Source organism: Marinobacter salexigens, assembly GCF_018860765.1.
Taxonomy (GTDB): domain Bacteria; phylum Pseudomonadota; class Gammaproteobacteria; order Pseudomonadales; family Oleiphilaceae; genus Marinobacter; species Marinobacter salexigens_A.
Window position 1 is genome coordinate 173015 of record NZ_JAHKPV010000019.1, and the last position, 57671, is coordinate 230685.

Consider the following 57671-nt stretch of genomic DNA (forward strand, 5'->3'; position numbering starts at 1 on the left):
AAGCATCATATCCTTGGCGTTAGCGATAACCTCATTGGTAGCCGCTTCGACACCGGCATTGCCCGCTGCAAGCAAGAAGGTGTGATTGTCGTTACTGTTAGCTTCGGCAAATACCTCCACTCTCTCGACCACAGTCTCCAGCGTTTCCGCTTTGTGATCTTCAAGGAACACAAGCACTGGCGTTAGGCTGCACTGTGTATTGATAAGGCCAGACGGCGCTTCTCGGATGGAGGCATTAATTATGGTCTGGTTGCGGGAAATCTCATACCACTTCCAGCTGCCTTCGTTCAGCGCCTTGGTCACGATCTTGGAAACATCGGCAAGCGACGCGGAGGACTGAACACCAGGTGTGTTTTGCAGCTCCCACTGTAGCGAGTCCATAGCCCGCAACACATTGTACTGGGTGCATTGCTCCGCCGGCGTCTTAACCATCACAACCAGCACATCGGCACTTGTTGAGTAGTTGTCGATAATATAAGCGTTATCCAGATTGTAGCGCGAATCGGCACGTAGCTCAGGGGCACCCTGATCAAGATCACCTACTTTCAGATCCTGCTTGTAGTAAAGACCAAGCCCCAAACCCACCACGGCAATAAGCAGTGAAATCGGTGCAACGCCCGGATGTGCGAAGTACGACATCTGCCGCCACTTGCGATCTTGTTTTTCGCCGTGGTTCTGTACGTGACGAACACCACCCTTTGAAATACCAAGGTAAGACATGATCAGTACATGCAGCACAAGATTGGTGATAATAACGAATGCAACACCCAAACCCGCGGCAATGGCCAGATCACGGATAACGTCAATCTCGATGAAAAACAGCGTGAGGAAACCGAAGGCATCGGAAATCAGCGCTAACATACCCGGGATATAAAGCGCACGGAATGCCAAGCGGGCAGCGGTGATCGCATCAAAGCCTTTAGCAGCCTCTACCGCCATAGCGTTTACAATTTGCACGCCGTGGCTGATACCAATGGCAAAAACGAGGAAAGGTACGAGTACAGAATAAGGGTCCAACCCGTAGCCTAGCAGCCTCAGAGCGCCCAACTGCAGGAATACTGCAACAATGGAGGTAAATACAGGCACCAACGTGCCAGTGATGCAACGGGAGTACCAGAACAGTAGCAACGTAGTCAGCAGGATGGTAATGCCTGCAAACCAGGCTATCGAACCAATCCCTTCAATCAAGTCGCCCACTTTTTTGGCGAAACCGACAATGTGGATTTTAATGTTGGGATTTTGCGCTTCGTACTTATCCCGGATTTTTTCTTCCAGCTCTCGAGAAAAGGTTGCGTAATCCAGCGGCTCACCGGTTTCCGGGTTTTTCTCATACAGGGGCGCGTACACGATTGTAGACTGGAAATTATCGGATACCAGCCGCCCTACTTCGTTTGATCGCAGGATATTCTGGCGCAACTGTTCCAAGCTTGCAGGCGAGCCGTCATAGTCATCAGGAATAACGTTGCCACCCTGAAAGCCTTGCTCTGTTACTTCCACCCATCGAACGTTTGAAGTCCAGAGCGTCTTCAGGCCCGACCGGTCTACACCGTTTAAATAGAACACCTCGTCTGTGATTTGCTTCAGAGTCTCCATGTACTCTGGAGAGAATATGTCACCGGTCTTGGTTTCTACGGCAATACGCACAAAGTTGCCGAGATTTTCCAGATCGTTGCGGTGTTCCAGCATATTGATAACATACGGGTGCTCAAGTGGAATCATTCGCTCAAAACTTGCATCCGGCTGGATTTTTACCGCGTTATAGCCCAAAAACGCCGTTAATATCAGGAAACCGATGAGGATCACCGCCCGATTGTTGAAAATCAGGCGCTCCAAAAACGGCTCGGCCTTCGGCGTTGTCAGGTAGTGTTCACCCCTGTCGTGGTTCGGGTTGGACATTCAAAAGCCCCTCTATTATTTTTTCGGTTGTTGCCACATCAGGGCGTTATTGAAGATTCTTTCCGCGCGCATCGGTAATCTTCACGCCGCTTTCACCTACAACGAGAAGATTGGTTCCGGATACCGGAACAACGCTCATTATGCCCGTCCGGTCACTCCGGAAGTGCTCACGAAACGAATCTGCGCCGTTGCCGCTCATAAGCACAGCGCCACCATTACCAACCAAAGTTATGCGGCCGTCTTCAGCGACAGCGCCACCATTAAGCGTTGCGCCCGCACTGTTCGGCACCATTCGCCAGCTTTTCCCCAAATCGGTAGAAAACAGCATGTTGCCACGCAGGCCAAAAGCTAGAATCTCGTTAACCTGTCCGGTTCCAATGACGCCAAACAGAGAACCCTCGTAGGGGCTTTCTCGGCGCTCCCAGGTTGTACCGTTATCCACCGAAACGTGGATTTGCCCGGCTTCGCCAACGATAACAAGTGCACCACCGGTAACACGAGTGATGCTGTTAAGATGAAAGTTTTGATCGTTCTGAATTTTGGGCGCCCAATCGCTCCAACTATTTCCGCCATCTTGCGTGCGCAGAATCATGCCATAGGCACCAACAACAAACCCGTGCCGATCGTTCTCAAACCAAACACCAAGCAAAGGGTTTACAGGGCCGATATCCAAATCTGATTGCATATTTTCCATAGCGAAAATCAGATCATCCATTGCCCATTCAAGATCACCTTTCTCCGACTCGGGCGCTTCCTCAATGCGCTCTTCCATCGCAGCCACTTGATCTTCCTTGCTTGCAATGGCTAATTCGGATGCATCAATACCCGTTAGCTGGAGGCTCCAATTCTCACCACCGTCCTCGGTATGCAGAACCACGCCGCTGTGGCCAACGGCCCAGCCATGGGTTTCTGTTCCGAAATCCACAGCTGTCAGAGTGACAGACACAGGTACACTGCCCTGCTCCCAGGATGTTCCTCCATCATCGGAATATATGATGTGCCCCCTCTCACCAACCGCCACTATCCTGTCACCCGCTCGAACGGCGTCATTGAGAAGATTGGATGGGGCCAAGTCGGTTTGCCGGGCCGGCGTTTCGATAAGATCCGCAAGCGCATATGCCGCTGGCGCGGACCAAACCATGGAAAGCCCGAGGCAGGCTGCCCCTAGCGTCTTGCACATCAACCTTTTAGCCATTCAGATTGCCTATTATGTTGTTTTAACTGTAAATCTCTGGCGCGCGCCTTAGCGAACACTCCTGCGACGCAGGGAAGCCGGAGAGTAATAGCGCTTGTTCGGAACTTCTTCTGTGAGCACACGGGTATTTGGCTCTTCAGTATCAAGACCCAGCACATGATAACGACGCGCCTGTAAATCATGATAGACATCCAAAACCGTCCACACACCCGGAAGTTCATAATAATTTTTCGCCAAACCCATGGTCACGCGCCACAGTTCCCCACGGCCGTCATACTGGTCTAACAAAAGTGTATTCCAGCTATCCTCATCCACATAAAAACGACGCTTGCCGTATATATGACGAGCACCGTCTTTCAGGGTAGCTTCAACCACGTGCACACGGTGCAATTCCCAACGAGTCAGGTCTGGGTTCAAGTGGGAAATGCCAAGAATTTCAGAATAAGGAGTGCCTTTTTCACCAATACGGTAGTTGTTATAAGGAACGTAAATTTCCTTTACACCCTCATAATTCCAGTTGTAGCGGTCCAGAGCACCGTTGAAAATATCCGAATCGTCCGCTGTGCGAAGGTTATCCGCCGTTGCAATTGGTGAATCATAACCCAAGTTCGGGGCTCTACGAACTCGGCGTTGCCCGGCGTTATAACCCCAGCCATTTCTTGGGTTAATGACTTGATTCAGTGTTTCGTGAATCAGAATGGCGCTTCCCGCAAGGCGCGGTGGCGACTGGGTAAACGAGGTGTAATAGAAAATAACGTTATCCAACTCCTCCTCGCTGCCCTCGGGATTATAGAAGTTGAAAAACGCCTCTTGCTGGGTCGTAACCAAGGAATAATCGCCATTGGCTTGCACCGCAACCTCACTTGAGCGACGAGTGCCAGACACTCCGCGCCAACGGGTAAGATGATTCCAGACAACCTGCCAAGCTTTTTGCTCGTCATTGCCTCTTAGAATCGGGAAGGGGTAGCCGCCATAGGCGCCGTCAAGACCTTCACCCGTTCCAACAACTTCTGCCTTAACGGCATTCTCACGGGTGTTTTTAGCAACCCATTCGGGTACTGCATGGGTACGACGGGACTTGTAAACCGGAACACGAAAACTGGTTGGATAGGTTTCAAGCATTGCCAGAACGCCGTCTGAAAGATGCGCCGCGTACTGGCCTTTGTTCGCTGCAGTGATGGTGAACAGCACTTCGTCGTTCGGAAAGGGATCTATATGGTGCTGACCTGCTTCATTATAGCCAGCGGGAGGCTCCGTTATCCCGCCCGTCCACTCCGGGATAGTACCGGATTCATTGCCCGCTTTGGGGGAGCCAAAAGGTGTGAGGGTCTGGCCGAGGCGTGATGCTTCAGCTGAAGAAACGGCCGCCCATGAAGATGATGACGCTATCGAGAGGGCGAACAAGCCCCCGAGTAACGCACTCTTTTTATAGTTCATATATCGCCCTGAAATCATTTTGGAAGCCTGTGGGAAGGCTTTTTTATTGTTACCTGCTGGAGACGCAGGCTTTCTAACAGGTTAGCCAATCTGTCAAGGTTGTCTATCGACCGAAAGTGCGATTTTGTATCCAGCTGCAATCGGGACGCTCAATTACAGCTGGTTTTTTCACACGCGGCCTTAGGCCTCAAGACTCTTATGCACCACCTCGTACAAATCCGCTGACAGCTCGGGCTTGTCTCGGATCTTTCCCAGCGCCTTGTGCATTAGTGCGCTGTAGGTTGGCGCAAACTTCTTCCAGCGTGTCAGTGGCGCCACCAAACGAGCGGCGATCTGTGGATTACTGTCATCCAACCGGCACACCTGATCTGCAAGGAACCCGTAGCCCGAGCCATCTGGATTGTGGAAGGCGGCCAAGTTCTGGCCTGCAAACACGCCAATAACGGAACGTATCTTATTGGGATTTTTCCAATCAAATGCCGCATGTTTTAGCAGTGTCTGAACCTGTGGCAATTGCCCCGCCCGATCGCTGGAGGCTTGCACGGCAAACCACTGTTCAACAACTTGAGGGTCATCTTGAAACCGCTCGTAGAAATCAGCTAGAGCTTGGCTTCGCTCCGCCGCGTAATCAGAGTTAACCAATGCGCGCAAAGCACCCATACGGTCGGTCATATTGTCAGCATCGCTGTACTGCTTAACAGCCAGATCGCGACCCGCGTCGTCATTAATCAGCAGCAGCCACGACAATGCTGTATTCCTCAAGCTGCGGCGAGCGATAGACTCCGGCGTAACTTCATAGGCTCCGCCGCCCGTATTTGCGTGGTAGCAAGCCACCAACTCATCCCTAAGCGAGGTGGCGAGGTGACTCAATACACGCTCGCGTGCACGGTGAATAGCCGCAACATCTGGGCTATCCGCCAGCTCGATTAGGTAGGCTTCGGAAGGCAACTGGAGCATTTTTGCAACCAGTGCCTGATCGAGTGACAGATCGGCAAGCAAGGCTCTGTATGCCTCTACCAATCGCGGCTCAATCTCTGCCGTCTCAGGGGAGCTAATCAGCGACTGGATCACATCCACAGCAAGACGTTGGCCAGCGTCCCAGCGATTGAAACCATCCGGGTCGTGGCTCATCAAAAACACCAGCTGTTCACGGCTCCAGGGGTAAACCACCCGCACCGGCGCAGAAAAGTGGCGGAGTAGCGAGGGCACAGGCTTTTGGGCCAAGCCATAGAACTCGAAGGTTTGGCTTGCTTCTGTCAGTTCAAGAACCCGCTCGGTCGGCGCGTTTGCAGCATCGCCAGTGCTTTCGAGCCGCAGGGGCAAGGCTTCGCCCTCAATACCCAACAGGCCCAAAGCAAAAGGAATATGCTGAGATTGTTTATTGGTCTGCTCTGGTGTGTCTGGAATCGTCTGCTGAATCGTTAGGCGGTAGACGCCTTGTTCCGAATCATAATTGTCTGACACCGTCAGCAAGGGAGTGCCTGCTTGGTCGTACCACAAGCGGAACTGCGTCAGATCACGGCCAGAGGCGTCCTCCATTGCTTTTACAAAATCGTCAGTGGTGACTGCTTGGCCATCGTGACGCTCGAAATACAGATCACTGCCTTTACGGAACAGCTCCGGCCCTAGCAGGGTATGAATCATGCGTACAACTTCTGCACCTTTTTCATAGATCGTCAGGGTGTAGAAATTGCTAATTTCCATGTAGGAGGCAGGTCGCACCGGGTGCGCCATGGGCCCTGCATCTTCTGCGAACTGGGCGGTGCGAAGTAGGGTTGCATCCTCTATACGCTTAACCGTTGGAGAACCCATATCAGCCGAAAAGGTGGAATCCCGAAATACCGTAAACCCTTCTTTCAGGCTCAGCTGAAACCAATCTCGACAGGTTACCCGGTTGCCAGACCAGTTATGAAAATACTCATGGGCAACGATGGCCTCAATGCGCTGAAATGCTAGGTCCGTGGCAGTCTCCTGGCTGGCCAGAACACATGAGGAGTTAAAAATATTAAGGCCTTTGTTTTCCATGGCCCCCATATTGAAGTCATCTACCGCAACGATCATGAAGATATCGAGATCGTACTCGCGACCGTAAACCTCTTCATCCCAGCGCATGGAGCGTTTGAGGGAGTCCATGGCATGCTCGCATTTAGCAGCGTTACGGGTTTCAACATATATACGCAAATCTATGTCTCGGCCGGAACAGGTAGTGAAGGTATCCTGTTTTTCCACAAGATCGCCCGCTACGAGAGCAAAAAGATAACTCGGTTTGGGAAACGGGTCTTCCCATGTAACGAAGTGGCGACCACTCCCCAGATCGCCACGGTCTATATCATTGCCGTTCGACAGCAACACCGGGCAAGTCGCTTTATCTGCCTCAATACGGGTGCGATATCGGGCCATCACATCCGGCCGATCCGGAAAATATGTAATGCAGCGAAAACCCTCCGCTTCACACTGGGTACAGAACATACCCGAGGATTTGTATAGCCCTTCAAGGCGGGTATTGTTCTGGGGTTCAATCCAAGTCACAACGGTTAATTCGAACTGGGATGGCACCTCAGTAATAACGAGATGCTCACCGGTCTCCTCATAGTCGTCGCCCGCTACCAGCGCCTTGCCGTCCAATGTAACCCGCTCAAGGTTTAAGCTGTCGCCGTCTAGCGTAAACGGTGCGGACACGTCTTTAGATTCCGGGTTTTGGCGCACGCTCAATGTGCTGTGAACCCTTGCGCCATCATCATAGAGCTGAAAGCAGAGATCGACGGTGTCCACCAGATAAGTTGGTACTTTGTATTCGCTCAGGTGTATGGTTTGCGGCTGATTGGTGCGCATTTATTGTCTCCAGATTTCTCAGCCAGAGACCTGCTCAAAGCAGGTACTCAGGCTTTATAAAAGCGGCCGGGAATGGATGGCTTATCAAGCACCCATCACCCGGAAACGGACTTCGTAACCGGTAAATTTGCGAATATTGAACACACCGGTGTCGAGCATTAGATATTGCCCCTTGATACCCTCAAGAACCCCCTCTACTTCCGGCGTCTTATCCAAATTGTGGGTTTTGATTTTTTCTGGCCAGACATGTACCGGGTAACTCAGGTCAAGCCCTTGCTCGTCCACCTCACGGATGGAATCTTGTCCATGCTCTTCCCGCAACGCAGCGATGTCATCCGCAATAAGGGATAGGATTCTCTGGCGCTCCTGCACAAGATCCAACTCCGGCACATCACCTTTAAGCATGGCGCGCCAGTTTGTGCGATCCGCAACGTGCGCTTTACAGGCCACCTCAACAAGACCGGAAAGGTAGCGAGTAGCTACCCTCATCATGGGAATGGCATCCACTGCACCCTGATCAATCCAGCGCGTTGGCACCTGAGAACCGCGGGTAATGCCCACTTTCAGGCCGGACGAGTTAGCCAGATAAACCACATGCTCGATCATACAGTGAGTTTCGCCCCACTCAGGCTCACGACAAGTACCCAAGTGATAATGACACTTTTCCGGGCTCATTATGCAGCTATCACACGCCGCCAGCTTGCGAAAACAGGGGTAACAGAACCCTTGATTGAAGCTCTTTTTCGTTATTCGTTCGCAGTTAACACATCGGATTACGCCTTCGTAATCGAAGCGTATGGGTTTGCCAATGAGATCATTCAGTGGCACCCGAACATCGCCCACAGCCAACGCATAAGACACTGGGTCGGCAGTTTCGGCAGGCATTTTCCTGAGTCGCCCAGTTACGTCTGCATGATTGCTCAAGACTTAACCTCAACAAACTGGTCAGGATCAATAGTGTTACCGCCTGATTGATTACGCTGCACGCTCGGGTCACATGCGGTGCCAGCCTTACTACCTCGATCGAGATAGCCCACCCGCTCCTGCTCCGGGATACCATGCAGGTTCTCGTAGTAAATAACAGCTTCCAGACTTATTTCACGCTGCTGCGGCGTAAGCTTCCGGCCATCGGGCCATTTTCCAAGTTCAATGGACTGGCGCAGGCTCTGGTAAACGTTGGGGTCGAGCCGTTTGATTAATTCTTCGTAGGTCATCCGGTTCTCCTGAACAAACCTTCATAAAAAAGTAGAGGAATCGTTTGACAGATATAAACGATAATGATTATCATTGCTCTACCAAATGACGACGGTCGTATCATTTGGTCTCTCTCATCAGGAGCAATTTGCTTCTTTTATACCCCACCTCTGGTGGGGTTTTTTTATGCCTGCCGCTTAGTACGTGGCGGCAAAATCGCGGCTACAGCCAAGCCCGCGACGAACCCGCCCAAATGCGCTTCATTTGCCATTCGCCCTAGCCCTAGCATTTCGGGCAAAGGGGTGAAGCCAATGACCATCCACACCACAGCAAAGGTTACCAGCGCTGGCGGGAACTGGAACCTCGGCACTGATCGTTGGCTTAGCCAGCAATAGCCAAGAATCCCATAAACAACGCCTGAAAGACCACCAAAAAACGGCCCCGAAACAATGTATTGCAAGCCGTTGGAGAGAAGACTGGTCACTATAAAAAGCAATACCAACCGACCACGACCGTCAAACCATTCGATTTGGCTTCCCAGAAACCATAGCATCACGGAATTGAAAATTATGTGAGTCCAACTGAAGTGCAGGAAGTCAGGGGTAAAAAGCCGCCAGATCTGGCCGCTAGCAAGCGTTGCGGCAAGCGCATCGATGCGAGCAGCAATAGCGCCCCAGTCGTAAACTCTAGGATCAATAATGAGCAGATTAGCCGTGAGCTGATTACTGCCGAGCCCCGTAAACCAGGCCATCAGCAGGCCAAGCACAATGATCCCCAACACCAGAGGGGCGTGCCGCGGGGAGGGCTGCCAACGCCCAGCCACAAACACCGGCGAGTGATTCTGCTCGTCAACCGCCTGTCGAATGCCGGGGTCGGCGAGGAAACGTTCTAGAGCTTCCAAAACGGGTTCGGCATGCTCGGAATGTTCTAGCCACAATACCTGAAAACCGCCCTCTTCACTGATTCTGTGAGGAACTCCTTGGCTTCTCAGCCACTGGCTGAACCCGCCAAGATCTACACTGATATCCAACTGCTTTACTCGGTACACAATCTACCTTGCCTCGCGGGATGTTCAGATCAATGAACCACGCTACTATTGCTTAGCATTTAGCGTGCGACACTGTCCTCACTGGTGGGATAATCCGGGGAGTCTTGATGATCCCGAGAAACGTTCACCCATACGAACTTGTCGCGGGAAAGCTCTCGCTCGCCATCCATTCGGTAGGCCACCAGTCGGCCGTATTTTACTGCGCTGAAATCAATACATGCGACGTTAGATTTTAACGGAGCAGGCTCGCTGTCCATCCAGTAATGCCCCACAAACACCGGTGGTGCATCAAGCGGATAACTGATTAACTGCTTGCGTTCGTCATCGGTGAGGACGCGGTTTGCCACCTCAGGCGGCAACGGATCAGGCTGAAACACAACATCCGCATAGGTACGAGGATTATCGGCCCAGAACTTGGTGCGGAAGAACTCTCGAACGTAGCCGTCTCGCCCCGTTATTTTCATACCCGGAGGAAGGCGCAAATCCGTTCCACGCAACAAGGTATCCATAACCTGACCGGCAAACGAATCAATTGCTGCCGACGCGTGAAGAAAGTCCTCATCAATGTAGGCACCGCCTTGTGCTTGCTTGAACTTCTGAATGAGCTCGTCATCCCAGCAGGCGTGCACCGCACGGAAATCGTCCTCCTCGATGAATAAAGGGATAGTGTAAAACCACTCGAGGAAGTCGTTCCATTCATGGGGGTAGGCGTCGAACTGATCCAGTGTTTCCCGAATCAATCGGTCGTGCCTCGGGTTGTGCTCACGCAGCCAGGTTTTATCGCTGCCCGCCCGTGCTCGGGTGCAGTAACCCAGAGCATTATATTCGTGGTTTCCCATGACGATACGCGCGGAACCACGTTCGACCATATCCCTAACCATATGAAGGGCCTCACGAATTCTCGGGCCGCGATCAATAATATCGCCGATGAACACAGCCTGGCGCTGACGATGCTGATAAACGCCGTTTACCTTACTGTACCCCATCTGCTCCAGCAGCATCGCAAGGGTATGTGCACAACCGTGGATATCGCCAATGACGTCGTAACCACGACTTGCAGTATGATTATTTCCAGCCATGCTCAACTCGCTGCTATCTCATTTGCCCAACCAAGCTTATCGCGGCAGGTGGCATAGAAATTGTGGTCTGTAGGATGAATTAACCGAATCTTGAAAGGCTTTTTGGCGATGCGGATAATGTCGCCCGGTGCGCAGGCAATATTCATCTGGCCATCAAAGCTAATTTGCGGGTAGGTTTCGTTGGTTTCGCCGATAACCAGTTTTATCTCGCTCTTTCCATCCACCACAATTGGGCGGCTACTGAGGGTATGCGGGAACATAGGAACTAAAACAATGGCATCCAGTTTGGGGTGCATAATGGGGCCACCCGCAGATAGCGAGTATGCAGTAGAGCCGGTGGGGGTTGAGACAATCAGGCCATCCGAGCGTTGGCTGTATACGAAATGACCATCAACATAGAGATCAAACCCAATCATGCGGGTAGATTTACCCGGGTGCAGCACCACGTCGTTCAGAGCAGTACCAAAACCCAAGGGTTGTCCGTTGCGCTCTACATTGCCGTCCAGCAAAAACCGAGTTTCTTCAATGTATTCGCCTTCAAGTACTTTACCAAGGCGCTCTTCCAGATCAACGGGTGAAATATCGGTTAGAAAACCCAGCCGTCCCCGGTTTACACCGAGCAATGGAATTTTGGACTTGGCCAGTTCCCGAGCCGCGCCCAATAAACTTCCATCACCTCCCACCACAATAACCAGGTCGCATATTTCCCCAAGGAGCTTTTTACTGGCAACCTGCAAGCCATGGCCGGGCAGCATGCTGGCAGTGTCTTCCTCAAGGATAACGTGGTAATGGTTGGCGATCAGGTATTGTTTTAATTGGCGTAGAGACTCGACAACCTTCACGCTGCCCATGCGGCCAATAACGCCGATATTTCTGAAATGATCCATGAAGCTTCCTGTAATGTCGGAATACGGTTTAAACGGCCAAGCCCGCTCTCGCCCATATCTATCTGAGCTACAGTCTACCCAAAGTCACCCGGATACTGAAAAAAGTTCTGGCGAACGCACTCGGTGCGGGCACTATTTTGAAGGCTGATGGTTCTCACAACGATTGTCGATTCCCGGCCGAAAATCCCCGGGCTGACTGACCCGCAACAGTGGCTCGCCGCAGGGTTCTTCGTTCTCCATACAATGCTGGCAAACCGGATTCTCATAATGCGCAAGCCACTGTAGATACGCGGGTTCGTTCATGCCACAGCGCTCAGCAGCGTAGGCTGTCGGGTTGCCAAAATAGGTTTCAATATCTTCGTAGGGCAGAGTCAAATGCCCCACACCCGGACGGTAGGCAACTAAAAATACGGACTCCGCTTTTAGGTGGCCCATCACCGTATTTTCTGCCGGTTCCCGGCTTCGAAGCTCATGCACTTCCTGCTCCAGAGCAACAAGCTTTTCATCTCTGTATTCCAGCTCACGCTGCTTGCGCTCTAGCTGTTCGCGGAGCAGGACCAATTCGGCAATGGCCTTGGCATCTTCCCGGTCTTTCCCCGCGTCATTGGGCTCAACTTGCTCCTGCATGCTCAGGTATTGCTGGTTACGCTCAGCCAAACGTTGCTTTAATTGTTCGTTGCTGTGACGTTGCCGCTCGTACTTCTGCTCCAGATCATCAACTTGAGTTCGCAGTGCTTTAAGTTCAAGCCGGTGCTCTCGCTGAACATCGGAAAGCACATCCCGATGCACGCTTTGTAGAGTTTTAATGCGCAAGCGCTGTTCGCGAATTAATTGAGCCAAGCGGGCCCGGTCAGCGCCAATGCGTGATTCGTCATCCGGGGCGGGCTCGTTCTCTCCGGCTCGTAGCACCGGGATATTTTCTTCTTCGGGAGGCACATGGCGGAATTTCAGCGCATTGGCACTGACAGTTTTGCGGATAAGTTGAAAGTGGTTGTTCCCCGGCGTCATGTCCGGGTCCCACAATTCAGAGGCGTAACTGGGCTTTGGGCACAGGCTGCGACATACTAGGCGTATTGCGCCGCCCCCCATATCCGGCCCCTTTGCACCCATGCGAGCGAGCTCTTCGATGGGCACGCTCCAGTTGCTGTCTGCCCTGCCTTCCTCATCAAACCAGATACGGAAAAACACCAGAGCGCGCACGAGAAGATCGCTACTTAGGTCCACCAGAACGGCTTTCACATCGGTTTCAGCAAGGTCCGACAGTCCAACATAGCCATCAAGGAAAGCACCAAACTCACTGGCACGCATCTGCCGGGCCACTTGGTTACCTTCGATAAAGAATACGGCCGAATAATCATCGGTTGCCTGACCGGCAGATACCATTACAGACTCCCCAAAATCAAAAGACTCTCTGGCAGACTAAGAGTTTATAGTCTAGTCAGAGAGTCTCTGATGCATAGGAAAAAACTGCAATGTTTTGTGATTAGATCTCGGCGGCCAACCGGCTACCCTGATCAATCGCCCGCTTAGCGTCCAGCTCTGCGGCCACATCGGAACCACCAATCAGGTGCACAGGTAGCCCTGCCGCTTCAAGCCCGCCCTGCAGTTCACGCAATGGCTCCTGACCGGCGCACAGAATAATGGTGTCTACCGGCAGAATTCTATCTTCACCCTGCTCAGCACCCTTGGGGGTGACGGTAATGTGTAGGCCTTCGTCGTCAATCTTGCGATAGGTCACACCGGGCACCATCTGAACCTGACGGTTTTTAAGTGATGTTCTGTGGATCCATCCCGTGGTTTTGCCAAGGTTCTTACCTACTTTCGATGTCTTGCGCTGCAGTAAGAAAACGTCGCGAGCTGGCTCAGGGACATCTGCCTTCATGCCTTTAATACCGCCGCGGTGCTCTACCGTTAGGTCAACGCCCCATTCCCGCATAAAGTGATTCGGATCCAAAGCGGCAGAGGTTCCCTTGTGTACGATAAATTCCGACACATCAAACCCAATACCGCCAGCACCAACAACGGCAACCTTCTGGCCTACCGGTTTACGCTCAAGCAGAGCATCCAGATAACCGATCACTTTTGGGTGATCAATACCTTCGATATCCGGCGTACGTGGCTCCACACCTGTTGCCAGTACAACCTCATCAAAACCACCCGCCTTCAAATCATCCACGTTTACACGGGTTTCGAGGCGCACATCTACGCCGTGCTTATCCAGCATCACGCGGAAGTAGCGTAGGGTTTCATAGAACTCTTCTTTACCCGGAATCAGCTTGGCCACGTTGAATTGACCGCCAATTTCTTTACCCGCATCAAACAGCGTCACCTTGTGGCCACGCTCTGCCGCCACTGATGCAAACGCCATCCCTGCTGGCCCTGCTCCCACAACCGCAAGCGATTTGGGCGCAGCGGTTTTCACATACGTGAGTTCCGTTTCATGACAAGCGCGGGGATTAACGAGGCATGACGTCAGCTTACCGCTGAAAGTATGGTCCAGACAGGCCTGATTACAGCCAATGCAGGTGTTGATTTCTTCTGCACGGTCTTCAGCAGCTTTCAATACTAGGTCGGCATCCGCAAGGAATGGTCGAGCCATAGACACCATATCTGCGTCGCCTTCAGCCAGAATCTTCTCGGCAACATCCGGCATGTTGATACGGTTGGTGGTAACCAATGGAATACTTACTTCGCCTTTAAGACGCGCGGTTACCTTAGTGAAAGCGCCGCGGGGAACAGACGTGGCGATAGTCGGCACCCGTGCCTCGTGCCAGCCAATGCCGGTATTAATAATAGTTGCGCCGGCCTTTTCGATTTCTTTAGCCAACTGCACCACTTCTTCCCAGGTGCTGCCATCTTCAATGAGATCCAGCATAGAAAGACGATAAATCAGAATAAAGTTTTCGCCGACTCGCTCGCGAACGCGACGCACAATTTCGATTGGCAGACGGATACGGTTTTCATAGCTACCACCCCATCGGTCTGTGCGATGGTTGGTGTGAGACACAATAAACTGGTTTATGAAGTAGCCTTCGGAGCCCATAATCTCGACACCGTCATAACCTGCCTTCTGTGCCAATTGCGCACACACTGCATAGTCTTCAATCTGTTTTTCAATACCGGCTTCATCCAGCTCTTTGGGCTTGAACGGGTTGATGGGAGCCTGAATAGCTGAAGGTGCAACTAGCGCTGGGGAGTAGGCATAACGGCCTGCGTGAAGGATCTGCATGCAGATTTGGCCGTCTGCTTCATGCACGGCGCTAGTGATAACTTTGTGCTTCTCCACTTCTTCATCATTGGTCATCTTGGCCGCGCCCTGAAAAACGCCACCTTCTGGGTTAGGCCCGATACCACCTGTAACGATTAAACCAACGCCTCCGCGAGCACGCTCTGCATAGAACTCAGCCAAACGTTGAAAGCCGTTTTTAGCCTCTTCTAGCCCAGTATGCATGGAACCCATTAGTGTGCGGTTTCGCAGTTTGGTGAATCCTAGGTCAAGCGGCTCAAGTAAGTTCGGATATTTGGCAAGGCCAGATGTCGTGCTCGTGGTCATAACGGATCTCCTCATAATGATCATTGGCAGGGTCTTCATCGCCCCACTCCTTTTTAGTGACACCTAAATTACCGCTGCAGCTTGCCTTCAACAATATCCCTGAATAACATTCTACTATCCTCAGATGACACCCCATGGCAAATCGACATGAATCCAACCGCTCTTCCGCCCTTCGCAGATCGCAACCCACTCGGCGACATCAGTATTCTCCATGTTTCGGTACTGCTCCGGGCTGCTGAAGCGGAGGGGGTAAATGTGCAGGAACTTGCGCGCCGCTTTCATCTCAACGAACAAACCCTTACGTCCCCCGAAGCTCGAATCAGTATTCCACGCTTTATGAGGCTTGGGCACGCAGCGATTCAAACTTGCGGCAACACCGCGCTGGGGTTGCGGATGGGCGCCTTGACCAGACCTGTAGATATGGGCCTACCAGGCCTTGCAGGTGAATGCACCAATACTGTCGGCAAAGCTATACAAACACTGATTCACTATTCCCTGCTCACCAGCCGGAATAGCCGTGGAACACCCACAGCAGAGCCCGAAAAACGGCTCATTCAGTTCTACTCCATTCAACCCTACAACGCATTTAACTATTTCGTTGTAGACTCGGTGCTAAGTGCCTGGACTCAGTTTCTGCGCACAATAAGTGGGCACTGGGATGTATTAGAGAGAGTGACTATAGAGTATCCATCCACTGGCATGGATGAGCTTTTTGAAGCATGGTTTCGCTGCCCGGTTCAGTTTGGAGCAGCCGCAAACGGCATAACGGTAAGGCAAGACATATGGAGGCAAGACACTCTGCAGGCGCAATCAGCAATGTATGACAAGCTAACACTGCTCTGCGATATGGAAATGCGGGAGATTCAGAGGGGATGGACGACAGGCGATAGAGTAAAGAGCCTGCTAACGCCCCTTTTCCGGGGGGAAACACCAAGTCTTGAGACCATTGCCTCGAAGTTGGGTGTTACGCCATGGACATTACAGCGGCAGCTCGGCTCTGAAAATACAGGGTTCAGAGAGTTGATGGACGAAACCAGAAAGCAATTGGCGCGAGACTATATTCGGGAAACGGAAACATCACTATCAGAAATCGCCTGGTTGCTGGGCTTTTCCAACCCGGCGGCATTGCACAAAGCCTACCGCCGTTGGTTTGGAATAAGCCCGGGAGAACACCGGAAACAGTTCCGGGCCACCCAGTGACAACTACAGGCCATTCAACCCCGAACACCTGAGGGCGCCCAGAATAGAAATTACTTGCTCAGATGCTCAGCGTGGAAGCGCAGGTGCTCCTCAATGAAGCTAGCTATAAAATAATAGCTATGGTCATAGCCTTCGTGACGATTCAGAGTCAGCGGATAGCCACTCTGCTTCGCGGCCGCCTCCAACGCTTCGGGCTTCAGCTGCTCAACCAAGAAGTTATCAGCCTCACCTTGATCTACCAGCGTAGGCACAAACTGCGTAGCCGTTTTCATCAACAGGCTGGCGTCGTAGTCAGCCCAGCGGTCGGTATCATCACCCAGATAGGCGGTGAATGCCTTCTTGCCCCAAGGGCAATCTACTGGATTACTAATTGGGCTAAACGCCGATACGGACTGGTAACGCTCGGGATTGCGCAGCGCCAACACCAGCGCACCGTGACCACCCATGGAGTGACCAAATATTGATCGTTTGTCGCTCACCGGGAAAACGGACTCAATGAGATTCGGCAGTTCATTCAGCACATAATCATACATGCTGTAGTGCCGGTTCCAGGGCGCCTGAGTAGCATTTACATAGAACCCTGCTCCTTTACCCAAATCGTAGGCTTCATCATCTGCCACATCATCACCGCGGGGGCTGGTGTCCGGCGCAACAATAGCCACGCCCAGCTCCGCAGCCATTTGATGGGCAGCGGCTTTCTGCATGAAGTTTTCATCTGTACAGGTCAGGCCCGACAACCAGTACAAGGCCGGAATCTTGTTACCGTTGGCAGCCTGAGGTGGCAGATAGATAGCGAACCGCATATCGCAGTTCAGCGTGTCTGAACGGTGGCTGTACTGCTTGTGCCAGCCACCAAAACTTTTGTTTCGACTAAGGTTTTCAATATTCATCGCAATCTCCCTGATCAATGGTCGCCCTTGCCTTGCACAGGCGACCCTCCTCGTTATGTGTTGAAGTGAATAACGGTACGAATGCTCTTGCCTTCATGCATCAAATCGAAGGCTTCATTGATCTTTTCCAGACCCATGGTGTGAGTAATAAAATCGTTAAGCTTGAACTCACCTTTCATGTACTGTTCGACAATACCCGGCAACTCTGAACGCCCTTTCACACCACCAAATGCAGACCCTCTCCAAACTCGGCCGGTGACCAGCTGGAATGGGCGGGTAGATATTTCCTGGCCAGCACCGGCAACACCAATAATCACCGACTCCCCCCAGCCTTTGTGACAGCATTCCAAGGCCGAACGCATCACATCTACGTTGCCAATACACTCGAAGGAATAGTCGACACCGCCATCAGTCAGCTCAACAATTACGTCCTGTATCGGTTTGTCGTAATCCTTCGGGTTAATGCAGTCGGTCGCGCCAAGCTGACGGGCCAGCTCAAACTTGCTCTCGTTAATATCGATGGCAATGATGCGGCTGGCTTTCGCCATGGTGGCGCCGATAACAGCTGAGAGGCCGATACCGCCCATGCCGAAGATGGCCACTGTGGCACCTTCTTCTACCTTGGCGGTGTTCATTACTGCGCCCATACCGGTGGTCACGCCACAACCGAGCAAACAGACCTCTTCAAGCGGTGCGTCTTTGTTGACCTTCGCCAGCGCAATCTCGGGCAGTACGGTGTATTCAGAAAAAGTAGAGCAACCCATGTAGTGGTAGATCGGCTCGCCGTTCAGGGAAAAACGGGTGGTGCCATCTGGCATCAAGCCCTTGCCCTGAGTTTCACGAATCTTCTGGCACAGGTTGGTTTTGCCAGAAGTACAGAATTTGCACTCACCACATTCGGGGGTATAAAGCGGGATTACGTGGTCGCCCACCTGAACACTGGTTACCCCTTCGCCGATAGACTCAACAACACCGCCACCTTCGTGACCCAGAATGGCTGGAAAGATACCTTCTGGATCTTCACCAGACAGGGTGAACGCATCGGTATGGCAAACACCACTGGCAATAACGCGGATTCGCACTTCACCCGGCTGCGGCGGCATAACATCCACCTCCTCGATAGAGAGTGGCTGTTCCGGGCCCCATGCGATGGCGGCTTTGGATTTAATTGTTCTGGTCATATAGCGCTCCAGTCGTTGTAATACTCAGGCAGAAGGCTCCGCCATGTTGATAGAAGCATTATATTATTTCTGTATAGATAGATAATCCCAACAATCAGCAATTCACTTTTACCAATATGCAACAATGATAGACTGCATGCCAGCCTTACGCATGTCGTTACCTACCATTCACACCACAACTAGAAGGAGACAATTTTGATATGGGAAGGAGTTAGTGAATTCGTAGCGGTGGCTGAGGCACAAAGCTTTACTGCAGCAGCAAAGAGGCTGGGCATTTCTACGGCTCAAGTCAGCCGTCAAGTTAGCGCATTGGAAGCCCGGCTATCTACAAAATTGCTCTACCGAACCACTCGCAAGGTGTCGGTGACTGAAACCGGCCAAGTCTATTATCAACAGTGCCGCAGAGTACTTGATGGGCTTGAAGAGGCAGAACGTTCCGTCACCAACCTTCAACTTGTTCCCAAAGGCCAACTACGACTGACAGCGCCCGTAACATTTGGGGAAAAAGTCATCGCTCCTCTAGTTAACGACTTTGCACTACGCTATCCAGCTCTTGAGGTGGACATGAACCTCACCAACCAAACGCTAGATCTGGTTGCAAAAGGTTATGATTTAGCAGTGCGAATGGGCAAACTTGAGGCTTCAAGTATGATGGCCAAGCGGCTCTCATCGAGAACCCTGTACGTATGCGCCTCACCCGACTATTTGTCGAGCTATGGGGTTCCTCACTCACTGTCTGAACTGGAACAACATAACTGTTTGCAGGGCAACTTGGACTATTGGCGCTTTCAGGAGGACGGCAAGCCGCGCAATATCCGGATCACGGGCAACATAAGGTGCAATAGTGGCTGGAGCTTGCTTGATGCGGCTCTGAAAGGCATCGGCATTGTTCAACTGCCAGATTATTATGTGCAGCCTTCTCTGGATTCAGGCCGATTGATTCCCCTTCTGGCGCATTGGCAAGAGGCAGACGACGGCATCTGGGCCATCTATCCCCATAATCGCTACTTATCGCCGAAGGTGCGCATGTTACTGGACTACCTCAGCGATTGCCTTCAACCGAACGCTAGACACCAAATGCAAGAAACAGGCAGGAACGATTAATCAGATCTTAGAACGAAAAAAGCCGTTAGCTAGAAACTAGCTAACGGCTTTTTGAAATAGTGGCGGAGCGGACGGGACTCGAACCCGCGACCCCCGGCGTGACAGGCCGGTATTCTAACCAACTGAACTACCGCTCCACAGTTATAACCGATTGCTTTTCCGAAATACTTTCAAAGCGTTGCAAACTTCAAGAGATTGCTCGGTGACAACGAGAGCGCATTATAAAGAGGTGCCTGACTAAGTCAATGCCTTTTCTGAAAAAAACAGGAAAACCACGTTTTACATGGCATCAACCATCGCATCTTTACCTTGCGCTGTTTTCCGGTACTCAATCGGGGTCATGCCAGACCACCGTTTGAACGCACGGTAGAACGTACTTGGCTCAGAAAATCCGGTGAGGTATACAATTTCATCAATCGACTCATCTGTCGTCGCCAGCAATTGCCTAGCAAGGCGATAGCGGAAATCAGCCAGCACCTGATTAAAGCTGGTTTCTGCCTCGGTAAGCCGGGTGCGCAATGTACGAGGCTTTATGCCTAACCGCGTCGCTACCGAATCTAAGGTCACGTCGCCGCTATCGAGCAATTCTGCGATGATTCGCTCCACCTGCCCGACAATATCCTTTTTCTCCAGACGAGCAACCTGTTCACTGGCAAAACGCTCGTGCAAGTCCAAAAGCTCCGGTTCCGCATGTGGAGACGCGTGGGAAAGCAGACTTGTGGGAAAATACAAACGGTTTTCCTCAGCACCGAAAACCACCTCGCACCCCAGCACTTCGACCACATGCTCGCGCCCTTCTTTACGCTCATGCTCAAACTCGATCCGCGACGGGTGAAACTGGTTATCCGTAATGGATCGAAAAAAGGCAATCAGCCCTTGGACAAAACACTCATTAAAATGCCGCAGGCGCCGGACATCATCGGAAGCTGTGTCCAGTAACATATAGGCATTCTCGCCCTCGATGAAAAAATCTGTGTTGGCCGCATCGCTTAGCAAACGCTGATAGTTCTTTGCACGCCGCAAGCCTTCCCCAAACGTCGGGCTGCTTAGAAACAGGTATTCCAGAACTTGACCTTTATAAACCGGCAAAACCTGACCAAGATGGAGGCCAACATCGGGATCACCGGAAACTTCTTCTACAGCTTGCCAGAAAAACATCTGGGCGCTATGCGGAGTACGAAGCTGCTCCGTGTATACATAGTTTGCATCCACGCCCAAGCGACTAAATATGAGATCGGTATCAATACCCTTTGTCTTCATCGCCTCGTAGATAAGGCGCAACATCACGCCTGCGTCACGTAGTTCCTGCATATAATCCCGCTTTGTATTTATTGGATACTACTTTGGCCCGACGGACATCCGCCGGAACACCCTAAGTCAATGCGTCGTCTGGATGGGTTTGCCAGACTTGCAAAAAGCTTGAGCGAACGGCCTGCCCAACTCTAATTCTGTCCGAGTCGCAAAAAATCGACTTAGACTATCGTCTTACATTAGAGCATATCAGGCCATAGACTCACAGTTTTACCAAAATCCGAGCGCAACGGGCACTTGCATTCGATTTCTTTTGCTTATCTTTCATGCCCATAAATTACCGAATTGACCATTGGGAACACATGCTTATGTCGAACACGCTTGTATACAGAGATACACCACCCTCGTTGTTACCGCTTTTCGCCAAAGCAGCGCTACCGAAAAAAGCCTCTTCCGGAACCGACGTGAGGGTTCCCGAGCTTTCTGCAACGCTTCTGTATGCGCACACATCGCGAGCCGACCTAAAACAATACGAGCGTGTTTGCGGATTTCAGCCTAGCAACCAGCTACCCATTACTTGGCCTCATATTCTTGCGTTTCCGCTGCACTTGAAGTTATTAACCGAAAAAGCCTTCCCGCTTCCACTCCTTGGCTTAGTGCACTTGCGCAATAGCATTACCCAGTTCAGACGAATTGGTACGGGCGAAGCCCTGAAGCTAGATGTGCGCCTAAGCGGGCAGGAGCGCACCACCCGAGGCATTGAATTTGACATGATTACCACGGCGAGTTCTGCAGGCTCTATGGTTTGGGAAGAGAGCAGCACCATGTTGTTCCGCCAGCCCGAACCAAATAGGAAGTCGACTGAAAAAACCGCGCCACCCGCTTTAGAGCATTATCCGAATACAAAAGAGATCAAGGTGGGAGAGTCTATCGGGCGCCAGTACGCAAAAGTGTCTGGTGATAGCAACCTGATTCACATGCACGCCCTTACCGCCAAAGCTTTCGGCTTTCCCAAAGCCATTGCACACGGCATGTGGAGCAAGGCATACGCGCTGGCCATTATGGGGCAGCAGAATGGGTGGCGATCAGGCCCACTAAAGGTTAGTTGCCAACTCAAGAAACCCGTATTTCTGCCGGGCACAGCACAACTGAACTGGCGGGAAGGAAAAAACGCATGGGATTATCAACTACTGAATGCGAGAGGTGATGCGCCTCACCTCAGCGGTCAAATCGAATGGCTTTAAACGGCACCACAGGAGCTCTCGTCGCTCGTTGAGGGGGACGGTGCCGCCACAGGAAGCGTAAAAAAGAAACGGGCGCCACCGCCATCCTCGGGGCGCTCAAAACCTATTTCCCCTCCTTGAGCCTGAATCAGCGAACGACAGGTGGACAAACCAATACCCATGCCCTCGTCTTTGGTGGTATAGAACGGCAGAAACAGCTTCTCTTCAGCGTCTTCAGCTAGCCCTACGCCGTAGTCACGCACTTCGATCCGAACACAGCTGCCCTCGGTCACTTGCGCCGTCACTTCCACTGGCAGGTCGGATTCTGCTGTACGCGTGGCCTCAAGGGCATTACGAATCAGGTTGAGCGCAACCTGTTGTACTTGCACGGGATCGGCCAAAATATCCGGCACATCTTCCGGCACAATAAGCTCAATGGCGCCGTCGTTATTGCGCGCATCCACTTCTGCAAACTGGCGAGTATCCTCGAGCAATGAGGATACAGATAAGACCTCTTTGCCCGTCGCAGGTTTCTTCATGAACCGGCGAATTCTACGAATAATCTCACTTGCTCGATGAGACTGGGCCTCGATTTTATCGAGAGTCTCCTGCAATAGAGTCAGATTAGGATTTTCAACCGCCATCATCCGCTTAGACACTCTGGCGTAATTCGCAATGGCTGTTAGTGGTTGGTTGACCTCGTGAGCAACGCCTGCAGCCATTTCACCCATGGTGGTTAAACGGGAGGTGTGCGCCAACTGATCACGCTGTTCCTGAACAAGTTCTCGCGCTTCCTCCAGCGCCCTCTCGCCCTCAAGCTCGGCGGTAATATCCCGAAACACCACTACTGCACCGTGCAACTCCTCGCCATCAAGTTTGGGCGCAGACCGATATTCCGCCGGAAATCCGGTGTCATCAGCACGCAGCATTCGTATGTCGCGCTGATTTTCAGCAACACCCTGACGGCAAGTGGCATTTACCGGGAGCCCATCCGGGCATTGCGCCGCTGTAGAGAAATGCGTTTCGAAAAAATTGCGCCCGATCAGGTCCTCAACCGGGCAGCGCATAATGACGGCGGCCGCTGGATTGGCGAACTCGATGGTGCCGTTCTCATCGAGACCATAGATGCCTTCACTGATCGAGTTGAGGATGCGGGCCTGATCGCTCTGAAGCTCCCGATTACGAGCTTGCAGTTCACGCTCAAGCCTAATAACGCGGGCGTGGGTTTTAACTCTGGCTATAACTTCCTGAGACTGGAAGGGTTTGGAAATATAGTCCGCACCGCCGAGGGCAAAGCCTTTTACTTTTGCTTCCAGATCATCAAGGGCCGAAAGGAACACGACGGCGCAGTCGGCTGTTTCAGGATCGGCTTTGAGGCGCTCGCACACCTCGTAACCGTCCATCTCAGGCATCATAATGTCGAGCAAGACGACTTCAGGCTGATGACGATGGGCAAGATCCAGTGCCTTTTCGCCCTCATTGGCAATTAAAAGCCGATACCCTTTGTCTTTGAGTGTCTCGTAGAGAACTTTCAGGTTCTGTGGATTATCATCCACGAGCAGAACCGTAACCTCTGAATTTTCGCTGACAGCTGCAGTCATATAATAAAAGGCCGGTCAAAAAGATAACCGCATGATGCCGCCGGGATTACCGCGCGTCGATAAGGTTCTTTACGGACAGCACCATACGCACCAGATGTGCGAGTGAGTGGGTTCCCATTTTATGCATCACCCGGGAACGGTGAATCTCTACCGTGCGCTGGCTGATTTCCAGCTCGATAGCAATTACCTTGTTCGCCTGACCTTCGATCATACGATCCATGATCTCATGCTCCCGAGGCGTTAGGCTTTTAACCCTGCGGATGATCTCCTGCTTCTCATCCAACGTTTTGCGCTGTTCAAGATCTTGTTCCAGAGCCGCTTCAATCTTCTCAAGCAGCGCTTCTTCGCGATAAGGCTTCTGGATAAAGTCCACGGCCCCTTCTTTCATGGCATCAACCGCCATGGGCACATCGCCATGACCGGTCACAAAAATAATGGGCAGAATCGAGTGCTTATCGTTCAGCTTTTTTTGCAGTTCCATGCCATCCATACCCGGCATGCGGATATCCAACACGATGCATCCTGCCATTTTTTCGGAGTATTCCTTAAGGAATACCGCAGCGTTTTCATAGGTTTTGACCGGCTTACCATCAGATTTCAGTAACAGTTCCAGTGAATCACGAACGGCTTCGTCGTCCTCGACCACGTATACAGTTTGCTGGATATCAGTCATGGGGGTGTCTTCTCCTGTCTATTTTATTATGCCGACCGGTCAATGGATTGACGGATCTTTCTGATCGTCCCGGGCATGTTCCTGACGCTCGTGCTCGCGCATTTGCTCAAGCCGTTGCTGGATAATGCCAAAAACACTTTGTTTCGGATAGTTGCCTTTGTTGTCTGCCTTACCTGCTGGCTTGCCCAACAGCAGCGTTACCGCATCCTCAACACTTGAAACAGAGTACACAGCAAAGCGCTTGTCCCGAACAGCCTGCACCACCTCGCTGTCTAACATCAGGTTCTGCACGTTGTTGGCTGGCACGATCACGCCCTGAGTTCCGGTGAGTCCATCCTTAAGCTGACAAGTCGCAAAAAAACCCTCGACTTTTTCATTCACCCCTCCAATCGGCTGCACTTCACCAAATTGGTTGACGGAACCGGTAATGGCCAACTCCTGACGCACCGGGATTTGGGATAGCGAGGATATCAACGCACAGAGCTCCGCCAATGAAGCACTATCGCCGTCTACCTCCCCATAGTTTTGCTCAAAGGTCAAGCTAGCTGACAGGTGCATAGGATCTGTGACGGCAAAGTGCGAGGCAAGCCAAGAACTTAAAATCATCACACCCTTGGAGTGAATATTGCCGCCCAGTTTTACATCGCGTTCAATGTCTATAATGCCGCCGTCTCCATAATAGCAAGTCGCGGTTACGCGATTGGACAAGCCAAATTCAAACCCGCCAGTAGAGAGCACAGAAAGCGCATTCACCTGACCAACAACCGAGCCTTGGGTTGACACCAGTGTAGAGCCATCGCGGATCGAATCGTAAAACTGATCACGAATACGGCTACTGCGGTATTTGGCGCTCTCCAGAGCCCTTTCCACATGAATGTCCTGAATGAGCTTGGCATTTGCCTGCCTGGCCCAAAAATCCGACTCCCGGAGCAGGTTGGCGATGTTGGCGGCATGCAGGGAGAGTCTGTCTTGATGCTCGGCCATGCGGGCACTGTATTCAATAATTCGCGCCACAGCTTTATTGGTGCAGTGCAGCAGGTTTTTTTCTTTCACTACACTGGCAATAAACTTTGCATAGGTAACCTGACTGTCTTCGGAGCGGAACATCTCGTTCTCAAAATCTGCCGTCACCCGGAACAGTTCTGCAAACTCGGGATCATAGTCCTGCAACAACATCCAGGTTTCACGGTCACCGAATAGCACAAGTTTCACATCAAGCGGCACAGCTTGCGGCTCTATGGAGATAGTACCTGAGAGCGTAAGCTCACGCTCAAGAGAGTTAATCTGGATAGACTTGGAACGCAGTGCCCGCTTGAGCCCATCCCACACGAAGGGCTGCTCTAGCACCTTGATGGCATCCATCAGCAGGTAGCCGCCATTAGCCCGGTGCAGACTGCCTGCCCGGATTAGAGAAAAGTCGGTAAATACGGTGCCCTTGTAGGTAACATTCTCAACGTACCCGAAAAGGTTGTGATACGTTGGATTATCCTCCACCACCATGGGTACTTCGTTGGTTTTCTGGTGCACCACGACATTCACGAGATAGCGCCGCGGCATTTTTTTATCCAACGACGCATAGGCGATGGCAGCCTGCTCTTCGTTATCGTCGAGGAAAATCTCGAGATTCTCAACCAAATCTGCCCGCACCGCTTCGAAGTAAGCAACCACATCCGGAAGGCCTTTGTAGTTCTCAATCAGCTCATCAATTTGATGGCCGGATATGCCTTCCAGAGTTTCTTTGTTTAGCGCTTGCTGTTTATCTGCATACTCCTGCTCCCAGTCCGCCAGTTTACGCAGCGCTTGGCGAAGTTTTTTCTCAAGCTTGTTGATGGAGTCTTCAAACTTATCGCGTTGTGCATCCGTCAACTCTTTAAACGTCTCTGCGGTATGCGGCTTGTCACCTTTCATCGCCACAAGGCGGTAACCGCCAGGTGTTGTAATGGTCAGGCTGACTTTCTTACGGCGGGCCTGAGCGGCCACTTTCTCAAGCTCGTCTTCCTGCTTCTTGCCGTATTCTTCTTTCAACTGCTCCGAACGCTCAAGAAAGCTGTCGCTGTCGAAGGTTTGGGGAATAACTTTCACCAGCCGACTCATGAGCTTTTCCATGTCTTGCTTTAGCCGCAAGCCCTTTCCGGCAGGCAACTGGAGAAGCTTGGGAACTCGCGGCTCCTCAAAATCCGCGACATAGCACCAATCGTGACTTTGCTGCTCGGTATCCACATGGTGCTCAAGATAGCGCAACATCATGGTGCGTTTACCCAAACCATTTCGACCCACGGCATACACGTTATAACCGCCATGGGGCATGGCCAACGCAAAGCGTACAGCTTCCTGAGCACGGTTTTGGCCAACTATTTCTGCCAACGGCTCCAGTTGTCTGGTGGATTTGAACGGCAGTTCTTTCAGAACGCAGGCTTTATAAAGCTGATGCAGAGACAGTGACTTCAAGGTTGGGTCCTAACGGTTGACTCATTGACCGGTCATTGTAGGTTCTGTGAACCGGTCTGTCGCGCTCAGGAGAGAGAATTGTGGCAAACACCTCGGAACTGCCATCGTGTGACCAAGCTTACGCTTTTTGTTTTATGGCTGTTCTCAAATTTTTAGGCCATGACACTTCATCTTGCGGCTATTATTCTTTAGTCTTAGAGACGGCCATAAAAACTACAAAATATGCAACGGATGACGACTTATTATGAGTGTTTCCGAAGATCGTCGAATCAAAGGTCGCTACCCTGCCGCCTGTCTGAGAGTACAGATTAGGGAGCGCGGTTTTTTCATCAAAAATAAGCAGCCTTTTCAGGCTACCTGTCTTGACCTGAACCGCTATGGAATGGCCTTGCTATGTCCACGGCCTCTAGAGCCCGGCACACGCTTACATATGGATTTTGAGGGCAAGTACATTAATGAATCGAAGGTTTGTGCCCGCGTTGTGGAGTGTCGCCCCTTTCAGACTGGCTACCGGGTAAGCGTGCAGTTCAGCTATTACCTCAACAAAAAAGGCTATTCCAGAGCAGTAGATAACGCGTTGTCACGCATTGAGGGCTTTTATAATCGCTGTGCTTGTTAGTTCGCCATTCAAAACCCCAATATAAACAATGCCCTTCCTGAGCGTATGCCTTTATTCTAGCTAGAAATTTTAGAGGTCCTGCCGCCGAAATTCAGCGGCAGGAATACGATTAGTACATACCAACTAGTACATACCAACGGCGTTAATAAACCAGCCGCGACTTTTGAACGACATATCTGTCAGGTCATCACTGAAATCACTGAAGTTATAACCCAAACCCGCTTTGAGATGATGACCAAAATGACGGTACACACCCACCAGAGCTCCTTTTCGGCTATCGTCTGCGGTTAATTCATCACGCCTGCGAACCTCTGTCATCAGATCCCACTTATGCGTCACATGCCAATCGATCCGAACCGCTGCAAGTTGACCACGACTATCGAACCAGTCAGTTGAGTTGTCGCGGCTCATCCGCAGCTCGCCAAGGCGGTAAGCGTACTTGCCACCAATGCTCCAGCGCTCTGTCAGGTCGTATATTGCATCTATCGCAGCGACATGACTGCGCTGGGAGTAATCAATAGCTCTACTCGTCGTGCTGCTCAGCTGGTCCGGCGGGGCCAAATCAGAAAGATAAGTGTACTTGGCTAACAGATTAAGCCGATCGTTGAATACAGGGCGGTAGGCATAACCGACAGACCCTTCAACAAAGTTTCCATCGAAGAAGTCACCTCTGGTTGAGTTACCAATCGAAAAATCCAACTTACTAATAAAACGCCAATCTGGGTTGATTTTGTAGCTAAGATTATTGCGCATCAGCCAGACATCACGAGTTTCGGCATCGCTTTTATCTTCACGATATTCAAGCGCACCCGCATAGCGCAGCCAATCGCCGCTATACCCAACCTTACCGCCAACAGCGCGCCGTCTAAGCTCATCACCCGACTCACTGTTAATCGTTCCAAACTCGGTATTAAGACCGTAGCTCCAATCGTCATTGGGTGCAAAATCCAGACCATAGGCCTGAATCAGGCCACTCTGCTCAGTTGCATCCTGATAGCGCTGCTCCGCAAAAACACTCACAGTATCTGTCCAGCGCGAGCGCGCACCCGTGACGATTTGACTGGCTCTACCGCCCAACCCGTTGTCAGTGCGATCGTTATCTAGCTCATAATTGAGATAAAGATTGGTGCGGTCAGAGGCATCGTAGTTAACGCCCGCTTTGCCACCCACACCCAGATTGCCGTCGGAGATCTCACCGCTTACCAAAGCGCGGGGGTTGATTCGGTAACTCCCGCCTAAACCGCCTCTGTTATTCGCGGAGCGGCTACCGCTGCGATCAAGCGTGCCCTGCGTGAAACCATAAACAGACCAGTCGTCCTCATCACTATATTCCGCTTGAACCAACAGATCGTTACGCCGTCCATCGTTTGTTCCTAGCTGTGTCTCCTGATCCTCGTTGCGAACACCTGCGGACAGCTGCCAGCTCTCATTGAGATCATGTGCAATAGCAGCCTCAGCAGCGCGTTTTAAGACGCCTCCTTGCTCATCCAGCTCATCGGCTTTAACAATCACTTGGGTCTGCTCAGTCAGCGGCGCCGCAAAGCTACCGCCCACTTGCTCGGTATCAAGACTCGTTAGCCGGCCAGGCGCAGAAAAGCCAGCGTCTCGAAGCTCTAAATATAAGGTACCAGTGCCCTCGTTATTGCTTCCAAGGTCACGCAAGGCAAATGCTGTTTCCACACGATGCGCACGGGCGTCTGAGTCAGTGCCTACTACACTGCTGCTGAAGCCAAAACCACCATCAAAAGAGGATAACTGCTCGAAGCCATCGCCAGTGCTCTGTGCCGATTCGAGCTTGATCCAGCTGTTTTCGCTATGGCGTAGCAACAGATCAACACCGGCCAACTCCTGAGTATCGCTCCCGGTCTGCTCCTGACGGCTACCTGTCGCACCAATGCGCATCCAGTCTGCAGCCCAGAAGGAAATACGTCCCCCAACCGCCAGATCATCTAGCTCACCTAATCCAGGTGAGTATTCATAGCCGACAACCAGATAGACAGCATTACCACTAAGGCCGCCGCTTGACCGCACTAGCATGCTGCTATCTGAAGTGCTGGAAAGCGGTTGAGCTAGGATAATGCGCCCCTGCAAGGCATTAACATCGTAGTCAATACCGGAGACCAAATCCTGTGCATGCAACACCAAATTAGAGTCTTTGTCCCGTACCTCAACACGCACCCGCTCACTGCCTTCGGTCAGATCCTGATGCCGTAGGAAGTACAGTGAACCTCCGGTTCCCCGAAACTCCTCACGTGCCGACGCAGTACCCGGCTCTGCCGCAAACCCTTCGAACTGCAAACGACGCTCGCCAAAGGCCGTGTATTCATCACTGTTGAATCTAAACTGAGCGCCGTAAAGACTGCGATCAATCTGGCTGAGCTCTGTCTCACGGATCTCTTCCCGGAAATTACCCCACAGGGCATGGGATTTAACATCTTCTAACTTGATATAAAACTTGCCTCGTGTGGGTGCATCTTCTACCAGAGTTGAATCGTCGCCAAACGTCGCCCAACCCTGATTTCCGTCCATCCTTCGGAGGAATTCCCGCGGATTCTTGTCATTGAAATTGCTTAGAATGCTGCTAAACGACTCCTCTGTAGTATCTACACTCGCGGTTACCGTGTACGTGTCGTCGATCTTACCCTTGGTGTAGAACGCCAGACGGCCATCAATATAGAGCTTGTCGTCATAATAACGATCTTCACCCGTTACCAAACGGGCAGGTCCTGTGGTGTTCTGTTGCCCTACAGTAATGTCAGCAATGGCTACGGTAAACCAGTCTTGGCCGGGTAGGCGCAGATCGCGTCGATATATTCGCCCTTTACCATCATCGCCCAGCACAGCAACTTCTACACTGTGCAGGCCACGGGGGATAATTTGACTGCTCGCAAAACGACCATTGCGATCTACCGGAACAGGGCGCCCCAGAACATAAACTTTTTGATTCGGCCGGACCTCCTTGCCATTGACCGTAATCGTGCCGCCAGCGACTGGAATGCGGTGGCGCTGCAAGCGGTTTTCGCCAAACCCTGCCAACAAGTCACCTCCCACATCGGCAGCCTCTTCTCCCGTTGCCGGAGATCGCGACAGATTCAGAGGCTGGAGACTCGTTTCGTCAAACCTGCCTTTGGCATCGTATACCCGTAATTGATAGTAAACGCTGGCAGGAAGCTCATCCGTTGGTACCCACTCCCCTTCTAACTGCTCATCGAGTGTTATCGTCGCCAACACATCATTGGGTAAAAACGTGCCTCTGCGGCCCACAATCAGAACCTCTGCGCGCTCTATCCAATGCAAATAATTGCTATAGCCCCGGAACTTCAAAGGTTCTCCGACGTGCGCCACACGCGGTCCAGTAGCAATGTTCAATCGCGGTTTTGCAGATAGGTTGTCGTAGCGCACCTGCAATAAATCTCGAGCCAAGGCGACATCGACACAACGCTGCGTATCGGCACTACCTGACTGGCTCGACATTTCCTGCTGCTGGCCATCCAGACTAATGCGAAACGGTACAACGTCGTCAGCTGCGACAGATCCAGGCGAACAAGCCAATGGCACCGGCGCTGTCACAGATTTTGGCGCGGCAATGTCATACCAGATTTCTATTTCTACGCGGCGGTTTAACATCATACCGGCCGGTGTGTCGTTACTAACCAATGGCGCATCTGGGCCACGACTTTGAAACTCAAGCTGATCGGCCCCAAGATTGAGGCGTTGTGTGAACAGACGACCTACCTCCTTTGCTCTTTGCATCCCTAGGTCGTAGTTATCGACATACAACGCCTTTGCACGCTGTGATAATTTTTGTGGGTCAGTATGACCAATAAAACGCATGCGCAAGTTTCGCTTCCCATTGAGGCGGTCAAGCAACTCCTGCAGCGCTTCGCTATCTTGTTCAGGGATAAACGAACGCCCAGACTCAAAACGTACCACGGGTAAATCTGAATCAAGCGATACTGAGCTGATCTGTTCACCGTTTAAGCCAAGTACCTGTGCACGCTCCGCCAGAACATCACCCGGCAGTTGCCACAAAACCAAGTGCTCGCGAGGTAGTTCACGCTCAGAGTCTTCAGGTAAAGCCGGCAACCCACCAATCGCAAGGGGGCGTCGCTGGACAAACGAGTTATCCTGCATGGCTCCACGCGGCCCCTGTAAACCACATCCATTATCTGCGCTACATTGCTGTGGCGAGTCATCTGCTATGACTGCCGAAGACAAAAACGTTAGCGTTGCAACAGCGCACTTCATCCATTTGCAAGCTTTCATCGGATCACCTCTACACTGTCAGTCGCCGGAACAATTTCTTCTTCAAGTTGCAGGTCATAGCAACAATCTCTTGGCTCCCAACGTTCTGTTATCCAGTCGCGGGCGTACCCGATACGCTCATGCGCCTGATCGACCGATGAATCCATTGGCATCCGATAAGCAATGCGGAGAATTGAAGGCTCTGCGTGCAGAAGGTCCAATACTTCATGCATGCGTTTCTGGTAAGTGGGGCTCAACTCGTTATCAGAGTTAAAGGCTTCGCTGCTCAGGTCGAGGCGGATGACTCGGTGGATGCTGGCACCGAAATTGGCTTTGGTTATTCGACCCTGTGTAATGCGAACAACCCGTGGGTTCTCGGTCATGATGCGATAACCGCTTGGCAGGGTGCGTTCATCCACCTTTATGATGAAATTCGAACCACGCATCTCACTTGGTACATCAGCACACGCAACGTGGTAACGGCCAAACTCATCCGACGTTACGAGCCAACCATGCGTTGTTGCCAGACGAACACCAGGCAAGCCGCTCTCTCCGGAATCTTGATATCCATTGCGATTTTCGTCGTCGTATACGGTGCCAATAATGTCGCTGCAATCGAAGGTCGGGTCAGGTGTAACCCGGACAGTTGCTGTAGCAACATTGGATAACCGTTGGGACGCCAACTCGCTAGAAGCCCAGCCCTGATTTACATAATCATCAAATCCAACACCCGAACCCACAACTAGAAGCAATTGGACTGTAAGGGTCTGACCACCGATCAAGTTCTGCTCCGGCCATTGCAGAAGCTTACCCTGAACAACCGGCTCAACCGGAACACCATCAATACGGGCCGAACCGCTAACGTATTGAAAGCCAGAAGGAATCTGATCCGCTATTGTAATATCCGGCAAGTTCATAGTGAGCGTGTTCGTTGCAGTAAGCACGTATGGCACCAGCTCGCCACGGTTAACGCTGATTTTGGGCGTTGTTTTGGTCATAAAAATGGCGCCGTTGGAGATCGGATCAACCGGCAGGTGATTGTTCACCACATCAGCTGAACTGCCGTCGAACTCAAAGCTTGTGAAGTACTGGGTACTGTTCGCACCGGTGGTTAAACTTGCAGAGCCAGTGGGACAACCCAGCGGATCGTGTATTGGTGACAACTCGCTTGGAGGCTGATTGCTGCTTTGAACCAAGGCAGGATCTGGAACAGCGCCTACCGTAAGCGTGTTGTTACACTCCTCTATTAGCTGCGAAGGCGCAGGTAGATACCCTGAAGGGGGCGTTACAGTAAGCGTATAGGTTCCAGACGGCGCGGTATCCAACAACAGAAACTGATAGAAACCGTCACTACCAGTGACATGGTTGGTGGATCCGCCCAACACGTCGGCGGCGGAGAAGCCAGAAGGACCACTAATGGTGACAGTGGCACCGGGTACCGGCAAGCGGCTAACTGCATCGTAAACTATCCCTGCAGGATCTAACGGCAAGCTGTGCTCGCGAATGTTCCTCCCTCCGGGGATCGTCATCTCGCTCAACGAGCCAGTTGTATTATCGGCCCCGACAGGGTTGCCTGGACCAACCACACCCACGCTAAACTCTGCCCCCGATTCATTGGGTACAGGCCGACCAAAATAACTACCGCTGCTGGGTTCTCGGAAACGCACTTCATAACCACCGCCAGGTGTCAGGTTGCTGAATTCATACCCCCCATCAGTGTCGGTAAGCATTTCGGCAAGTTTGACGCCGTTACGCCAAAGCTCGACAGTCCAGCCAGGTATCGAAATTTCACCCGGGTCGTACACATCATCGTGGTTGGTATCTCGCCAAACTCGCCCAGATAGCGACGGGATTGTCCATTCCGCAAAATCGTTGTTTTCTGAATCAAGCACAGTGGTCACATCGATTCCAGAGATCGCACTGGGGACAACCTCCACTGGCGTGGCCTGACCACCTGCAGTGCCAGCTATTGTTTCTCCGTTCAACAAGCCATCAGGCTGATCAGGCTGGGTCACGTGATAGACGCCCGGCGGCAACTCCGCAAACATGTAGGTGCCGTCGCTGTTGGTAACGACACTGGCGCTCACTGGGTTGCCATCGATATCGACACCCGAAAGCAGTACACGCTGTCCACTCAGGCCATTGTCATCGCCGTCAAACAGGTCATTGATGTTACGGTCATGAAAGATGCGACCAGAGATGGTTCGCGTATCCCCCGCCAGACCACTCCACTCGGCAAAGTTGTTTTCATGGGAGTCCAGAGTGCTTCTTAAATCGATGCTAAAAATAGCACTTGGCGTTGTTGTCTGCGCCGTTGCATTTCCTCCTGCGGTGCCCGGCACAGTAGACCCATTCATCAACCCTGATGGTTGATTTGGCTGGGTTACTCCATAGATACCAGGCGGCAGGTTATAAAATGCATAAGTGCCATCAGTACTGGTGGTCGTGGTTTCCCTAACCACGTTATTGCTTAAATCCCTGCCTACAAGCACGATGAGCTGACCGCCCAAGCCGGTATCAGCTCCGTCAAAAAGATCATTTTTATCCAGATCGTGGAATACCCTTCCCGTAACGGTGCGTCCGGGAGGTGCTGGGATAGCTATTTCACCAAAATCGTTACCAACTGAAATGCGTGTGACTGTTAGATCAATCTGAGATATAGCACTCGGGAGAACCTCCGGAAGCGTTGCTACCCCCCCGGCAGATCCAGCCAACGTTTCACCATTGCGGTACCCGCTCGGCTGATTAGGCTGGGTAACGTCATACTCTCCCGGCGGCAAATCAGTGAACGCGTAGGTGCCGTCATCGTTAGTGACTCGGTTAACATTGACAAGGTTACCGCTTATATCGACACCCGACAGCACAATCAACTGCCCAGAAAGCCCCCTATCGCTACCATCAAAAACGCCATTTTTGTCTCTGTCATGAAAGACGCGACCAAAAATACTGCGCCCTGTGGCTAGCTCGCCAAAATTGAGATCTTCCAAACTGGTGGCTGGCGCAAGGACTATGTTTTGTATATTGCTGGGTAGCACGTTAACAGCGGACGGGTTACCACCGGTTGTACCAGCGCTGGTGATACCGTTGGCAGTACCAGCAGGCTGACTTGGCTCCGTTACGGTATATTCACCAGGCGGCAAATCCTCGAACACGTAGTCGCCGTTGCTATTAGTAGTGGTCGCACGGGTAATCGTACGGCCCTGCCAATCAGTGCCCGACAGGTTCACTGCAACCCCCGGAAGCCCTGTTTCACTGCCCTGACGCACGCCGTCGTTATCCAGATCGATATAAACAGTACCGCCAAGGCGCGAAGGCGCAACTTCGGGGAACAAGTTGTTTACTGAGCCGCTAACTTCGCCGGAGCCGTTAGCACCAAGAACAATACCGGTAATCTGGCTGAAAGGTGATCCCGAAGCGGGGTTAAACGCCACGCCCGGTACGCCCGTGCTGCCGTTGAGGGTGTTGATACTACCGGCAATCGGATCGGCGTTAAGCGAGCCAGTCGGTTGCTCGTTTTGGCACACGGAATAGGTTCCGGCAGGCAGCCCGCTGAAAAGATAATTACCAGACCCTGAAGTTTGCACGGGGTTCTGAAGGGTTGGAATACCACTGACCAGAGCGCCGGTGCAATCACTGCCATTGCGCAACTCTATAGCCACACCAATTAGCGGATCGTCGACGCCCGGAACGTAAACCTGCCCGTCCGTCAAATTGTTGTCCAGATACACACGGCCCGAAACATAACCCAGAGTGCTCACTGCCAACGATGCATATGCCGGTTGAGCGTTGTTCCCTAAATCAGTCTCCAAAGCGCCAGCATCAATGATGTTAGTGTGCTCGCCGGATGCAGAAGCCGTCACATCGACCTCAATGGTGCAGCCACCTGAGGGCACCACAGTGCCGTTAGCAAGCGCTACCGTGGCAGCCCCAGCAACAGCGGTAATATTGGCAGCAGTGCACGTGCCGCCAATGTTTGGCGATGTTGCCACTACAACAGGGCCTGGTGAAACGGGAAGAGTGTCTGTGAGGTCTGACGCCAACGTCATAGCGCTATCGTTGGGGTTGTTGACGTAAATAGTCAGCCGAGAAATGCCATTTTGCGCAATAACCGCTGGCTCAAACTGTTTTGCGACGGTTGGAGGCGAGGAAATAACGATGCGCGCACGCGTAGCCTCCGAGTTGGTGACGCCCTCAGTGGTTCTGATCGCGCCAGTGGGCAGTGTATTGGTATAAGTGCCCGCGACATTGCTTAGAACATCTACGCTCACAGTACAGTCAGTATTGGCTAAAATCACTCCGCCGGTCAGGCGCACTGTCTGTCCTGAGGGCGTTACGGTTACGCTACCCGAGCAGGTGTTTGCGGCATTTGGCGTCTGGGCAATAACTAAACCGCTTGGTAGGTTGTCCGTAAAAGCCAGCCCGTTTAGAGCAATATTGTTTGGATTTCTGACACGAATGCTGAGGCGATAAGGAGTGCTGGCCGAACCTTGTGCAATGCCTGTACTAAATCCAGCAGGATTGCCAGCATCAAGCGTTAAGGTTTCAATCGCCTTATGCACTTCCAAGCCAGACCTTGCCCGCAAAGTGCCCTGAGCTGGATCATTATTACTAACAGGGCTGCCACCGATCTGGCCAGTTACATCACCCGCTGGAATTAAATTGTCATAATCACCTTGATTCGCTGCAACAACATCGATTTCCAGATAACAACTGGCCGGGCCTGTCGATGTCCCAGCAGCAATCTCACCCCCAGTGATAGAGAACTGGTCTGTGGTGCTATTCAAACTACCTTGGCACGTGCTCAAGACGTTCGGCGGAGAAGCGACCACCAACCCACTTGGAAAATCATCGACGAGCGCAAGGTTTCTGACAACTTGCGTCGTGGGATTATATAAGGTGATGCGAAGGCGAGAACGCTCCCCGGGGCTCACAACCTGCGGGTTGAAGTCCTTAACTACACCCAACCCAGCGCTGGTTTGGAGGCTGCTCAAGGCAGGGTCGGCGTTGGTAATGCCCTGTGCAGTTGTGATTCCGCCAGCCGGAATAGTCGCGGTGACGGTACCGGTGGTGTCCATTGTCACATCAACGATTACATCACAGCTCTGCCCTGTGGCCAGGCTAGCCCCCGTCAGACTCAACTCAGTCGAACCCGGCGCTACGCTAACAACGCCATCGGCGCAGGTAGTCGATGCATTCGGAGAGCTTGCAATCAGCTCTCCTGTCAAGTTACCCGAGGCCAAGCCGGTATCGGTAAAATAGCTTGGCAGGTTCAAGTTCGTGAGATCCAAGGTGCCGTTATTGAAAAGCGTGATGGTAAGCTGAGTAGCAGCTCCGGGTGCCGACAGGCTAGCGCTCGCATGATTTAACGACACCGTAAGGCCGCCGCCCGCAGCATTTTGCAACGTTGCACTGAACGGCCCGACATTCTGGACACCACCTGCAGCGGTCAACTGACCCGCTGCGATGGTATTAACCCAGTTGCTACCTCCGGTTGCCGTCACATCGAATAGTAGGTCGCAGCTTCCGGTTGCAATTTGAGCGCCACTAAGACCGACTGTACCCGCTCCAGGCTGCGCATTGATGACGGGCGTACCGGCGCAGGTTGAATAAGCGTTTGACGGATCGGCAACCAGCATGCCAACTGGCAGGTTATCTGTGAGGCTGACGTCTGATAACACACCCGGCAAGCTATTTTCCAACCGAATAGTGACAGTTGAACGCCCACCGGCCTGTATGGTATTTGGGAAAAATGATTTGCTGCCGCTTAGGGCGGACAAGAAATTAATACTACGATTGACAGGACCGGAACTTTCCGTGGTGCGAGTAGTGACCCCATCCGCGAGCACTTCGGTTCCCGTGGCAGCGCCTGGCGGCAAGCTATTTACGTATGATCCAGCAGCACCCGACACGTTAACAGTCAATGTGCAGCGCCCAGCCGCACCAACACCAAGGCCAGAGCGGGCTGGCACCGTCGCTCCGGACAGCACAACCTCATCGCTATCTGGCAACGCACTAATAACCCCGCCACACGTGTTCGACGCGTTATTGGGTGAAGCCACCCGCATTTGAGTACCGTTGTTACCTATTGGCAAACTATCAGTCAGCGTAACGCCTGTGATCGGCTGCGCCGACCAGTTCACCAAAGACAGTGTCATCGTAGCTGGCGTGCCCTCAGGTTTGTCGGCCGCATCAAACACTTTCTCGACCGCCAACGTGGAACTGCTTATATCAAAGCCAGCACTGGCTGAGGTGTCACTGCAGATACCTCCGCCGCATACATCACCACTACCAATCTCATTTATAATCGTAGCGCCCGCAGGAGCACCCTCAGGCGCCATGGCCCAAAAACGCACCGAACAAGCGGCTGGAGAACCGTCAGATCCCGCTGGCATATTAAAAGTAAAGGTTGGAACTTCCGGGGTCCCAGCAACATTAAGATTGGAACAGCTCGTCCCACTTAACGCAGGGGCCGGATACGACTCAGCGACACCTAGCAGTTGCATCCCCGCAGGCAGGTTGTCAGTAACCGTAACCGTCTGCGGCTGAATACTGAAATTTCTGACTGACACATCAAAGCGTACCGGGTTGCCGGGCGCTACAACCGAAGGGCTGCGGCTCTTCTCGACGCGAAATCGGTCCGCCACGTTCACCGACGCCACGGCCTGCTGACTGAAAACACCAGCAGGACTGGTAACTGCAACGCTTCCTGCAGGAATAGTATTGGTAAAGGTCTGCGCCGTACCTGCTGCATCCAGCGTTGCGGTGTAGGGAACGGTTATCTGACAGTTAGTATTCGGTTCTAAGGTCCCACTAGTGAACGTGAGATTCTGACTACCCTGACCGGCCAGCCCAGAAAGGCTTGATCCTCCAGTACAAGTGGCTGTGGGAGGGGAAGAGATTTGCAGATTGCTTGCCGCTCCGTCGATATCGTCAGAAAAAGCGCCTAATTGCATAACAGTCAGCGGGCTGGCGTTGGTCAGGCGAATAAGTAACGTAGATTCCTGATTTGCGGAGATTGTCGCAGGTGTGAAGCTCTTGCTAACGCGTAAAGGAGCAGTGACACTCAGACTGGCACTAGCATTCGATGATGGCGTAAGGCCACGCTTGTTACCGAAGTCGACGTTGCGGTCAATGACATTGGTAATACCAGTTGAGTAAGCATTGTTAACGCCATCAGCAACGACCATAACGCTCAACTGACAAGAGCTGTTTGCTGCCACAATGCCGCCCGTGGCGACGACAGTGCCGGCTCCGGCGACTGGAGCAAAAGCAGGAGGATTAGATCCACAGGCGATCTGGGTGTCGGGCGTTGCAGCCACACGAAGTCCGTAATCACTGAGCCGGTCACGGATGGCAAAAGCGGGACTATCTCCAACGTTATTCAGCGGCAAGGGCTGGGATGCGTTGTTAGAAATAGTGATCGTTAGGCGCGTTGGCTCTTCGGCTTTCACGATTTCACTATTACTAAAACTCTTGTCAATCGTCGGCAGATCCAGCGCCAGAAAGTTTAACGATTGAACCGCTGGATCCACATTACTTACGTTCGACCCATTCCGAGTACCAGTAACGCTTCCAACGGGCAACTCGTTGGTACCGGTTCCTGCTGTGGTCGACGTTACCTCTACAGTGAGTTCGCAATAACCTGCCACGCCGCCTCCATTGCGGGGCGGTATCACACCTCCAGCTAGCGCGAACGTGTTGCTACCCAAAGGCGCGGTTACCGTTCCGGCAAAGCCAACAGGATTACCTGCTCCGTCCTCACAGTCCGTTGATACAAGTCCAGCGCCTGCCACTCGAAAACCGGGAGGCATGTTGTCAGTGAAACTGACCGCTGTTATGGAGTCGTTTGCATCGTTATTAGTTAGCCTTATTCGGAAAGCATCAATATCACCAACATACTTGGTGCCAGAGTAGCCGGCAGCTCGAGTTTTACTCACTCCTATATCGGCATGAACCAGTGCAGGCAACATCATTGAGCACATAAAGCTCAAACTGACTAACAGGCGCACAAAGCGCTGCATAATTTCCGAACTAGACATAACAGAATTTCCTGGTCATTAGATGCTCTGTACCGACGCTTCAGGCACAAAAAACGGCAGCTTAACACTGCATTACGAAATAGTAACCTGCCAAACGAAGGCGCGAATATACCAGAAAAACGAACACTGAGTTGCAGCCAACGAGCTGAACTTCCGCTTGAGCAAAGGTAAAAGCAAAACCCATCGCACACGCCAACGGCGGCTAAGCAGCTACAGCAGTACCCGTCAAGTAAAATGATACAAATCAGAGAGCTTTGCCTGAGCGGACGAACAAGTTGTTTCTAAGAACGGTTGACTGAAGGCAGACCACGTAAAATTTGTAGATCTGAGTCAAACACTTCAAAATCAAAGACGATTACCAGCCACCCCATGGGTCCCGTAATGCCCCAACCGCGCTCAATTGCTTTTATCTGCTGCTTTCTGCTTTGTGCAACAGCGGCAGCACACCCCTCTGCAAACAATACTGTCGACATTCTTCACTGGTGGGTTTCCGAGGGTGAGGAAAATAGCATTGGTATTATTCAGCGCTATATAGAAAAGCAGGGTCTTGGCTGGCACGCCGAGGCCGTTGCCGGAAGCGGCACCTATCGATTCAGCGACGAGTTGCGCAAGCGAGTAGCTTCTGGAAATCCGCCCATGGCATCACAGGCTATTGGCTATGATATTCGCGACTGGGCCCGCCAAGGCAAGCTATTGAACCTTGATAATATCGCCGAGGAATACCAGTGGGATGAAGTCATCCCATTCGCTATCCAGCACCTTTCGAAATATCAGGGACACTGGGTGGGTGTGCCTATAAACACGCATTCCACCAATTGGCTCTGGGTGAATCATGCACAACTAACACGCTTGGGCCTGAAGCAGCCGGACACCTGGCCAGATCTGATTAATATGCTCAATACAGCCAAAGCCAGCGGACTGATCCCAATCGCAATTGGCAGAGAGGCTTGGGAGCATACCTTGCTATTTGAATCGGTGGCCGCTGGGGCCGGGGGGGCAGAGTTCTATCGGCGAGTATTTCTGGATCTGGACCCTACTGCACTCGACATGAAGATCATAGATCAGATATTTCAACGCATGAGCATGTTACGAAACTTTCTGGACGCGGGGGCAATCACTCGCAACTGGAATCAGGCCACCGAACTTGTACTGTCAGGACAGGCCTTGCTGCAGGTTCAGGGAAGCTGGGTTGACGGTGAGTTTAACGCCAGTGGGCTTGTCCCTGGTCGTGACTACGACTGTTATCGCTTTCCTGATACTCAGGGATTAGTACTGTTCAATAGTGATCAGTACATCCTATTCAAAGACCATGTCGTCGAACCTGAAACAAGAAACACATTTGTTAAGACACTTATGGACGTTGAGTTGCAACGAGATCTCAACATCGCTACCGGCGCTGCGCCCGCGCGGGTGGACGTGCCTCGAGCGGACTTTAACCAATGTGGTCAGCAAGCTATCAACGACATGCGTGCCGCCAATATGCGAAGAGCGATGTTGGGATCGATTGCAATGGGAAACGCCAACCCCGGGCCTGTCAAAAATGCTCTTTACAAAGTTATCAGTGATCACCTTATGGGCCACATAAGCAACAGCCAGGCGGTAAGCCGCCTTGCTCAAATCATTTCTCAAGCACCTCGCCCATAGGAAAGCCAATGCATCTGTTCAGTAATCTTAAACTGACCAGCAAAATCGTTATGCTGGTTCTCCTTTTAGGCGCTCTGGCTGTCAGCATCACGTTCTATTCCATGACTAATCTGTACGACGTGAATCACAACTACCGTGCTCTGTTGAACAGAGATGCTCAGGCCTCACTTTTGATCAACAAGGCCCTACTGGACCTGAGCGATTCCAGCAAACTTGTACTCTCTGTTCTGACCGAACAGGAAGTGGCAAAGATGCGGGCAACACAGGAAAAGCTCAAGAATCTTCAGATCCAGCTCGATGATAAAATCACACGCATTGCACCACTGCTTGATGAGGGAAATTCAAAACTCGACGCAATTCAGCAACAGAAAGAGATAGTTTTTGCGCTGGCTGACGCAATTATTAACTCCGCCGCCCGCTGGCGAGGCGATAAGGCTCTTAATATCATTCATGAAGAGTTTGACCCGCAACTCAACGCGATGCGTCAAGACATGGACGACCTCAAAGAAGCCACTATCACGCGTTTTCAGAGGGCTTCACAAACTCTTGATATGACAACCCGCAACACTCTATTCAATACAACGCTGCTCTTTAGCCTGGCTCTGGTGACCGTCATCGGCCTCTCGGCCTACCTGTCATTTACTCAGATATCACGCCCCATAAAACAACTGACCAACGCAATGCGCAGACTGAGTACTCGGGATTACCAACAGAATATCCAACATACTCAACGCCATGATGAGGTCGGCGAAATGGCAAAGGCTCTCCAAGTGTTTCGTGACACTATGCTACGAGCCGACAGACTGGAGGTTGAAGCAGCAGATAACGCCAGAGCACGGGAGCTTGCAGAACAAGTGGCTCAGGCCAAAGCCAACTTTCTGGCAACGATGAGCCACGAAATCCGCACCCCAATGAATGCCATTCTGGGGCTCGCACAACTCAGCCTTCGCCACCCGCTAGAGCCTCGCCAAAAAGACCGGGTAGAGAAAATCATGCGTGCAGGTGAGCATTTGCTGGGCATTATTAACGATATCTTGGATTACTCAAAGATAGACAGCGGTCATGTCTCCGTAGAGACCATTTCTTTTTCTCCCGAAGAATTGTTGACCGATGTCGAAGAAATGCTTGAAGAAACGACTGAAAGCAAGGGGTTGAGTCTGGCTCTGGATGTGAAAGACTGCCCTGCCCTGCTCGTCGGCGATCCGATGCGGATTAGCCAGATTCTGCTTAACTATACCAACAATGCAATAAAATTCAGCGACCACGGGCAGATCGTTATTCGCCTGAAATTAGAACAGGAAACCGATAACACTCTGTATCTGTACGGTGAAGTTGAAGATCAAGGCATTGGCCTGGACGACCGGCAAATTCAGCAGCTGTTCCAGCCATTTCATCAGGCTGACAACTCGATTTCCCGACGGTTCGGTGGTACAGGTCTAGGCTTGGCAATTTCCCGCAACCTTGCCGAATTGATGGGGGGCAGTACCGGAGTCTGCAGTACACTCGGCCAGGGCAGCACCTTTTGGTTTCGTGTTCGGGTTTATCTCCCCGAGGCGGATGAAACAACTCCCGCAACTGCTCCCCTCAGTCAGAAGCTTGAGCCCACTCACAACCTGCAGGGACTTCGCCTACTTCTGGTAGATGACAACGAACTTAACCGGCTTGTTGCCAGCGAACTGTTAATGGATGCGGGCATTCTGGTTGATAATGCCAGCGACGGGCAGAAGGCCCTGGATATGCTTGAAGCCTCGGCTGACAATACCTACGACGTGATTCTTATGGACATGATGATGCCAGAGCTTGATGGCCTCAGTGCAACCCGCCAGTTACGCAGAAACCCACGCTTCAGAAAGATTCCAATCATCGCTATGACAGCCAACGTCACTGAGCGGGATGTGGCATCGTGCCTTGAAGCAGGCATGAACGCGCATGTAGCCAAACCTATAGATGACAAGGCACTCCTGAGAATTCTTGCGAAATACTGCAAAAAGAGCCAGAGCCGGGCTCTGGATCCAAGGCCACTGGAGCATCTCAAACGCCTTATTGCCCCGGAAAAGTTCAACACTATGATTGACATGCTCCTTGAGGATTGCCAGCAACGCGGGCAGGTGTTTCAATCACTGACAGCACAGACAGAGCCGCAACAACTTCTTCAGCACGCCCATGACCTGATCGGTACCGCCGGGCACGTAGGCCTCAATAACCTGAAAAACCTCGGCGAGGCCTTGAAAAGGGCAACTCGGGATGGGGATGCTCAGGCGATACAGCAATTAGTGCAGGACATTTATCATGCGACGCTGGATGCCACACAGGAATTGCAACAGCACTTTCAACGGTGATTTGCCCACACAAGGTCGGAACCCGGTTTCATGCATAGCCTTCTAAGCCAGCAACGCTGCACAAAATCAACGAGTTATAGCAGACAGCAAGTCCTTATTGTCGACGATCAACCTCTGAGCCTTGCCTTTGCGTCTGCAGAGATCGAGGATATTTGCAATCCAATACAAGCGCATAGCGGAGAGCAGGCGCTTCAGCTAGCCGCGAGCGAACAACCAGACCTGATCCTTCTGGATGTGCATATGCCAGACATTAGCGGGTTTGAGGTCTGTCGCCGCCTAAAACAGAACCCTAAGACAGCCCACATCGCCGTGATATTTCTGACGATTCTGGATGAAGAAGTTAACGAAGAGCAAGGGCTGAGCCTCGGGGCTATAGACTACATAGCAAAACCCTTTAGCCCCGCCATTCTAAGGGCTCGGGTACGCAACCATCTACTCATCCAGCGACAACGCATGCAACTGCAGCGACTGGCTCAGTTTGATGGCCTCACAGGACTTGCTAACCGACGCAGCTTTGATCAGGCTTTGAATGCGGAATGGCAGCGCCTTACCAAGCTCCAAGAACCACTCGGTCTAATAATGCTTGACGTTGATGCGTTTAAGCCCTTCAACGACCACTACGGCCATCAAGCGGGCGATCAAGTTCTCGAACAGGTTGCCAACGCAATCAATCTGCAGATGCAGCGGAAACATGATCTTGCCAGCCGATATGGCGGTGAAGAATTCGCGTGTATTCTGCCTCACACCGATAAAAAAGGTGTCTGCAGCATCGCTGAAGGTATCCGTGCTGCTGTATACGGCCTCCATATCCCCCATCGAACGTCCACAGTCGCTCCTTGGCTTACCGTAAGCATTGGCGCGACAAGTATAACGCCAGATACCGAAAGCAGTCTTGAAAGTTTAATCGCGGTAGCCGACCAGTGTTTGTATGAAGCAAAAAACAAAGGGCGTAATCAGGTTACGGTGAAATAAGAGACGAATGGATTGGGCAGACCTGATCTATGCAGGATAATAGATCCTCTGTACTAGACGGCTTAAGCAATACAGCATCGAAAGACAAGTCTTGCATATCGGGCCGAGAGCGTGCAGGAGAAGCCGAATAGAGTAATACCGGTAACTTGGGACGGAGACGACGAACTTCCCTCAGTAAATCCCAACCATCTGCACTTGGCATAAACTGATCAGTAATAATCAAATCAACCTGTGTATCTCTCAGGCCGGCTATAGCTTCTTCCACATTAGCTGCCAACGTCACCTCAAAGCCATAACCTGAAAAAAGATCACCGAGAAACATTCGAGGTAACGCCACATCATCGACTATCATAAGGCTACGCCCGCCGCCATCAGTCGTGTCGACATGACTCTCCACAAACACTGAGTCCATCTCTTCTTCCGAAGCGTCATTCAGCCATAGCACGAAACTAAATTTACAGCCCCCCTCCTCATTCTTCTCAAACTTCAGGTGAGACCCCATCTGCGCCAGCAAGTTTTTAACGATCGACAAACCAAGCCCAACACCTTCTACACTCTCTACATTACTGCCACGCTGAAATGGCATCAGTATTCTGTCACTCGCCCCCTCTGGCAACCCTATTCCGTTATCTACAACTGAAAACTGTATGCAAAACTCCCGCCCTTGGCTTCCGATAGTTTCAACATTCAGATCAATTGAACCCTCTTTTGTGAACTTGGCTGCGTTATTCAACAGGTTGATCAAAACCCGCCGGAGTTGACGGAAATCGGCGTTGACCAGCCTAGGCAACCCCTCCGCAAAGGAGCAGTTCAACCGGTTGCGCTGACGTGAAGCGAGGTAGCCCCCTTCATCTTCAATCTCTCTCAAAAAACCGAACAGATATCCGGGCGCCAGGCTAAGTTCAATCTGACTCAACTCAGTTTTGGAGAACTCGAGGAGGTCGTCAATGAACTCAATTTGTTGAAGAGCGATGCGTTCAATTTTGTTGAGATATTCAGGAATCAGCTGAGCTTTCACTTGACGCACATTACTAATGATACGGTTGAGCGGGCTCCTAAGGTCATGACTAACTCGCGCCAGCAGCGTGCTTCGAGCATGTAGCGCTTCGCGTAATTGCCGAGTGCGTAAATCAACCTGTTTCTCAAGCCGTTCACTCTCCACACGCTGCAGAAAGGACACCTCGGCAAGGGCATCTCTCTTTTGCTGTAGTGAACGGACAATGCCAAAAATCAGCGTACTTATGACGACGACACTCAGAGCAAAAACAGACTCCCTTGGATGTTCCGCACTATAATGCCAGAGACTTTCCCCGGTTTGCTGCCATGACCACCAGCCAATCTGAACCAGCACCAGACCTCCGGGCAGCCATGCAAGCTTGCCAAGCTTAATCCCCCGGTAAAAGGCGAACAACGGTAAAGCCATCACCAGAGGGTAATGTCCAATCATGAAAAAGGAATACAAACCGGAACTCGATACGGGATCTACAAAAGCGCCTGCCAAAAGCCCTATAGAACCAATGAAGGCATAGACGCAAAATACGAGACTCATCCATGAACCCCAAAAGCGCACCTGAAAAAGTGAATAACAATAGGCGTAAAAAAATACTGCGAAAGCCGCTGACAGTAGTCCGATCAGCTCGCTAGTCCAAGGCAACAGCGATGGTAAATAGAGCAAATAACCGGCTACTACAAGGGACATTAACGAGTAAAAAAATAGAGCCAAACAACTAAGCGACAGCAGGTAAAATTGCGTAATTATGCTAATCACCAAGCCCATGCCAACAAGAAGTAAGATGGCACCAAGGAGGGCCCCCTCAGCGAGACCGCTGGATGCCACATTGTGAACGACCCCTATCTCATCCCACAGCATTGGTTCAACCCACCTTGAGCTTTAACTGACAACACTTACCAAAACCTGCATCTGATCATGAGCGCCAAGTAACCAACGCTCGCAAATAGAGCCTCCGCTATTTATCATCTCAAAGCAAAGTCATTCCCAGCCGAAGTACAAGGCTTCAGCGTTTCCTGCACAGACAGCGATATAGAATAAACGGCAAGTGAAACGGTCAGGCTTGCCATTAGGTATCGATATACCAGTTCAGCTGCCCTTAGCCTGCTGACGAAACTGGGTCGGTGTCATACCTACGCCATTGCGAAAAGCCGTCGTAAAGTTGCAAGCACTGCCAAAACCGAGCCACTCAGAAATGTCTTGTACACTCAGGTTGCTATCACTCAGCAGCTCCTGACCTTTTCGCAAGCGTACTTCTCGGATATACGCAAATACTGTCACCCCCATATGCTCACGAAACAACTTAGATAGGCGTTTATCATGAGTTCCTACACTACGCGCGATCTCTTGTAGCGACGGAAGCTCTCTTAGGTTCTGCGAAATGTAGCGCACTACCGCCCTCAGCAGGAGCTCGTCCTCACTTGTAGTCGCCAGCACAGGCTCGCCAAGTTCCGACGTATCTCGATGCTGTAGCTGGAGATGGATTCGCATACGCGCCAGCACTTCCAAGGGTTCGTAAGGTTTGAGAATGTAATCAACGCCCCCCATTTGAAGCCCTTCCAAGCGATGATCCAACGACCCTGCTGAAGTAAGAAAAATAACAGGTGTAACCCGCGCTGCGTCAGACTCGCGCAGTAAACGGCAAAAAGTAAAGCCATCCATGTGGGGCATTTGGACATCCAACAAGATCAGGTCGGGTTGCAATAGAAGTGCTCGTTGAAAACCTTGACGGGCATCATGAGCTAGAGAAATTCGCCACCCCTGATCGTTCATTGCCGACACCACAGAGCGGACATCATCGGGCGAATCATCAACCACTAAAATGTGTGGTCTGGACATCTTATCAATGGATGGAACATGCTCACCAAATGCCGCTCTGGTGTTATCCATAGACCATTTACCCTAAATCAAACTTTTTTTGGAGGTTTTCCGCGCAAGCAAAGCCTTAAACCGTGCATTCAAAAGCACCAGACATTACGCCGCAGTAACATATCACGAATATCGCAGGCATTGCTCCAGCCAAACAATAAATTGTTATACCGAGGATAGAACGTTGCGCGATGCAGATTATTTTACTGAGTTGTTCTGGTTCACTTCGGTTGTGGAGCTAGGTAGCTTTTCAGCAGCCGCGGAACATATGGGTGTCGCGAAGTCTGGACTGAGTAAAAAAGTTAGGCATCTTGAAGAACGGTTGGGCGTTCAGCTGCTAAACCGCAACAACCGCAAACTTGTTGTTACAACAATAGGTGAAGAAATCTATCGACACGCTCTTGATATGTTGGCGGCAGGTCATGCTGCACAGATTAGCGCCTCAAATACACAAAAAAAGCCGGGCGGACTTATTCGCGTAGCCATACCAACGATTCTATCGAACTGGCTATTCGACGTTATGAGCCAGTTTCAAAGCAAAAACCCAGACGTACGCTATGAAGTTCACATCGTTGACAATGCAGTCAACACTGCCTTACTCCACGTCGATCTTTGTCTCAGCGTTCACCCTTCTCCGATAGATAGCACCGACCTCGTAGTCCGTCCACTAGCGACCTTACAACAGCAATTGCTTGCAAGTCCGAGTTTTATCCGGAGGTTGAATAATGTGACACAAATGGCAGACTTAAGAGACCAGCAACTTCTTGTCTGGGGCACCTATGGCGCCCCCAAACCTTGGGTGACAAAAAACACCACCCGAATTATTAAAAACCCCGCTGTCATGGCTCCTGATCTTTACGCACTGAAAGAGGCTGCCAAAGCTGGACTAGGAGTTGCGTGCCTCCCATTGTTAGTATGCCGAAACGAGCTCGACAGTCGTGCGCTCATGCCCGTTTGCGAAAACGTTCTGCCCGAACCACTCCAGTTAAATAGTCTTACACCCTCAATTCGTGGCATTACGTTGACTACACGCTGCTTTATTGAAGCCATTAAGGAAACGCTAACGGAAGCTGGAAACCAGAAAGAGGTACACAAATAAGCAAGATCCACTCATTCAAACCCGGCATCCAAACTAGCCGCAACGTACATCCTTAAATCACGGCACTGCTCTTCAAATTCACCGCGGTACTCTCCACGGCAAATCAAAGGGTCCTGAACCACCGTTCAACGCAGCCCAGTGGAGGTGCTTTCGATTGCACGTTGTGGGCCGGTGCTGTCCTGACCAATGCGAATGTAGTAAGCAAATGGCAAAGCTTAGGTTTTCTCCAGACAGGGATAGTAGCTCCTATCTAAGGTTTCCTATACAAATATGGGATTCGCCACTCCGGTCGCAAAGCGGGCATTCGGGTTGGACTATGACACAAAGCGCACCGGTGATTTTTATGGAGCGAAGCGGCGTAAAGGGCATCCGAGTAATGCGTATTTTTACATTTTGGGCTCAAGTTCTAGTAATTTAGGTGACCATTTTTCTGGTAGTTGTAGCGCTAGACTCAAGATGGGATTGCCGGACGGTTACAGTGGGTACATCAAGTCCACGGTGACACCTCTCGCATTTTTAAAATCATTCTTCTGCCCTTTGATTGGCAAGTCGGCCGGTAGGCTACGTCGAAATGCATAAAAATCAGCGGTTATTCTTCCGGCCGGCTTCGCCTTAAAGAAACGTCGTGATAGGAGGGTGAGGGCTGATATTCCGCCGAGTATTGAATGGCTTCCACGGTAGCGGGTGACAGGGGGGCATCTATCATGGCTGAAGTTGTTGTGATCAAATCCTCAACTCGGACCCATCCCTCATCTGATCGGAATTTGGCACCTTTCTCAGATATTATCTGTTCGAGTACGGCCATTCCGGAAAGATGCAGAGACACAGCATTCGCATAACGTTGATTGACAATAGCTGTGGGTAAGTATGGCTTGGCATCGCGGAGCGCACTCAAACACCTACGAAGACCTTTATCATGCACGCCACTGAATTTACGCCATGCAGCTCGGTCTGCACGCAATTGCACCAAAAAACGCAAATAGTAGCCAGGGCTTCTCCTATCCAGTAAGTAGTGAGCCAGCGGCAAAAGTAGGCATCGCACGACCTGTTCCGATGAAATCAGGTGCCCCGAACTTTCTGCCTGAGCCTTGGCTAGCATATCCTGCCGCAACTGATCCATGGGCTTTGAATGTAGGTGGAGCACGGATTCGATAATCGCATCCTGAGAACCAAAGTGATAATGAATAACTGACTCATTCTTTTGCCCCGCTTCCTCTCGAATCTGTCGCTGGGTGGCCCCCCTAATCCCATTGAGGGCAAATACTTTTTCCGCAGCTAGTGTTAATTCAAGGCGGGTACCGTTGATCGCCGGGAGTTTACTTTTACTTTGTGTGCTCTTGCTCTTGCTCTTGCTCTTAACATCAGCCACTACAGTTGCCCATTTTTAAAAGTGTGGTCAATCTACCACAGCAATAATTATTGAATAGGCACAAACGCTTGCTTTATCGCATAGCGCACGAATTAGCCAAGCTTAAATCATCCCCTTACATCCGTTCATACCCGCGTGTCGATTGGTGGGACACTATGAGCAATACTGACCTAGTGATACATGGGGTCCTATTGAGCCTTTTAAACCATTTCCATTATAACATGGTAGCACGCAGTTCAAGTCCTGCGAAGAGAAAATTAACCAAAAAACTCTCATGAAATTGGCGTTAAAGTACCATGTTGTTGTTCTGGAAGTGAATCGGTAGCTACTCAAGATGAGCTGACCAGCTAGGTATGCCCTGATTGACTTAAAGATTAGCAGCCGCCAATTGCCCAAAAAAGACATTTCTGCAGCCTTAGTAATGCCATAGCATTATAATATGCGCAGGTACAGTTAGAACACGCATAACCAAAATTTGGACTCTAAAGAGCGGGAGCGCGCAAAAGCCTAAAACTCATTCTCGGATAATGCTTTGCTCCCTGAGCTATATCCCACCTTTAGCCTTTATCTCCGAAGATTTTTATTTCACAAGGAGAAAGTCTCAATAGCCTTCGAATCAGTTGCGAAAATATTTTCCTCTTTGATGTGCTGGGCCAGTCCTGTCCGTGAAAGCGCTTCCCTCAGCGGGAGCTTGGGGCCGGACAGATAGAGGGTAATGCCCCTTGCATCTAGGAAGGACCAGATATCCTGAAGCGTATCTAGGCCGGTAGAGTCGACCTGATTCAGGGAGGAGGCGGAAATTAACACTGCTCGTACGTTCGGATCGGCATCCACTCTTTTGCGAATAGCGCGTTCCAGCATTGGCGCTGTCAGATAGGTTAGGGATGCATCCATACGAAGGCCAAGAATCCCCTCGGCAATGGGTGGCAGTTGATAAAGGCTTCTGTCACGAAACCCACCCGTTTCGTGGACACCCAGTTCAATGATTCGCGGCATGGCATGGTGATACAGAAAGGCGAGCAGAGAGGCTGCCATTCCCGCCACTATTCCCCAGTAAAGATTGGGCACGGTAAGCAGTGTCACAATCAGCGTAACGATGGCTACTGCGCCATCCTTGGGGTTCTCGCGACATAACCTGATAAGGGATCGGACATCAATCAGCCGGGTGACTGGCACGATGATAATGGAGGCAAGAATCGCGGTCGGCAGGTGATACAGGAGTTGTGTGAAGCCGAAAAGGGAGGTCAGCACCACCAGCGAGGCGATCAGGGTGGATCGGGCGGTTTTTGCGCCACTGTAGGCATTCAGCGCCGTGCGAGAAAAGGAACCGCTGACAGGAAAGGCGCCGCTGAAGCCGCTGGCCATTTTTGCCAGTCCCTGACCGATTAGCTCCTGATTTCTGTCCCAGGGCTCTCCGGTCATTCGCGACATGGTGCGACAACTCGACATCGCTTCGGTAAAGCTGATCAGGGCGATGATAGCCGCGGGCAGAAGGAGGGCCAGGTGCTGATCAATGGAAAGCGTCAAAGGCAGCGAAAGCTCGGGGAGGCCACTACCGATAGGCCCAATGACGGAACCACCGTGCCCCCCGAATCCCAGCAGGTAGCTGCCGGCAATTCCAATCAATGTCACGACCATCACAGCCGGCAAGCGTGCTGAGAATTTCCTGAGTAAGCGCAAGACCACAACGCCACTCAGGCCGAATCCGGCGGTTACCATTAGCCGGAAGGAGTCTTGTTGCCATTCGTGCCGGATCGTGGATAGCCAGCCGCCTTCGGTGCCCGTGCTGAAACCCAGCAAGGAGGGCACCTGAGAAACGATTATGATGACTGCGGCGGCGTTCACAAACCCCTGAAGAACGGCATTTGAGACGAGGTTGGCGAGGATGCCCATGCGGAAAGTGCCCATGGCAAACTGCATGAGACCGGAATAGAGGGCGAGCCATATCGCCATAACCACCCATTCCGGTGACCCAGCTTCGGCCAGGGGTTGAAGCGCTGCAAAGGTCAGCAGACTGGTCAGCGCAACAGGCCCTACCGCAAGTATCGACGATGAGCCGAACAATGCCCCGACAATGCCTGGCAGCAAGGCGGCATAGAGCCCCGTGACGGGGGGCATCCCCGCGAGTTGGGCATAAGCCAGCGCCTGGGGAATCAGTACCAGCCCAACCGTTATGCCGGCAATGGCATCTGCCCGGGCCTGCTGTTTTGTGGGCCTGGCCCACTTCAGGAAAGGAAAGAGCTTGAAGAGCATTTTGCTTGGGGACCCCCTCATAAAAGCTCTGAGCGGCAATGTGTAACGCCTGAGTGAGAGCCACTATGGGCTCGAACATACTGCTTCTCACCTAAAGACTGACAAGATGAGCGTCTTCCTGCCCTGAAGCATGCTCACGCTGCCTCTATCAGGAGTGGTTGCGCGATTCATAGCCAAATATTTTGCTATCGGCTTGAACCAATAATCAGACCATTGAGTTTTGCCCGAGCCCCTTAATTCTACTTATAGTTGTATGGCTATAACTTATCTTTTACCCCGGGCGGAATAAGATCAGAAGGTACCTCGACACCGGCTTCCTTGTAGTAGCGATAGGCTCCGGCATGCAATGGCACGTTCATCTCACTGAGCGCCGTTTCGAGTGTGATCACCTTCATCCAGTCCGCCGCCTGATGAAAAGCTTTGATGTTCTCGAAGATCGTCTTCGTTACCTTGTAAACAATCTCTTCTTCGACGCCAGCATGGGTACCAATCCCCGCCCATGCGCCAATCGCTACTACGGATCCATCATTGGCCTGACTGTCACCGTAGAGGTCCGGTGGAATACGCTCAATTGTGCGCCCTACAATACCCAGAATTTCCTGCATCCTCGGCGTCTTGATATCATCCTCAGAGAGACCGATAAGTCGGATGTCGTTCAGGAGAGCGAATTGTGAGATCAGCGCTGAAGGCATTTCGGTTGGGATAATCATTAGGTCAACCTGGCGATCCTGAAAAGCTTGCTGCCCCGAAGACCAATCAAGCCGAGATTGTTCGAAGTCCTCACCTGGCTCGAAGCCGGTTGCTGCCTCGATAATTCCAAGAGCGGTGGTCGTTGCCGATCCCCCGGGAGGACCGAGGAAGACTCGCTTTCCCTTGATGTCATCCAGAGATTCAATTCCAGAGTCGGCGTAGGTAACAATGTGATAAGGCCCTGTCGGAAAATTGAACACGCTTCGAAGTTCCTCGGAGAGCTCTGGCGCCGAGGGCATATTCGCGAACATGGCGGTGCCCGTCTGCATGTACTGATTAATGGCAGGGGACGAGATGTAGAAGTCAACTTGCCCGCTGGACGCATCCAGAGCCGAGCGAGGCGACGCCATGCCTGAGGTCAGGTTGATCTTAACGGGCAGACTTTTCTGCAAAACCGTCTGCATAGTGGTCGAAACTACGAAATAAGATGTTCCCGGAGATGCGGTATGCATCCGTAGCTGGATCGTATCCTCAGCCCATGCTGTCACGGATGTACTGAGCATAAGTGCCGCCAAGAACAGACACACGGTACGTTTTACAGTTCTTAAATTGAGCATTAATATTTTCCTTTTCTTTTCAAGCACGGGGAAAAGTCTAAATAGCCCGTGTACAGGGATCGAATATGAGCGACCAAACTTAAATTGGTCGCCGCCCGACAACTTATTTAATCTCTGGAGGAATAAGATCTGAAGGCACTTCGACACCGGCCTCCTTGTAGTAGCGATAGGCTCCGGCGTGCAATGGCGCGTTAATCTCGCTGAGCGCAGTCTCGAGTGTGATCATCTTCATCCACTCCGCCGCCTTGTGAAAGGCTTCGATGTTCTCGAAAATCGTCTTCGTGATGTTGTAAACCAGCTCGTCATCCACACCTTTATGAGTGCCGATGCCAACCCACGAGCCCACCGCCTCAACTATCTCGGTATTGGTCTGATTTTCGCCGTAAATGTCAGGCTGTATGCGCTCAATAGTTCGCCCAGGGATCGCCAACACGCTCTGCATTGCCTCAGACTGTTTATGCTCTTCCTGAATGCCAATCAGACGAATTTCACCCAATAGAGCATATTGAGAGATAATTGCTGAAGGGAGCTCAGTGGGAATAATAGCTAGATCAACCTGTCGATCCTGGAAAGCTTGCTGACCAGAAGACCAGTCAAGGCGGGCCTGGTCATAGTCAACGCCAGCCTTGTATCCTGTTGAACCCTCTACAATCGCCAGAGCGACGGTAGTGGCCCCGCCGCCCGGGGGGCCCAAAAAAACACGCTTACCTTTAATATCCTTAAGCGTTTGGATTCCGGAATCAGCATAAGTGATGACATGATAAGGCCCCAGAGGGAAGTTCAGTACACTTCGAACGTTCTTATAAAGTTCCGGCGCCTCGTTCATCTCCGCATACATTGCGCTACCGGTGTCCATGTAGTGGTTAATGGCCGGCGCCGATATGAAGAAGTCCACCCGACCATTAGCGGCATCTAGTGTTGAGCGGCTAGAGGCCATACCCGATGTCATATTGATGCCGACGTCTAGGTTTCGCTGCAGAACAGATTGCATCGTGGCTGAAAAGACAAATGCAGAATTACCATGTCCCGCCGTGTGCATTCTGATTTGGGTTTCAGCTATCGTCATGCTTGCTGCGACAGCCAGTGCGGCGCCAAGCGCCAATGCAAAGTTACGTTTTACTAGTGACATCAGTGTGCCCTCCTTCTGATTGTTGTTGTATTGTCGTTATTACTCATTCGCTCGCTATCCGTCTTCGTCGAGCAAAGATTTTGTCTCCGAAGAACAACAGCCCTACCAAGGCGAGCCCGATCAGTTCAATTGAGGTACCTTTAACCATGAGCAGGATGGCTGCGGAAATACGTAGTCCGCGATCAATCATGGTTAGAGGTCGAGACCCATAGCCAGAAAAGGCCGTCGTCAATGCCCATATCACAGCTGCGATCCGTAGCAGGCCCCAGAACAGCTCTACCGGATCAGATCCAACTCCCAGAAGAAGCGATGGATTAAATACAAAGAGGAACGGAATAATGAAACCAACGAGTGTCAACCGGATCGAGACGAGACTGACCATGAGGGGGTTCGCGTGAGCGATTGGGGCTGCGGCAAAAGCAGCTAAGGCCACTGGAGGCGTAATTGCCGAAAGTACCCCGAAGTAGAGGACGAACATGTGAACTGCTATGGTGGGCACACCAAAACGTTCAATGGCGGGCCCCATGACCAGCACTATGATCAAATAGGCAGGCAGAGTTGGCATGCCCATGCCGAGAACCAGACACCCTAGAGCAGTCAGCACCAAGCTCAGGAAGAGGTTGTCGCCTCCAATCGCTGCCACAGACTGGGCAAAGCTAAGGCCCAACCCGGTCAAGTTCATCCCCGCAATGATGATTCCGATCGCGCCGACTGCAATCATTATTTTCGAGCCGGCCACTCCACCTTGTGCCAGCGCGTACATTAGATTCTGAGGAGCGCGGCGGATTTCCGGATTCAAAAACCCGAAGACCATCGCCGAGATTGTGGCCAACACCCCAGCCATGGCTGGCGAGCGCCCAGTCGCCATAACTCCGATTACTGTTATTACCGGAACGATGAACATCAGCGACCGGAGCCAATCATCGCGGGTCAAGACAGGCAGTTCGTCCTTGGGCGTTGGTTTGATACCCAGGCTCTTGGCCTCGAAGTACACCGCACAAAACAAACCCGCCACATAAAGCATAGCGGGTAAAAGAGCGGCGAGACAGATGAGCAAGTATGAGGTCCCAGTCAATTGAGCCATCAGGAAGGCCACCGCGCCCATGACCGGAGGGATAATTTGACCTCCGGTCGACGCCGCCGCCTCCACAGCTCCAGCAAATGCAGGACTAAATCCCCGGTTCTTGATCATTGGAATGGTAAAGGCGCCTGTGCCGGCAACGTTAGCGGTTACGCTGCCAGACATAGTGCCAAACAACATGCTGGCAAGAATGGCGGAATGGGCGGGGCCACCGGCTATCCGTCCCGTAGCGCGGATAGCCATTCGAATCAGAGCTGGGCCAGCACCGGTAGCCTCCAGCATGACCCCAAAAACGATGTAAATGAAGAGCAGCTCGATTACCACGGCCACTGGCATTCCGAATACACCAGTAAAGCCATACCACATTCCCTCTATGGTCTGGCCCATTGTGAACCCAGCGTGCTGGAAAACACCTGGCAGCGACTCACCGAAGAAGCAATAAATTAGGGTCAGGGCGCTGAAGAGGGATAATCCAAGGCCAAACTCGCGGCGCGTAAATTCGATAAGAGCGATCAATGCACCCAGCGCAATTAACTGATCCTCCAGGGAATAGGAGACCAACATATTCTGAAGATTGGCCGCAGAAGCAACGAAGCGCTGAATACCCAACAGAAGGACGCCAAGCAGCACGAGATCGATCATCCAACATATAGCGACTAATTCTCGCTTGCGGACGTTGTACACCACGGCTAATGGCCGAACAAGCACCGCAACCAAGACACAAGCGGCGAAAAAAAGAGGCCGATGGTACGCCGGATCAAAAGTACCGAACAAGGCCACGTAGATTGCCAACATGGCCAGTACCGCACCGACCACGAGCCCTATCCGACGACTGTAAGTTGCAAGCATCTATCCTCCCAGAACCATCCAGAATTGTTTTTGTATTATCGCTGTATGAAAACATCGAATTTAATGGATGTCAATTATAATTAGTCATATTTACTTAACATAATCAGTAGCGCGTGGCTCACCGCAGAAGAAACCCAGCTTTGGTCATGACTCAGCGCATCGATAGCCAAAAAGAACGCAGTGTGAACACTGAATAGCAGCCTACATAACTATCTTCAGCCAAAATTAGCACGGTCAAGGCAACAAAAAATCACTTAACACGCATCTGCCAAAGCAACACAATATAATGGAGGTTACTTAATAAGGTGCACTTTTCAACAAATAGTGTCAAAACCTTTAGAGGATACAACCTGACCACGGGAACCAGTCTTTCCCGGGAACTCATCTACGAGCGAAGACGATGGCACCGAGACTTTGACACCCCGCACTACTACGCTGACCATCCGCAAATATCAAAACCTCTTCGGCACGACCTTTTCTCAGCTCGGTAAGGGGGGGGGGTATAGGTTGACCTTATCTCTACACACCACTGCGTACCCTCTCTCTTCAGTAGTAGGCGAAGCTATTCTCGAGTACTTAAAAAATGCACGCCCACACGTCGAGGAGCGAAGGCTGTTTTCCGGGTTGTGGCGCCCGTCCGACCTGTACCGGCGGTTACTGTGTCCAGCCGCGCGACGCACTACTTGCGCAAAGCGGGTATTAATGTCCGTCGCCCGAGTTCGCACACCTTGCGCCACACTTGCGTACAGCGATTGGTCGATGCCGAGCTCAACTTCAAGGTCATCGGCGATTACGTTGGTCATGCATCGCCAAGTTCCACCCGCATCTATACCAAGGTGGACGTGGAAACCCTGCGCATGGTGGCGCCGGGCCACGAGGAGGTGTTGCCATGACCGCCTCCTTCCACAGCGTACTGGGCAAGGATTTTTCGGCTTACTTGAGTTACAAGCGCGCGCAGGGCCGAAAATTTGATACTGAAGAGCTCGCCTTGTAATTATTCGATCGATTTTTGATCGAGGAACGGGTGAGCGATGCGGCGTTAGTGCAACCGGCGTTGATTGACGCCTTTCTCGCTTCGCGGCCACGCCCTCGCCCACGCAGCTATAACCACCTCTTGGGAATGCTCCGCTGCTTTTTTGCCTGGCAGGTGACTCAG

General features: G+C 51.8%; 36 protein-coding genes and 1 tRNA gene (2 of these 37 running past the window's edge). 10 read left to right on the forward strand and 27 right to left on the reverse strand.

Features of this window, described 5'->3' with window-relative positions:
• The 11 genes from KO508_RS11515 to KO508_RS11565 all read right to left on the reverse strand — a co-directional run.
• Positions 1 to 1896: the 5' portion of an efflux RND transporter permease subunit gene (locus tag KO508_RS11515; RefSeq protein WP_216008456.1), read on the reverse strand. The gene continues 489 nt to the left of window position 1, outside the view; only the first 1896 of its 2385 coding nucleotides appear in the window; the start codon lies at positions 1894 to 1896; the stop codon falls past the left edge of the window.
• 46 nt (positions 1897 to 1942) lie between these two features.
• Complete coding sequence (locus KO508_RS11520; protein ID WP_252738076.1) at positions 1943 to 3091, reverse strand: WD40/YVTN/BNR-like repeat-containing protein; 1149 nt, start codon at positions 3089 to 3091, stop codon at positions 1943 to 1945.
• A 48-nt stretch (positions 3092 to 3139) separates the two neighbouring features.
• A complete protein-coding gene (locus KO508_RS11525; RefSeq protein ID WP_216008457.1) occupies positions 3140 to 4528 on the reverse strand; it encodes a DUF1329 domain-containing protein in 1389 nt (462 codons plus the stop codon).
• A 180-nt stretch (positions 4529 to 4708) separates the two neighbouring features.
• Complete coding sequence (gene pepN, locus KO508_RS11530) at positions 4709 to 7360, reverse strand: aminopeptidase N (protein ID WP_216008458.1); 2652 nt, start codon at positions 7358 to 7360, stop codon at positions 4709 to 4711.
• An 84-nt stretch (positions 7361 to 7444) separates the two neighbouring features.
• The gene (locus tag KO508_RS11535) at positions 7445 to 8245 is read right to left on the reverse strand and encodes a DUF2797 domain-containing protein (RefSeq protein WP_436836619.1); all 801 of its coding nucleotides are present in this window, start codon (positions 8243 to 8245) and stop codon (positions 7445 to 7447) included.
• Positions 8246 to 8280: 35 nt separating this feature from the next.
• Positions 8281 to 8574 (reverse strand): YeaC family protein, encoded by a 294-nt coding sequence (locus tag KO508_RS11540; protein WP_216008460.1) that lies wholly within the window; start codon positions 8572 to 8574, stop codon positions 8281 to 8283.
• Between the two features lie 164 nt (positions 8575 to 8738).
• Positions 8739 to 9602 carry a rhomboid family intramembrane serine protease gene (locus KO508_RS11545; RefSeq protein ID WP_216008461.1) on the reverse strand — a complete coding sequence of 288 codons (864 nt, stop codon included), beginning with the start codon at positions 9600 to 9602 and terminating at the stop codon, positions 8739 to 8741.
• A 59-nt stretch (positions 9603 to 9661) separates the two neighbouring features.
• A complete protein-coding gene (locus KO508_RS11550) occupies positions 9662 to 10681 on the reverse strand; it encodes a metallophosphoesterase (RefSeq protein WP_216008462.1) in 1020 nt (339 codons plus the stop codon).
• A gap of 2 nt (positions 10682 to 10683) precedes the next feature.
• Positions 10684 to 11568, reverse strand: a complete 885-nt coding sequence (locus KO508_RS11555) for an NAD(+) kinase (protein ID WP_216008463.1) — start codon at positions 11566 to 11568, stop codon at positions 10684 to 10686.
• Positions 11569 to 11700: 132 nt separating this feature from the next.
• Entirely contained in the window at positions 11701 to 12951 is a 1251-nt protein-coding gene (locus KO508_RS11560; RefSeq protein WP_216008464.1) for a DNA repair protein, read from the reverse strand.
• A 100-nt stretch (positions 12952 to 13051) separates the two neighbouring features.
• A complete protein-coding gene (locus KO508_RS11565) occupies positions 13052 to 15121 on the reverse strand; it encodes an FAD-dependent oxidoreductase (RefSeq protein ID WP_216008465.1) in 2070 nt (689 codons plus the stop codon).
• Positions 15122 to 15268: 147 nt separating this feature from the next.
• On the opposite strand from KO508_RS11565, the gene KO508_RS11570 reads away from it, so the two are divergent.
• A complete protein-coding gene (locus KO508_RS11570; RefSeq protein ID WP_216008466.1) occupies positions 15269 to 16321 on the forward strand; it encodes an AraC family transcriptional regulator in 1053 nt (350 codons plus the stop codon).
• Positions 16322 to 16371: 50 nt separating this feature from the next.
• On the opposite strand, the gene fghA is transcribed toward KO508_RS11570, so the two are convergent.
• Positions 16372 to 17211, reverse strand: coding sequence for an S-formylglutathione hydrolase (fghA, locus tag KO508_RS11575; protein ID WP_216008467.1), 840 nt, complete (start codon positions 17209 to 17211; stop codon positions 16372 to 16374).
• Positions 17212 to 17264: 53 nt separating this feature from the next.
• Positions 17265 to 18392 (reverse strand): S-(hydroxymethyl)glutathione dehydrogenase/class III alcohol dehydrogenase, encoded by a 1128-nt coding sequence (locus KO508_RS11580; RefSeq protein ID WP_252738077.1) that lies wholly within the window; start codon positions 18390 to 18392, stop codon positions 17265 to 17267.
• 192 nt (positions 18393 to 18584) lie between these two features.
• On the opposite strand from KO508_RS11580, the gene KO508_RS11585 reads away from it, so the two are divergent.
• Positions 18585 to 19496, forward strand: coding sequence for a LysR substrate-binding domain-containing protein (locus KO508_RS11585; RefSeq protein ID WP_216008849.1), 912 nt, complete (start codon positions 18585 to 18587; stop codon positions 19494 to 19496).
• A 60-nt stretch (positions 19497 to 19556) separates the two neighbouring features.
• On the opposite strand, the gene KO508_RS11590 is transcribed toward KO508_RS11585, so the two are convergent.
• Positions 19557 to 19633: transfer RNA gene (locus tag KO508_RS11590), tRNA-Asp, on the reverse strand.
• A 142-nt stretch (positions 19634 to 19775) separates the two neighbouring features.
• Positions 19776 to 20807 carry an AraC family transcriptional regulator gene (locus tag KO508_RS11595; RefSeq protein WP_216008468.1) on the reverse strand — a complete coding sequence of 344 codons (1032 nt, stop codon included), beginning with the start codon at positions 20805 to 20807 and terminating at the stop codon, positions 19776 to 19778.
• A gap of 308 nt (positions 20808 to 21115) precedes the next feature.
• Here KO508_RS11595 and KO508_RS11600 point away from each other — a divergent pair, with 308 nt between their 5' ends.
• Positions 21116 to 21991, forward strand: coding sequence for a MaoC family dehydratase (locus KO508_RS11600; RefSeq protein WP_216008469.1), 876 nt, complete (start codon positions 21116 to 21118; stop codon positions 21989 to 21991).
• On the opposite strand, the gene KO508_RS11605 is transcribed toward KO508_RS11600, so the two are convergent.
• The 3 genes from KO508_RS11605 to KO508_RS11615 are packed head-to-tail and all read right to left on the reverse strand — an operon-like array spanning position 21988 to position 26692.
• Positions 21988 to 23571, reverse strand: a complete 1584-nt coding sequence (locus tag KO508_RS11605; RefSeq protein ID WP_216008470.1) for an ATP-binding response regulator — start codon at positions 23569 to 23571, stop codon at positions 21988 to 21990. The two genes, KO508_RS11600 and KO508_RS11605, sit on opposite strands and share 4 nt — an antisense overlap.
• Positions 23572 to 23617: 46 nt before the next feature.
• Positions 23618 to 24244, reverse strand: a complete 627-nt coding sequence (gene fixJ, locus KO508_RS11610; RefSeq protein ID WP_216008471.1) for a response regulator FixJ — start codon at positions 24242 to 24244, stop codon at positions 23618 to 23620.
• A gap of 39 nt (positions 24245 to 24283) precedes the next feature.
• Positions 24284 to 26692 carry a Lon protease family protein gene (locus KO508_RS11615; RefSeq protein ID WP_216008472.1) on the reverse strand — a complete coding sequence of 803 codons (2409 nt, stop codon included), beginning with the start codon at positions 26690 to 26692 and terminating at the stop codon, positions 24284 to 24286.
• A 244-nt stretch (positions 26693 to 26936) separates the two neighbouring features.
• On the opposite strand from KO508_RS11615, the gene KO508_RS11620 reads away from it, so the two are divergent.
• Positions 26937 to 27311: a PilZ domain-containing protein gene (locus KO508_RS11620; protein ID WP_252738079.1), complete on the forward strand. Its 375-nt coding sequence runs from the start codon at positions 26937 to 26939 to the stop codon at positions 27309 to 27311.
• A gap of 123 nt (positions 27312 to 27434) precedes the next feature.
• On the opposite strand, the gene KO508_RS11625 is transcribed toward KO508_RS11620, so the two are convergent.
• Together KO508_RS11625 and KO508_RS11630 are read right to left on the reverse strand one after the other, a co-directional pair.
• Entirely contained in the window at positions 27435 to 31445 is a 4011-nt protein-coding gene (locus KO508_RS11625; protein WP_216008473.1) for an OmpA family protein, read from the reverse strand.
• A 128-nt stretch (positions 31446 to 31573) separates the two neighbouring features.
• Positions 31574 to 39595 (reverse strand): SdrD B-like domain-containing protein, encoded by an 8022-nt coding sequence (locus KO508_RS11630; protein WP_216008474.1) that lies wholly within the window; start codon positions 39593 to 39595, stop codon positions 31574 to 31576.
• A 381-nt stretch (positions 39596 to 39976) separates the two neighbouring features.
• Between KO508_RS11630 and KO508_RS11635 the strand changes: the two genes are divergently transcribed.
• The 3 genes from KO508_RS11635 to KO508_RS11645 are packed head-to-tail and all read left to right on the forward strand — an operon-like array spanning position 39977 to position 44550.
• Positions 39977 to 41239 (forward strand): ABC transporter substrate-binding protein, encoded by a 1263-nt coding sequence (locus KO508_RS11635; RefSeq protein ID WP_216008475.1) that lies wholly within the window; start codon positions 39977 to 39979, stop codon positions 41237 to 41239.
• 8 nt (positions 41240 to 41247) lie between these two features.
• Entirely contained in the window at positions 41248 to 43578 is a 2331-nt protein-coding gene (locus KO508_RS11640) for a response regulator (RefSeq protein ID WP_216008476.1), read from the forward strand.
• A gap of 30 nt (positions 43579 to 43608) precedes the next feature.
• Entirely contained in the window at positions 43609 to 44550 is a 942-nt protein-coding gene (locus KO508_RS11645) for a diguanylate cyclase (protein WP_216008477.1), read from the forward strand.
• Here KO508_RS11645 and KO508_RS11650 read toward each other — a convergent pair.
• Both KO508_RS11650 and KO508_RS11655 read right to left on the reverse strand, forming a co-directional pair.
• On the reverse strand, positions 44537 to 46420 hold the full coding sequence (locus tag KO508_RS11650; RefSeq protein ID WP_216008478.1) for a hybrid sensor histidine kinase/response regulator: 1884 nt from the start codon (positions 46418 to 46420) through the stop codon (positions 44537 to 44539). The genes KO508_RS11645 and KO508_RS11650 overlap by 14 nt on opposite strands.
• 228 nt (positions 46421 to 46648) lie before the next feature.
• Positions 46649 to 47449, reverse strand: coding sequence for a response regulator transcription factor (locus KO508_RS11655; protein ID WP_216008479.1), 801 nt, complete (start codon positions 47447 to 47449; stop codon positions 46649 to 46651).
• Between the two features lie 163 nt (positions 47450 to 47612).
• Here KO508_RS11655 and KO508_RS11660 point away from each other — a divergent pair, with 163 nt between their 5' ends.
• Positions 47613 to 48527 carry a LysR substrate-binding domain-containing protein gene (locus KO508_RS11660; RefSeq protein ID WP_216008480.1) on the forward strand — a complete coding sequence of 305 codons (915 nt, stop codon included), beginning with the start codon at positions 47613 to 47615 and terminating at the stop codon, positions 48525 to 48527.
• Positions 48528 to 49116: 589 nt separating this feature from the next.
• On the opposite strand, the gene KO508_RS11665 is transcribed toward KO508_RS11660, so the two are convergent.
• From KO508_RS11665 to KO508_RS11685, 5 genes are all read right to left on the reverse strand, one after another.
• Complete coding sequence (locus KO508_RS11665) at positions 49117 to 49896, reverse strand: TetR/AcrR family transcriptional regulator (RefSeq protein ID WP_216008481.1); 780 nt, start codon at positions 49894 to 49896, stop codon at positions 49117 to 49119.
• 585 nt (positions 49897 to 50481) lie between these two features.
• Complete coding sequence (locus KO508_RS11670; protein ID WP_216008482.1) at positions 50482 to 52149, reverse strand: SulP family inorganic anion transporter; 1668 nt, start codon at positions 52147 to 52149, stop codon at positions 50482 to 50484.
• A 257-nt stretch (positions 52150 to 52406) separates the two neighbouring features.
• The gene (locus KO508_RS11675) at positions 52407 to 53456 is read right to left on the reverse strand and encodes a TAXI family TRAP transporter solute-binding subunit (RefSeq protein WP_216008483.1); all 1050 of its coding nucleotides are present in this window, start codon (positions 53454 to 53456) and stop codon (positions 52407 to 52409) included.
• 103 nt (positions 53457 to 53559) lie between these two features.
• Complete coding sequence (locus KO508_RS11680; RefSeq protein WP_216008484.1) at positions 53560 to 54585, reverse strand: TAXI family TRAP transporter solute-binding subunit; 1026 nt, start codon at positions 54583 to 54585, stop codon at positions 53560 to 53562.
• A gap of 43 nt (positions 54586 to 54628) precedes the next feature.
• On the reverse strand, positions 54629 to 56482 hold the full coding sequence (locus KO508_RS11685) for a TRAP transporter permease (protein WP_216008485.1): 1854 nt from the start codon (positions 56480 to 56482) through the stop codon (positions 54629 to 54631).
• 548 nt (positions 56483 to 57030) lie between these two features.
• On the opposite strand from KO508_RS11685, the gene KO508_RS11690 reads away from it, so the two are divergent.
• Both KO508_RS11690 and KO508_RS11695 read left to right on the forward strand, forming a co-directional pair.
• Positions 57031 to 57408 carry a tyrosine-type recombinase/integrase gene (locus KO508_RS11690; RefSeq protein WP_216008851.1) on the forward strand — a complete coding sequence of 126 codons (378 nt, stop codon included), beginning with the start codon at positions 57031 to 57033 and terminating at the stop codon, positions 57406 to 57408.
• 227 nt (positions 57409 to 57635) lie between these two features.
• Positions 57636 to 57671, forward strand: partial view of a tyrosine-type recombinase/integrase gene (locus tag KO508_RS11695; RefSeq protein WP_216008486.1) — the beginning only. It continues 723 nt past the right edge of the window; only the first 36 of its 759 coding nucleotides appear in the window; the start codon lies at positions 57636 to 57638; the stop codon falls past the right edge of the window.

What these genes read in the sequence shown, in the direction of transcription:
- KO508_RS11570 (WP_216008466.1), top strand. Translation starts at nt 15,269, where the DNA reads ATGAATCCAACCGCTCTTCCGCCCTTCGCAGATCGCAACCCACTCGGC.
- KO508_RS11600 (WP_216008469.1), top strand. Translation starts at nt 21,116, where the DNA reads ATGTCGAACACGCTTGTATACAGAGATACACCACCCTCGTTGTTACCG.
- KO508_RS11670 (WP_216008482.1), bottom strand. Translation starts at nt 52,149, where the DNA reads ATGCTCTTCAAGCTCTTTCCTTTCCTGAAGTGGGCCAGGCCCACAAAA.
- KO508_RS11540 (WP_216008460.1), bottom strand. Translation starts at nt 8,574, where the DNA reads ATGACCTACGAAGAATTAATCAAACGGCTCGACCCCAACGTTTACCAG.
- KO508_RS11565 (WP_216008465.1), bottom strand. Translation starts at nt 15,121, where the DNA reads ATGACCACGAGCACGACATCTGGCCTTGCCAAATATCCGAACTTACTT.
- KO508_RS11650 (WP_216008478.1), bottom strand. Translation starts at nt 46,420, where the DNA reads ATGCTGTGGGATGAGATAGGGGTCGTTCACAATGTGGCATCCAGCGGT.
- KO508_RS11680 (WP_216008484.1), bottom strand. Translation starts at nt 54,585, where the DNA reads ATGTCACTAGTAAAACGTAACTTTGCATTGGCGCTTGGCGCCGCACTG.
- KO508_RS11625 (WP_216008473.1), bottom strand. Translation starts at nt 31,445, where the DNA reads ATGCAGGATAACTCGTTTGTCCAGCGACGCCCCCTTGCGATTGGTGGG.
- KO508_RS11630 (WP_216008474.1), bottom strand. Translation starts at nt 39,595, where the DNA reads ATGTCTAGTTCGGAAATTATGCAGCGCTTTGTGCGCCTGTTAGTCAGT.
- KO508_RS11640 (WP_216008476.1), top strand. Translation starts at nt 41,248, where the DNA reads ATGCATCTGTTCAGTAATCTTAAACTGACCAGCAAAATCGTTATGCTG.
- KO508_RS11555 (WP_216008463.1), bottom strand. Translation starts at nt 11,568, where the DNA reads ATGGATCATTTCAGAAATATCGGCGTTATTGGCCGCATGGGCAGCGTG.
- KO508_RS11595 (WP_216008468.1), bottom strand. Translation starts at nt 20,807, where the DNA reads ATGCAGGAACTACGTGACGCAGGCGTGATGTTGCGCCTTATCTACGAG.
- fixJ (WP_216008471.1), bottom strand. Translation starts at nt 24,244, where the DNA reads ATGACTGATATCCAGCAAACTGTATACGTGGTCGAGGACGACGAAGCC.
- KO508_RS11655 (WP_216008479.1), bottom strand. Translation starts at nt 47,449, where the DNA reads ATGGATAACACCAGAGCGGCATTTGGTGAGCATGTTCCATCCATTGAT.
- KO508_RS11560 (WP_216008464.1), bottom strand. Translation starts at nt 12,951, where the DNA reads ATGGTATCTGCCGGTCAGGCAACCGATGATTATTCGGCCGTATTCTTT.
- KO508_RS11645 (WP_216008477.1), top strand. Translation starts at nt 43,609, where the DNA reads ATGCATAGCCTTCTAAGCCAGCAACGCTGCACAAAATCAACGAGTTAT.
- KO508_RS11535 (WP_436836619.1), bottom strand. Translation starts at nt 8,245, where the DNA reads ATGCCTGCCGAAACTGCCGACCCAGTGTCTTATGCGTTGGCTGTGGGC.
- KO508_RS11635 (WP_216008475.1), top strand. Translation starts at nt 39,977, where the DNA reads ATGCCCCAACCGCGCTCAATTGCTTTTATCTGCTGCTTTCTGCTTTGT.
- KO508_RS11620 (WP_252738079.1), top strand. Translation starts at nt 26,937, where the DNA reads ATGAGTGTTTCCGAAGATCGTCGAATCAAAGGTCGCTACCCTGCCGCC.
- KO508_RS11675 (WP_216008483.1), bottom strand. Translation starts at nt 53,456, where the DNA reads ATGCTCAATTTAAGAACTGTAAAACGTACCGTGTGTCTGTTCTTGGCG.
- KO508_RS11520 (WP_252738076.1), bottom strand. Translation starts at nt 3,091, where the DNA reads ATGGCTAAAAGGTTGATGTGCAAGACGCTAGGGGCAGCCTGCCTCGGG.
- pepN (WP_216008458.1), bottom strand. Translation starts at nt 7,360, where the DNA reads ATGCGCACCAATCAGCCGCAAACCATACACCTGAGCGAATACAAAGTA.
- fghA (WP_216008467.1), bottom strand. Translation starts at nt 17,211, where the DNA reads ATGAATATTGAAAACCTTAGTCGAAACAAAAGTTTTGGTGGCTGGCAC.
- KO508_RS11580 (WP_252738077.1), bottom strand. Translation starts at nt 18,392, where the DNA reads ATGACCAGAACAATTAAATCCAAAGCCGCCATCGCATGGGGCCCGGAA.
- KO508_RS11605 (WP_216008470.1), bottom strand. Translation starts at nt 23,571, where the DNA reads ATGACTGCAGCTGTCAGCGAAAATTCAGAGGTTACGGTTCTGCTCGTG.
- KO508_RS11550 (WP_216008462.1), bottom strand. Translation starts at nt 10,681, where the DNA reads ATGGCTGGAAATAATCATACTGCAAGTCGTGGTTACGACGTCATTGGC.
- KO508_RS11525 (WP_216008457.1), bottom strand. Translation starts at nt 4,528, where the DNA reads ATGAACTATAAAAAGAGTGCGTTACTCGGGGGCTTGTTCGCCCTCTCG.